The 57,671-nt window shown below is 27.7% G+C and carries 62 protein-coding genes (1 of these 62 running past the window's edge); 53 read left to right on the top strand and 9 right to left on the bottom strand.

All coding sequences use genetic code 11. From position 1 onward, the window contains the following. Positions 1 to 956 carry the 5' portion of a type I DNA topoisomerase gene (topA, locus tag AVBRAN12637_RS00310; protein WP_336608433.1) on the bottom strand. The gene continues 1,132 nt to the left of window position 1, outside the view, so only the first 956 of its 2,088 coding nucleotides appear in the window; the start codon lies at positions 954 to 956; its stop codon lies beyond the left edge, outside the window. After that, positions 953 to 2,695: an invasion protein CiaB gene (ciaB, locus tag AVBRAN12637_RS00305; RefSeq protein WP_239803475.1), complete on the bottom strand. Its 1,743-nt coding sequence runs from the start codon at positions 2,693 to 2,695 to the stop codon at positions 953 to 955. Before ciaB ends, topA begins: the two co-directional genes overlap by 4 nt. A gap of 93 nt (positions 2,696 to 2,788) precedes the next feature. Here ciaB and AVBRAN12637_RS00300 point away from each other — a divergent pair, with 93 nt between their 5' ends. From AVBRAN12637_RS00300 to AVBRAN12637_RS00275, 6 genes are all read left to right on the top strand, one after another. Then, complete coding sequence (locus tag AVBRAN12637_RS00300; protein ID WP_214149753.1) at positions 2,789 to 3,604, top strand: flagellar hook capping FlgD N-terminal domain-containing protein; 816 nt, start codon at positions 2,789 to 2,791, stop codon at positions 3,602 to 3,604. Beyond that, positions 3,601 to 5,148, top strand: coding sequence for a flagellar hook-basal body complex protein (locus tag AVBRAN12637_RS00295; RefSeq protein WP_336615142.1), 1,548 nt, complete (start codon positions 3,601 to 3,603; stop codon positions 5,146 to 5,148). Before AVBRAN12637_RS00300 ends, AVBRAN12637_RS00295 begins: the two co-directional genes overlap by 4 nt. A gap of 387 nt (positions 5,149 to 5,535) precedes the next feature. Beyond that, on the top strand, positions 5,536 to 7,248 hold the full coding sequence (locus AVBRAN12637_RS00290; RefSeq protein ID WP_336615141.1) for an autotransporter outer membrane beta-barrel domain-containing protein: 1,713 nt from the start codon (positions 5,536 to 5,538) through the stop codon (positions 7,246 to 7,248). A gap of 93 nt (positions 7,249 to 7,341) precedes the next feature. Next, entirely contained in the window at positions 7,342 to 7,680 is a 339-nt protein-coding gene (locus AVBRAN12637_RS00285) for a TfoX/Sxy family protein (RefSeq protein ID WP_336609582.1), read from the top strand. 156 nt (positions 7,681 to 7,836) lie between these two features. Further along, positions 7,837 to 8,712 (top strand): permease, encoded by an 876-nt coding sequence (locus tag AVBRAN12637_RS00280; protein WP_267524669.1) that lies wholly within the window; start codon positions 7,837 to 7,839, stop codon positions 8,710 to 8,712. Positions 8,713 to 8,720: 8 nt separating this feature from the next. Beyond that, positions 8,721 to 9,026, top strand: coding sequence for an ArsR/SmtB family transcription factor (locus AVBRAN12637_RS00275; RefSeq protein ID WP_336606786.1), 306 nt, complete (start codon positions 8,721 to 8,723; stop codon positions 9,024 to 9,026). A 12-nt stretch (positions 9,027 to 9,038) separates the two neighbouring features. Here AVBRAN12637_RS00275 and AVBRAN12637_RS00270 read toward each other — a convergent pair whose 3' ends face one another. The 5 genes from AVBRAN12637_RS00270 to nth all read right to left on the bottom strand — a co-directional run bounded on the left by AVBRAN12637_RS00270 (position 9,039) and on the right by nth (position 13,604). After that, entirely contained in the window at positions 9,039 to 10,379 is a 1,341-nt protein-coding gene (locus AVBRAN12637_RS00270; RefSeq protein WP_336609580.1) for a sodium/glutamate symporter, read from the bottom strand. A 178-nt stretch (positions 10,380 to 10,557) separates the two neighbouring features. Continuing rightward, on the bottom strand, positions 10,558 to 10,746 hold the full coding sequence (locus tag AVBRAN12637_RS00265) for a hypothetical protein (RefSeq protein WP_214115772.1): 189 nt from the start codon (positions 10,744 to 10,746) through the stop codon (positions 10,558 to 10,560). Between the two features lie 212 nt (positions 10,747 to 10,958). Further along, positions 10,959 to 11,759, bottom strand: a complete 801-nt coding sequence (locus tag AVBRAN12637_RS00260) for a YihY family inner membrane protein (RefSeq protein WP_214120121.1) — start codon at positions 11,757 to 11,759, stop codon at positions 10,959 to 10,961. After that, complete coding sequence (locus AVBRAN12637_RS00255) at positions 11,756 to 13,000, bottom strand: ComEC/Rec2 family competence protein (protein WP_336615140.1); 1,245 nt, start codon at positions 12,998 to 13,000, stop codon at positions 11,756 to 11,758. Before AVBRAN12637_RS00255 ends, AVBRAN12637_RS00260 begins: the two co-directional genes overlap by 4 nt. Next, positions 12,963 to 13,604 (bottom strand): endonuclease III, encoded by a 642-nt coding sequence (gene nth, locus AVBRAN12637_RS00250; protein WP_214115769.1) that lies wholly within the window; start codon positions 13,602 to 13,604, stop codon positions 12,963 to 12,965. Before nth ends, AVBRAN12637_RS00255 begins: the two co-directional genes overlap by 38 nt. Positions 13,605 to 13,678: 74 nt before the next feature. On the opposite strand from nth, the gene AVBRAN12637_RS00245 reads away from it, so the two are divergent. The 8 genes from AVBRAN12637_RS00245 to AVBRAN12637_RS00210 all read left to right on the top strand — a co-directional run bounded on the left by AVBRAN12637_RS00245 (position 13,679) and on the right by AVBRAN12637_RS00210 (position 20,698). Next, entirely contained in the window at positions 13,679 to 14,488 is an 810-nt protein-coding gene (locus AVBRAN12637_RS00245) for a peptidylprolyl isomerase (RefSeq protein ID WP_214120118.1), read from the top strand. A gap of 9 nt (positions 14,489 to 14,497) precedes the next feature. Beyond that, on the top strand, positions 14,498 to 15,547 hold the full coding sequence (fbaA, locus tag AVBRAN12637_RS00240; RefSeq protein WP_214115767.1) for a class II fructose-bisphosphate aldolase: 1,050 nt from the start codon (positions 14,498 to 14,500) through the stop codon (positions 15,545 to 15,547). Between the two features lie 2 nt (positions 15,548 to 15,549). After that, complete coding sequence (locus AVBRAN12637_RS00235; RefSeq protein WP_336615139.1) at positions 15,550 to 16,629, top strand: MotA/TolQ/ExbB proton channel family protein; 1,080 nt, start codon at positions 15,550 to 15,552, stop codon at positions 16,627 to 16,629. Next, positions 16,622 to 17,611: an OmpA family protein gene (locus AVBRAN12637_RS00230; protein WP_214115765.1), complete on the top strand. Its 990-nt coding sequence runs from the start codon at positions 16,622 to 16,624 to the stop codon at positions 17,609 to 17,611. The genes AVBRAN12637_RS00235 and AVBRAN12637_RS00230 overlap by 8 nt, the downstream gene beginning before the upstream one ends. After that, positions 17,592 to 18,539 (top strand): glycosyltransferase family 9 protein, encoded by a 948-nt coding sequence (locus AVBRAN12637_RS00225; protein WP_336615138.1) that lies wholly within the window; start codon positions 17,592 to 17,594, stop codon positions 18,537 to 18,539. The genes AVBRAN12637_RS00230 and AVBRAN12637_RS00225 overlap by 20 nt, the downstream gene beginning before the upstream one ends. Further along, a complete protein-coding gene (locus AVBRAN12637_RS00220) occupies positions 18,536 to 19,411 on the top strand; it encodes a lipid A biosynthesis lauroyl acyltransferase (RefSeq protein ID WP_336615137.1) in 876 nt (291 codons plus the stop codon). The genes AVBRAN12637_RS00225 and AVBRAN12637_RS00220 overlap by 4 nt, the downstream gene beginning before the upstream one ends. Further along, the gene (locus AVBRAN12637_RS00215) at positions 19,408 to 20,289 is read left to right on the top strand and encodes a glycosyltransferase family 9 protein (protein WP_214120112.1); all 882 of its coding nucleotides are present in this window, start codon (positions 19,408 to 19,410) and stop codon (positions 20,287 to 20,289) included. Before AVBRAN12637_RS00220 ends, AVBRAN12637_RS00215 begins: the two co-directional genes overlap by 4 nt. 61 nt (positions 20,290 to 20,350) lie before the next feature. Beyond that, positions 20,351 to 20,698 (top strand): cupin domain-containing protein, encoded by a 348-nt coding sequence (locus AVBRAN12637_RS00210; protein WP_214115761.1) that lies wholly within the window; start codon positions 20,351 to 20,353, stop codon positions 20,696 to 20,698. Positions 20,699 to 20,728: 30 nt separating this feature from the next. Here AVBRAN12637_RS00210 and glnA read toward each other — a convergent pair whose 3' ends face one another. Beyond that, positions 20,729 to 22,159, bottom strand: a complete 1,431-nt coding sequence (gene glnA / locus AVBRAN12637_RS00205; protein WP_214115760.1) for a type I glutamate--ammonia ligase — start codon at positions 22,157 to 22,159, stop codon at positions 20,729 to 20,731. 83 nt (positions 22,160 to 22,242) lie between these two features. Here glnA and AVBRAN12637_RS00200 point away from each other — a divergent pair, with 83 nt between their 5' ends. The 37 genes from AVBRAN12637_RS00200 (at position 22,243) to AVBRAN12637_RS00020 (ending at position 55,126) form a co-directional block, all read left to right on the top strand. Beyond that, positions 22,243 to 22,959 (top strand): chemotaxis protein, encoded by a 717-nt coding sequence (locus AVBRAN12637_RS00200; RefSeq protein ID WP_214115759.1) that lies wholly within the window; start codon positions 22,243 to 22,245, stop codon positions 22,957 to 22,959. Further along, the gene (locus tag AVBRAN12637_RS00195) at positions 22,959 to 24,206 is read left to right on the top strand and encodes a peptidase U32 family protein (protein ID WP_239803486.1); all 1,248 of its coding nucleotides are present in this window, start codon (positions 22,959 to 22,961) and stop codon (positions 24,204 to 24,206) included. The genes AVBRAN12637_RS00200 and AVBRAN12637_RS00195 overlap by 1 nt, the downstream gene beginning before the upstream one ends. Before the next feature lie 8 nt (positions 24,207 to 24,214). Continuing rightward, the gene (locus AVBRAN12637_RS00190; RefSeq protein ID WP_214115757.1) at positions 24,215 to 24,697 is read left to right on the top strand and encodes a DUF3972 domain-containing protein; all 483 of its coding nucleotides are present in this window, start codon (positions 24,215 to 24,217) and stop codon (positions 24,695 to 24,697) included. A 2-nt stretch (positions 24,698 to 24,699) separates the two neighbouring features. Further along, a complete protein-coding gene (locus AVBRAN12637_RS00185) occupies positions 24,700 to 25,416 on the top strand; it encodes a tetratricopeptide repeat protein (RefSeq protein WP_239803487.1) in 717 nt (238 codons plus the stop codon). Between the two features lie 99 nt (positions 25,417 to 25,515). Next, complete coding sequence (gene rplI, locus AVBRAN12637_RS00180; protein WP_239803488.1) at positions 25,516 to 25,959, top strand: 50S ribosomal protein L9; 444 nt, start codon at positions 25,516 to 25,518, stop codon at positions 25,957 to 25,959. After that, positions 25,959 to 26,495 (top strand): ATP-dependent protease subunit HslV, encoded by a 537-nt coding sequence (gene hslV / locus AVBRAN12637_RS00175; RefSeq protein WP_214115754.1) that lies wholly within the window; start codon positions 25,959 to 25,961, stop codon positions 26,493 to 26,495. Before rplI ends, hslV begins: the two co-directional genes overlap by 1 nt. A 2-nt stretch (positions 26,496 to 26,497) precedes the next feature. After that, positions 26,498 to 27,817 (top strand): HslU--HslV peptidase ATPase subunit, encoded by a 1,320-nt coding sequence (gene hslU, locus AVBRAN12637_RS00170; RefSeq protein ID WP_214150108.1) that lies wholly within the window; start codon positions 26,498 to 26,500, stop codon positions 27,815 to 27,817. Further along, positions 27,814 to 28,683, top strand: coding sequence for a GTPase Era (gene era / locus AVBRAN12637_RS00165; protein ID WP_336615136.1), 870 nt, complete (start codon positions 27,814 to 27,816; stop codon positions 28,681 to 28,683). The genes hslU and era overlap by 4 nt, the downstream gene beginning before the upstream one ends. A gap of 18 nt (positions 28,684 to 28,701) precedes the next feature. Next, a complete protein-coding gene (locus AVBRAN12637_RS00160) occupies positions 28,702 to 30,390 on the top strand; it encodes a hypothetical protein (protein WP_214150106.1) in 1,689 nt (562 codons plus the stop codon). Then, complete coding sequence (locus tag AVBRAN12637_RS00155; RefSeq protein ID WP_214120104.1) at positions 30,387 to 31,082, top strand: hypothetical protein; 696 nt, start codon at positions 30,387 to 30,389, stop codon at positions 31,080 to 31,082. The genes AVBRAN12637_RS00160 and AVBRAN12637_RS00155 overlap by 4 nt, the downstream gene beginning before the upstream one ends. After that, complete coding sequence (locus AVBRAN12637_RS00150) at positions 31,082 to 31,450, top strand: hypothetical protein (RefSeq protein ID WP_214115749.1); 369 nt, start codon at positions 31,082 to 31,084, stop codon at positions 31,448 to 31,450. Before AVBRAN12637_RS00155 ends, AVBRAN12637_RS00150 begins: the two co-directional genes overlap by 1 nt. After that, positions 31,428 to 33,050 (top strand): pilus (MSHA type) biogenesis protein MshL, encoded by a 1,623-nt coding sequence (gene mshL / locus AVBRAN12637_RS00145; RefSeq protein WP_214150105.1) that lies wholly within the window; start codon positions 31,428 to 31,430, stop codon positions 33,048 to 33,050. The genes AVBRAN12637_RS00150 and mshL overlap by 23 nt, the downstream gene beginning before the upstream one ends. Before the next feature lie 9 nt (positions 33,051 to 33,059). Further along, complete coding sequence (locus AVBRAN12637_RS00140; RefSeq protein ID WP_214115747.1) at positions 33,060 to 33,887, top strand: ATP-binding protein; 828 nt, start codon at positions 33,060 to 33,062, stop codon at positions 33,885 to 33,887. Next, positions 33,880 to 34,749, top strand: a complete 870-nt coding sequence (locus AVBRAN12637_RS00135) for a CDC27 family protein (RefSeq protein ID WP_336615135.1) — start codon at positions 33,880 to 33,882, stop codon at positions 34,747 to 34,749. Before AVBRAN12637_RS00140 ends, AVBRAN12637_RS00135 begins: the two co-directional genes overlap by 8 nt. Next, the gene (locus tag AVBRAN12637_RS00130; protein ID WP_214115745.1) at positions 34,746 to 35,282 is read left to right on the top strand and encodes a hypothetical protein; all 537 of its coding nucleotides are present in this window, start codon (positions 34,746 to 34,748) and stop codon (positions 35,280 to 35,282) included. Before AVBRAN12637_RS00135 ends, AVBRAN12637_RS00130 begins: the two co-directional genes overlap by 4 nt. 44 nt (positions 35,283 to 35,326) lie before the next feature. Continuing rightward, complete coding sequence (locus AVBRAN12637_RS00125) at positions 35,327 to 37,018, top strand: GspE/PulE family protein (protein ID WP_442862230.1); 1,692 nt, start codon at positions 35,327 to 35,329, stop codon at positions 37,016 to 37,018. A 3-nt stretch (positions 37,019 to 37,021) separates the two neighbouring features. Continuing rightward, positions 37,022 to 38,257, top strand: a complete 1,236-nt coding sequence (locus AVBRAN12637_RS00120; RefSeq protein ID WP_336615134.1) for a type II secretion system F family protein — start codon at positions 37,022 to 37,024, stop codon at positions 38,255 to 38,257. Between the two features lie 227 nt (positions 38,258 to 38,484). Then, a complete protein-coding gene (locus AVBRAN12637_RS00115; protein WP_214115742.1) occupies positions 38,485 to 39,162 on the top strand; it encodes a response regulator transcription factor in 678 nt (225 codons plus the stop codon). Continuing rightward, on the top strand, positions 39,159 to 40,412 hold the full coding sequence (locus tag AVBRAN12637_RS00110; protein WP_336615133.1) for an ArsS family sensor histidine kinase: 1,254 nt from the start codon (positions 39,159 to 39,161) through the stop codon (positions 40,410 to 40,412). Before AVBRAN12637_RS00115 ends, AVBRAN12637_RS00110 begins: the two co-directional genes overlap by 4 nt. 120 nt (positions 40,413 to 40,532) lie before the next feature. Continuing rightward, complete coding sequence (gene rpsB, locus AVBRAN12637_RS00105) at positions 40,533 to 41,303, top strand: 30S ribosomal protein S2 (RefSeq protein WP_214115740.1); 771 nt, start codon at positions 40,533 to 40,535, stop codon at positions 41,301 to 41,303. Continuing rightward, entirely contained in the window at positions 41,303 to 42,367 is a 1,065-nt protein-coding gene (gene tsf, locus AVBRAN12637_RS00100; protein ID WP_214120153.1) for a translation elongation factor Ts, read from the top strand. The genes rpsB and tsf overlap by 1 nt, the downstream gene beginning before the upstream one ends. After that, positions 42,367 to 42,987 carry an ABC transporter ATP-binding protein gene (locus AVBRAN12637_RS00095; protein ID WP_336609571.1) on the top strand — a complete coding sequence of 207 codons (621 nt, stop codon included), beginning with the start codon at positions 42,367 to 42,369 and terminating at the stop codon, positions 42,985 to 42,987. Before tsf ends, AVBRAN12637_RS00095 begins: the two co-directional genes overlap by 1 nt. Next, positions 42,980 to 43,687 carry an SIR2 family NAD-dependent protein deacylase gene (locus AVBRAN12637_RS00090; RefSeq protein WP_336612175.1) on the top strand — a complete coding sequence of 236 codons (708 nt, stop codon included), beginning with the start codon at positions 42,980 to 42,982 and terminating at the stop codon, positions 43,685 to 43,687. The genes AVBRAN12637_RS00095 and AVBRAN12637_RS00090 overlap by 8 nt, the downstream gene beginning before the upstream one ends. Then, complete coding sequence (fliR, locus tag AVBRAN12637_RS00085) at positions 43,675 to 44,433, top strand: flagellar biosynthetic protein FliR (RefSeq protein WP_214115736.1); 759 nt, start codon at positions 43,675 to 43,677, stop codon at positions 44,431 to 44,433. Before AVBRAN12637_RS00090 ends, fliR begins: the two co-directional genes overlap by 13 nt. Before the next feature lie 9 nt (positions 44,434 to 44,442). Further along, a complete protein-coding gene (locus AVBRAN12637_RS00080; protein ID WP_336615132.1) occupies positions 44,443 to 46,263 on the top strand; it encodes a hypothetical protein in 1,821 nt (606 codons plus the stop codon). A 2-nt stretch (positions 46,264 to 46,265) separates the two neighbouring features. Beyond that, entirely contained in the window at positions 46,266 to 46,877 is a 612-nt protein-coding gene (gene gmk, locus AVBRAN12637_RS00075; protein WP_214115734.1) for a guanylate kinase, read from the top strand. Between the two features lies 1 nt (position 46,878). Further along, positions 46,879 to 47,109, top strand: coding sequence for a twin-arginine translocase TatA/TatE family subunit (gene tatA / locus AVBRAN12637_RS00070; protein WP_214115733.1), 231 nt, complete (start codon positions 46,879 to 46,881; stop codon positions 47,107 to 47,109). After that, the gene (gene argS / locus AVBRAN12637_RS00065) at positions 47,109 to 48,701 is read left to right on the top strand and encodes an arginine--tRNA ligase (RefSeq protein ID WP_267524420.1); all 1,593 of its coding nucleotides are present in this window, start codon (positions 47,109 to 47,111) and stop codon (positions 48,699 to 48,701) included. The genes tatA and argS overlap by 1 nt, the downstream gene beginning before the upstream one ends. Continuing rightward, complete coding sequence (locus AVBRAN12637_RS00060) at positions 48,698 to 49,759, top strand: YeiH family protein (RefSeq protein WP_239803498.1); 1,062 nt, start codon at positions 48,698 to 48,700, stop codon at positions 49,757 to 49,759. Before argS ends, AVBRAN12637_RS00060 begins: the two co-directional genes overlap by 4 nt. Next, positions 49,759 to 50,694, top strand: a complete 936-nt coding sequence (locus AVBRAN12637_RS00055) for an agmatine deiminase family protein (RefSeq protein ID WP_214120147.1) — start codon at positions 49,759 to 49,761, stop codon at positions 50,692 to 50,694. The genes AVBRAN12637_RS00060 and AVBRAN12637_RS00055 overlap by 1 nt, the downstream gene beginning before the upstream one ends. A 78-nt stretch (positions 50,695 to 50,772) precedes the next feature. Further along, the gene (gene cysK, locus AVBRAN12637_RS00050) at positions 50,773 to 51,681 is read left to right on the top strand and encodes a cysteine synthase A (protein WP_336612172.1); all 909 of its coding nucleotides are present in this window, start codon (positions 50,773 to 50,775) and stop codon (positions 51,679 to 51,681) included. Further along, positions 51,674 to 52,195: a serine O-acetyltransferase EpsC gene (epsC, locus tag AVBRAN12637_RS00045; protein ID WP_214115729.1), complete on the top strand. Its 522-nt coding sequence runs from the start codon at positions 51,674 to 51,676 to the stop codon at positions 52,193 to 52,195. The genes cysK and epsC overlap by 8 nt, the downstream gene beginning before the upstream one ends. A 42-nt stretch (positions 52,196 to 52,237) precedes the next feature. Continuing rightward, on the top strand, positions 52,238 to 53,176 hold the full coding sequence (locus AVBRAN12637_RS00040) for a carbon-nitrogen hydrolase (protein ID WP_214115728.1): 939 nt from the start codon (positions 52,238 to 52,240) through the stop codon (positions 53,174 to 53,176). Between the two features lie 61 nt (positions 53,177 to 53,237). Further along, complete coding sequence (locus AVBRAN12637_RS00035; RefSeq protein ID WP_336615131.1) at positions 53,238 to 53,708, top strand: hypothetical protein; 471 nt, start codon at positions 53,238 to 53,240, stop codon at positions 53,706 to 53,708. A gap of 36 nt (positions 53,709 to 53,744) precedes the next feature. Further along, entirely contained in the window at positions 53,745 to 54,176 is a 432-nt protein-coding gene (locus tag AVBRAN12637_RS00030; protein ID WP_214120144.1) for a hypothetical protein, read from the top strand. Between the two features lie 2 nt (positions 54,177 to 54,178). Next, the gene (locus AVBRAN12637_RS00025) at positions 54,179 to 54,586 is read left to right on the top strand and encodes a hypothetical protein (protein WP_239803502.1); all 408 of its coding nucleotides are present in this window, start codon (positions 54,179 to 54,181) and stop codon (positions 54,584 to 54,586) included. A gap of 237 nt (positions 54,587 to 54,823) precedes the next feature. Then, on the top strand, positions 54,824 to 55,126 hold the full coding sequence (locus AVBRAN12637_RS00020) for a hypothetical protein (RefSeq protein ID WP_336615130.1): 303 nt from the start codon (positions 54,824 to 54,826) through the stop codon (positions 55,124 to 55,126). 97 nt (positions 55,127 to 55,223) lie between these two features. Here the strand turns inward: AVBRAN12637_RS00020 and AVBRAN12637_RS00015 are convergent, their stop codons facing one another. After that, on the bottom strand, positions 55,224 to 55,625 hold the full coding sequence (locus AVBRAN12637_RS00015) for a hypothetical protein (protein ID WP_214150614.1): 402 nt from the start codon (positions 55,623 to 55,625) through the stop codon (positions 55,224 to 55,226). Positions 55,626 to 55,850: 225 nt separating this feature from the next. Between AVBRAN12637_RS00015 and AVBRAN12637_RS00010 the strand changes: the two genes are divergently transcribed. Both AVBRAN12637_RS00010 and AVBRAN12637_RS00005 read left to right on the top strand, forming a co-directional pair. Beyond that, on the top strand, positions 55,851 to 56,849 hold the full coding sequence (locus AVBRAN12637_RS00010) for a c-type cytochrome (protein WP_336615129.1): 999 nt from the start codon (positions 55,851 to 55,853) through the stop codon (positions 56,847 to 56,849). Positions 56,850 to 56,962: 113 nt separating this feature from the next. Next, positions 56,963 to 57,671: cache domain-containing protein (locus tag AVBRAN12637_RS00005; protein ID WP_336608413.1), on the top strand; the 709-nt coding region annotated here is incomplete at its 3' end.

The following is a 57,671-nucleotide window of genomic DNA, read 5'->3' as shown; positions in this document are numbered from 1 at the left end:
TTTGCGATTTGCTCTCTTGCTGATTTTATTGCTTCTTCGCTTAAGTTTAAGCTATCAGTTCTCATATAAGTAATTGCACCCATAAATCCTGTGTGAGTTTGAACGCCTTCATATAAAGTCTGTGCTAACATCATAGTTTTTTTAGGAGAAAAACCTAATTTAGAACTAGCAGCTTGTTGTAAAGTAGAAGTCATAAAAGGTGGCTTTGGACTATCTTTACGCTCTTTTATACTGATTTCATCTACTATAAAATCCGAGCTTTTAATGTGTTTTAGGATTTCTTCGGCTAAGGCTTTTTCAGTAATGCTTGTTTTTGATAATTTCTTGTTATCAAATTCTATTAATTCTACTTCTAAATCTGTTTTAAACTTAGTATCAAGTTCATAATACTCAATGCTTACGAAATTTCTTATTTCTCGCTCTTTTAAGATAATTAATCTTAAAGCCGCACTTTGAACCCTACCAGCACTAAGCTTGCTTGCTACCTTGCTTGATAATAAGCCACTTAATTTAAAACCCACAATTCTATCTAGCATACGCCTAGCTTGTTGAGCATTTACGCTATTTAAATCTATTTTTCTTGGGTGTTTAATAGCGTTTAAAATAGCGTCTTTTGTAATTTCGTGAAAAACTATTCTATCATAGCCTAAAATATCTCCGCCTAAGATATTTGCTAGATGATATGCAATTGCTTCTCCTTCTCTATCTTCATCGGTTGCTAGTAAGACTTTAGCACCTTTGCTAAGGCTTTTTAATTCTTTTACTATGCTTGAGTGAGTTTTACTGATTTCATAATTAGGTTTAAAATGTCCATCTTCTATATCAATTCCTAATTTATTTTTAGGCAAATCCCTAATATGACCTTTAGACGCAATTACGCTATATTCACTACCTACAAATCTTGAAATTGTTTTAGCTTTGCTTGGTGATTCTACTATTATTAGGGTATTACTCATTCGTTCTCCTTGATTAAAACATTGGCAAATTCATCATATAATTTTCTATATTCATCGCCAAGTTTTACTAAATCTTTATTTGTGCTAATGTATTCTAAATCCTTTAACACTGCATAATCTTTTAAAAAATTATTTGCATTTTCTTTTTTAAGATAAGTTTTTGCAAGTTCGTTATATACATTTAAAAATTCCTTTTGAAAATCTTCAAATTTTTCTAAATCAACACTTAATAAAGTATCATTTGAAAAGCTTAAAACCTTGCTTTTAAATAATATTGCTAAAAATATCAAACCTTCACAATAATAAGGCTCTATTTCTTTAGTGCTTTTATAAGCCATTAAAGATACTGCTCTACTTGTTATATTTGCTAATAAGGCCTTTTTGTATTTTTCATCAAAATGATTGCAAAAATCATATATCCCACCAGCACTTGCTTTAAATTCTTCAATATTTTTAAATACTCCATTAGTATTCATTAAGCTTTCTGTATCGCTACCTATAAAGAAAATATGTCCTGCTTCGTGTCCAATGGTGCTAATCTCATAAATCTTTTTCCATAAAAACTCATCATTTAATACGCTTTTATTGTAGTCGTTAAAGGCTTTATCAAATACTTTTTGATTTAGCATTGTTCTTGGTTTTGATTTTGTTTTTTTATAGACAAAATCTAAAAATGCAAATATTTTTTTGCCATAATTTGCTGATACAAATTCATCATTTGGCACAACTTGAGCTGAAAATAAGCCATTTAATTCTGCTCCATAATAAAGTATAGGTTTGCTAATATGAAGCTCAATTTTGTCTAAATTAGCTAGGCTTAGATTTAATGCGTTTTGATTAGTTATATTAGCGTTTTTATAAGCTTTATTTAAGCTATTTTTCATCTTATTAACAAAACTTTCACTATTAAAATCATAATTATCATCAATTCTAATATCCCACTCAAGTGCTACTGAATGAGTAAATGCGTCTTCGTAATATTCTAAAAAATGCCCAACTTGAATGAAGTCTTTTGCCCCCATCCAAGCTATTTCAGCATTTTGCCAAGGCTTTAGGCTAAGCTCTTTACTCATTAAAGCATTTTGCAAGGCTTTAAGATATTTTATATATGCTTCATTTTTATGATTTAATTTAAAAAACTCATTAAAGTATTCATCAATCTTTTTAAATTCTTCTTCAAAATATAAAGAATATGGTAAAAGCTCTGGTTTAGTATCCAAATTAATTGCTATTGCATAAATCCTAGTAGCTATTTCATCATTTTCATCAAGATAATAAAGCTTATTATTTTTTATAAACTCATAAGGATTTTCTAAACTTTTAAAAAATTCATTATTTTTTTCAATTGCCTTATCCCATTTAGGCTGAATACTATTAAAAACAAGACCGATTTTATGCACTAGTTTTAATAAATCTACATAAAATTTATCTAAACAAGGGCTTAATTTTTCAATGATTTTTATATGTCTTTGCTCGTAAAATTCTTTTACTCTTTTATATGCTAAATCCTTTGCTTTTGCTAAGTTTATATTATTTTTTTTGCAAGTATTTTCATAATTTGTAGTATTTAGCTCAATAATTCTTAATAAATATGAATTGAAATTCATATCATTTATCTCTAAGCCAAGTTCTTTTAAATCATTATTGATAAGTCTTGCTAAATCGTGATTGCTTGATGAGTTTAATTTGTATAATGAGAATAATTCTTCTTCGTGCTCTTTTATGATTTTTCCTAACATTTTTGCTCCTTTTTTCGCATTTTGCCAAAAAATATTTAAATATGGAACACACTTTGCTATATAAGTAAAAATATTTTTAAACAAGGATAGAAAATGGCAATTTCACCTATGAATAATACTGCTATGAGTGTTAATACAAGTATCGCTGCACAAAATGCTAATACGCTTTCTGATAAGCAAAAATCAGAGGGCTTTAGTCTTGATAATACCATTCATACAAGTGATGTAAAAAAGCAAGAAGCAGATGCAAAAGCCTTAAAAGAAGCCGATGGGACTAATCCAAATTCTAAGATTTCTCAAGAAGCTTTTATGAGATTATTGCTTGAAGAATTAAAGCATCAAGACCCAACAAGTCCAATGGATAGTGATAAAATGCTAACTCAAACAAGCCAACTAGCAGCTCTTGAAACTCAAGAAAAAACTAATAAAACTATGGATGAATTAGCTAAGAGAATGGAATTACTTAGCAATAGTGTAGGAATTGGTATGATTAATGCGGTTGGTAAAATGGCTGTGCTTAAAAAAGATACCTTTACTCACGATGGTAAGGCTGTTGATTTGCCGTTTAACTTATACTTTCCAAATGGTGCTCCAAATGATGTAGTAATAGGTGTATTTAACTCAAATAAAGAGCAAATTGACGCAATTAAAGTTGATAAAGACATTATTCAAAAAGGTAATAATAATTTTATTTGGGATACTAGATATGAAGATGGAACTATTAGAGAGAAGGGTGATTTTAAATTCGTAGCTCAATATGAAGATGAACACGGAAATATAGTTCAAATTCCTAGTGGTTATTTTAAGGTTGATGGGGTTACTTTTGAAGATGGTAAGGCTTATTTAAACGCTTCTGGTATTAAAATCAGCTTTGATGATATAGCACAATTTCAGGATGAAAAACTATGATGCGTTCATTTTATAACGGGGTTAGTGGAGTAAAAACTCATAGTTTTGGAATGGATTTATTAGCTAATAACATTTCAAACATAAACACCGTTGGCTACAAGGCTGCTATGCCTGAATTTAAAGACATATTTTATCAAACAGGCAATGATGTTGGTGGCTTAAATAATTTTGGGGCAAATCAAGTCGGACTTGCTGCAAGTGGTTTAAGCTCAACTTTTTCTCAAAAACAAGGAGCATTAGTTTCTAGTCAAAATACCTTTGATGTAGCACTTGAAGGCAAGGGATTTTATGGCATAAAAGATTACGATGGTAATACTTATTATACTAGAAATGGGGCTTTTAATATTGATAGCGATTTTAATTTGGTTGATAGTTTTGGAAGATTTGTGCTAGGGACTATGAATGCTGGATTTAATGCGAGTGCTATGAGTGAAAATATTAAAGAAATGTTTGGAAAAGTTAGTTCAAATGCTGGTTTTACAATATCTAATAATGATTTAGATATTAAACTAAACGCACCAAACGCACAAACTCCTATAACATTGCCAAGAACACTTTTTATGAATGCAGTAGCAACTACAAATGTAAATATTAAAGCAAATCTTAGCAATGCTTTTCACGAAGAAGATAAGTATATAAATCTTGATAATATTGAATTAGAAATTGATAATAATAAAAGCACTTTTAAAGCAAGTAATCTTGAGCCTAATGCTAGAATTTTATTAGAAGTTGATAGGGGAGATGGAAGCGATACTATAGAAGCATTTGCTGATGAGTTTGGGAATTTAGAAAAGACAATTAGCGGGAATGTAAATAGCTTTAGTGCAAGGCAAGTAAAGACTATTAATGTAGGTGCTAATAATAAATTTGATATAGCAACTTATGATGCGAATGGAAATATTAGAAAAATTGATTTGCAAATACAAGCTATTGATAAGCTTAATTTTAAAGCTACTGCTATTTTAAAAGATACTCAAGGAAATACTATTAGTGAAGCTAGTGGGAATATTATTTTTAATACCGATGGTTCATTAAATACAAATGAATTAGATCAAATAGATGGAATAAATCTAAATCTAGGAAGCCCAAGAGTTGATGGCAAGGGTGGATATGATGGATTAACTTGTATTGATAATGCAAAAATAGAGCGTTATGTAGAAGCAAACGGCTATCCAGCAGGAGTTTTAAAAGATTACGCTATTGATGAAAGGGGCAATATATTAGCTAATTTTACCAATGGTAAATCTCAAGCTGTAGCTAAGTTTGCAGTGTTTAATTTCGTAAATGAGCAAGGCTTACATAAAAATGGAGAAAATGAGTTCAGCACTACTCCTGATAGTGGAAATCCTATATTTTTTACCGATGCAAATGGTAATGTAATAAACTCATATAAAATCAAATCAAATTATTTAGAGCAAAGCAATGTGGATTTAGGCACGGAGCTTACTCAAGTGATTATTTTTCAAAAGGCTTATGAAGCAAACGCTAAGAGTATCACAACAGCCGATCAAATGCTAAAACGCGCAATAGAGATGAAAAAATAATACAAAATAAATTATATTTAGCACAATTTTTCGTGTTAAATATAATTAAAAATATATTTTAAATAAATTATTTAGTATAAAAATATTTAAAAATTGTGTGTTTTATAATTAATTTAGAATTTAAAATATGTATTTTTGTGTTATTTTCTTTTTAAATAAAGTTAATTTTTATTTTCTTTAGCTTTTAATATATAAATTAATTTTTATTAATATTTTGAAATATTAAGAAAGTATTGTAACTAGGGATTTTAAGAAAAATTTTATGAATAAAATATAATTTAAAAAATCATAATTTTTATATGTTTAAGTTTTATTTAATAAATTAAATATATAGTTCTCGTGCAAATTTATTCAAAGGAGACACAATGAAAAAACGTAACAAACCTGTTGCTGGGGGGGGGTATTTTAAAGTTATCTCTTGCAGCTAGTGCATTAATTTTCTCTCAAGGCTTAATTGCTGATGAGCCACAACCTACAAATGAAAATACACAATTAGTAACTTCAAAGGAAACAACAAACCCAATCGGAACTCCAACTGCTGAAAATGATCAAGATGGTGAAGTAACCACTCCTGAAAATGATCAAGATGGTGAAGTAACTACTCCTGAAAGTGATCAAAATGGTGAAGTAACTACTCCTGAAAGTGGTCAAATCGGAACTCCAACTGCTGAAAATGATCAAGATGGTGAAGTAACTATTCCTGAAAAAGTTGAAACTCCTGAAAAAGGTGAAAAACAAGACTCATCAGTTGATACAAAAGACCCTGATGAGCCGAAGAAAGAAGGTCAAGTAGATGAAAATCAAAAAGATGAAGCAAGTAAAGAAGATGGTTTAAAAGCTGAAGATACTCCAAAAGTAGATGAAGCTCCAAAAGCTGAAGATAAAAAAGAAGAAGTTAAAGAGCCAGAAGCAAGCAAAGAAGATACAAATAAAGAAGATGCAAATAAAGGTGAAGAAGATAGCAAAAAAGATGAAGCTACTAAACCAACCAAACCTGATGTAAGCACACCAGCTGTCCCAGAGAAATCTCCTGAAGAAGTTAAAAAAGAGCAACTAATCAAACAAACAGAAGAAATAGTAAAAAATCTAGGTAATCTAGGAAATATGGCAAAAGATAAAGTAAATGAACTTGTAACTATCCTAGTAGATAGCGGAGTTAGTGATTTAGCTACATTTAATGCAAATAAATTAGACGCTACTACAAAAGCAAAAGTTCAAACAGCAGCAAATGCAATAGCAACAAAAGTAATTGATAATGAAAAATCAAATATCACAAGCAATGCTCTAGGTGCGTTTAATGTGCAAATTAATAATATGAATAAGCGTTTAGGTGAGATTAGGGGATTAAATTCTGATATTGGAACTTGGTTTAGAGCTTATGGCGGAAGATTTAGCGATAGTAGCAATCATATTAATTTCTACTCAACTCAATTTGGTGCTGATAAGATGAGTAATTTAAGCGATGCTGATGTGATAACTGGTGCGATGATAGGATTTGATAAAGTTAATGCTGATACTAAGGCAAATGGCTTTAATATTGGTGTATATGGAAGTTATATCCATAATAATGGTTTATTTGTTGATAGCGTTTTAAAATATGCAAATACAAGCTTTAAAAAGACTGGCGTAGAGTTTAAAAAACAAAACTCTGTATTATTAAGCGTTGAAGGTGGATATAGAGCTAAGATTAATGAAAAAGCTTATGTAGAGCCAAGTTTAGAAATAATCACTGGTCGTGTAGGTAAATATGAAGCTAAGAGCAAGGCTAATACAATAAGTGTTAAATCATTTACACCAATTATGATTAAGCCACAAGTTTATACAGGTATAGAGCATAAAGACTTTGTATTTAGAGCTGGAGTTGGTGCTGTAGTTAATGCGAAAAAACAAGAAGCTGATATAGTAATCAATAATATCGTAAATGGAATTGATGCTAAAGCTAAAACTAAGTTAAATAGCAATAATCACGGATTTGCAAGTGTAGGTGGTAGCTATAAAGTAAATGATAATCTAAGAATTAATTTAGGCGTAGAAAAGAGCTTCGGAAGTAAGTTCAAAAAAGACTATGAAGTAAATGCAGTTATTAGATATACATTCTAATTTGTTTAAAGCTTAAGGTATTTAAACCTTAGGCTTTAAAATAAAAATAATTTAGTATGATATTTTTATATTTAAATTATTAAAGGAGTTTTGATGGCTACAAGTAAGGATTATTTGGAGTATGTTTTAGACTTGTTTGATGGATTGAATATAAGATATAAATATATGTTTAGTGAATATATGCTGTATTATAAAGATAAGGTTATAGGTGGTATTTTTGATAATCAATTACTATTAAAACCTACAAAATCAGTGTTGAAATACTTAAATGAACCTACTTTTTTATTGCCTTTTAAGGGTGCAAAAAATGAGATGGTTTTGTTTGATAAAGAAGATAAAGAGCTTTTGAGTATGATTGTAATAGCAATGGTTGATGAATTGCCAAATCCTAAAAAGAAGCTTAAAAATAGTATAAATTGTATTAGTAATTAAAATATTTATAAAAATTCTTAATTTTAAATTCTCATAGCTATTTTGATTGAAATCTTGTGAAAAGTATTTAATATATTTATAATATATCAAGATAACTTGATATTTAGAATACTATAATAAATTTTCAAAATTATTTTATTTTGAAAAAGGATTTTTATGGAATTTACAAGTGAGAAATTATTAGAAACTTTTTATGAGTTTTTGTTTTTAACTGCTGAAATAAGCTTTTTATTTATTTTTATCAATATGATTATGTTTTATATTAATTCAAGATATAGCTTTAATAAATATTTAAAAAATAATGTTTTTTCATATTTTATAGCAATATTTTTAGGCTCAATTACTACTTTTTGTTCTTGTTCAACTATACCTGTTTTTAATTCTTTAATTAAAAACAATATTAATCACGGAGTAGCTAGTGCTTTTTTACTAACTTCGCCATTAATTAATCCTATGCTAATTACTATGCTACTTAGTGCATTTGGTTTTAGCATAACTTTTTATTACATTATTTATATAGTTATATTTGTATTTATTATAAGCTATTTAATAGGTTTAATACCTGCAAGATTGCTATTAAAAGATATTGTAACTAAAGAATTTCAATTTAATCAAAATACCAAGCTTAATTTGTATGAATGTTTATACAAGTCTTTAAAATCATATAAGGATATTTTTTATTATGTATTATTTGGTATGTTAATAGGTGCTTTTTTGCATAATTTTATGCCTGTTGAATTTATTAAAGATTATTTATCTAGTTTTGGAATTTATGGTATATTTTTGGCTAGTTTTGTTGGTTTGTTGCTTTATATACAAACTTGCTTGATTATTCCATTGGGAGTAACTTTAATAAATGTTGGGTTTCCTATCGGTATATTTTTTAGTTTTTTAATAGCTGGTGGGGGTTGTTCTTTGCCTGAATTAATTTTACTTAAGTCAATGTTTAAAATTCGTATGATGATAATATTTATACTTAGTATTTTATCAATGGCAAATATTTTTGGAATTTTACTTTATTTATTTTACTAAGGATTAAAATGAAGAATTTATTAAATTATACAGCAGCTATAAATGATGAAACTAGGCTTAAAATTTTAGCTTTTTTAGATATTCATAAAAAATGTTGCGTATGTGAGATATGTGAGAGTTTTATGATGCTTCAGTCTAGGATTTCAAGGCATTTAAAGATATTAAAAGATGCTGATTTATTAATAGCTAGTAGAGATGGGGCGTTTATTTATTATGAGATAAATTATGAAAATACTAAAGAGATTTTAGAGCTTTTAAAAAAGGCCAATTTTACTTTACCTGATTTAAAAACCCCAAAAGAATGTAATTCCTAGAAAATCTAGGAATTAAAATAAAAATCCAACAAAGCCATTAACAATAAGAGCATTTACAATATCTACTAAAAATCCACCCATAATAGGAACGATAATAAATGCTATTTTGCAAGGTCCGAAGTGATTTGTTACTGTTTGAAGATTTGCAATCGCAGTTGGAGTTGCACCCATACCAAAGCCACAATGTCCTGCTACAAGGCAAGCTGCTGCGTAGTTTTTGCCACAAATAACAAAGGTTACATATCTTACATAAATAATAATCGCTATTGTTTGAATTATTAATAAAACGCTGATTGGAACAGCTAATTTTATAAGTTCAACGATATTTAAAGTCATAATTGACATAGCAAGGAATAATGATAAAGCCACATTTCCTATCACACCTACTTCTCTATCAAATACTTTATGAATATTTAGTGAGCTAAAGCCATTTCTAATAATAATACCTGAAAACAAACACCAAACGAAAGTAGGTATGCTATCAAAGAAGCTTAATATTCTATTTGATTCCTTGGTTACTACACCAGTTACTGGATCGGTTACTTCATGTATAGTGATTATATTTAAAAAATTACATAAATAATCAATAACGTTTCCTGCTACCAAAGCAAGTGCAATTAAACTTAAGCTTGTAATAAAACTATCACTTGTAATTAATCTTACTTTTTGCGGACTTGTAAATGCTTCATCGCTTGATTGTTCACTACTTTCTACTTCATCGCTTTTTAGATTAAATTTCTTTACTAAGTAATTAGCCATAGGACCACCAATTAAACCACCTGCAATAAGTCCATAAGTAGCACACGCCATTGCTATATCAGTTGCTTGTGCGAAATTATAAGGTGCTTCTTGAAATGTAGCTCCCCAAGCAGCCCCAGTTCCGTGTCCACCACTAAGTGTAATTGAGCCACCAAGTAAGCCTATTAATGGATTTTCACCCATAGCACTCATTACTCCAACACCAATTGCGTTTTGAACTACTAATAGAGCAAAAACAGCAATTGAAAAAGTAATTAGTAATTTCCCGCCCTTTTTGATACTATCAAAATCAGCACTAAGCCCAACCGTTGCATAAAATGCTAACAAAAGTGGGGTTTTTATATCTTCTGCGAATTTGATTGTAAAATTTGCATAATAACTAGATAAGAATAAAATAAATGCTACTATGATACCACCAGTTACAGGCTCTGGAATATCGTAATTTCTTAAAAAGCTAGAATATTTAGTAATTATTCTACCCAAAATTAAGACAAGCATAATACAAATAAATGTGCTATAAAAATTAAGTTCAAGCACACTAGTGCCATTATCATTGCTAAGCAAAGTTGCAATACCGAGATTGATTTTTTCCATTAAAACTCCTTTTATTAAATCGTTTTATTTTGTCTTAAAATATTTAATTTGTTACAAATATAAGCAATTAATTTTATTTTTTTAAAAAAGTGAGTAATTTTGTAATAATTTTGAGATTTTATTTAATAAAGTTTTGATTGATATATAAAGAAGAGCTACCTAAAAGGTAGCTTAGAAATTATTTGCTTTCAGCGTCTTTTTTTTCTGCTTCTGGCTCAACAGCAACTGCTTGTGCGTTTGCATCAGCATTTTCTACTGATTGAGTTTGTTCTACTGGTTGAACTTTTGTAGCGTCTGTATTTTCTTCTGCGAATAAACCTGCACTAAATGCACCTAAGATAGCTGTTAAAACTAATAACTTTTTCATTTTTTCTTCCTTTTTAATTAAAATGCGCCGGCATTCTACTCCTACAATCTTAAACTTTACTTAAAAAAAATAAATTTTGAAAAAATATTCTGAAATTCCTAATATATAGTCAAATTAGCGATTTTAAATTAGCAAAATATTTATAAAATTATTAAATATATTTATATAATTTAAATTAAATAATTATGGATTTTAAAATAGGAATTTAGTTCCTATTTTATTGATTTTGTTTTTGCATTATCTGTGTTTAGTAAAGAACTAATTCTTACTCCATTAAGATAAATTATCCAAGAAAAATAAAGCCATATAAAGAAAAATAAAACAGCAGAAAAACTACCATAAATGCTAGCATACACTTTATTTAATGATATATAAAATACAAAAAGACTTTTAAAAATGCTCCAAACTAAAGCTACTAAAAAGCTTACTAGAGCTATGATTTTAGGATTTAAATGTTTATTAATTGATATATGAAAACATACAAAAAATAAAGCCCAAATGATTAAAAAAGGTAAAATCCCTAAGAAATTAAACTTAAGTCCTATTGCATCTATATATTTTTGAATTTTGTAACTTAAATAAAAGCTAGTTAATAATCCTAAAGGCGCTAGAGTGATTAGTGACCAATATGTGCTAAGTGATGAAAAAAAGCCCTTTTTAGGAGTATTGCTAATATGAGAGATGGTATTTTCATAAGCATTAAAAAACATAAATAAAGCAAAAACCATAGCGATAATTCCCGCTACATCAAGTTTTGTGCTATTTTGTAAAAATTGCTCTATGTAATTTACAGAATTTGCTTCTTGGTTTGGCAAAATTAAGCTAAATATAAAATTATTTAATTGGCTGCTTTGTTCTTTAAAACTTGGCATATGAGCGAATACAAAAAAACTTAAAGATAAAATCGGAATAATATTTAAAACACTATAAAAAGAAAGCGAGCTAGCGTGTTGTAAAATACCTTTATCACTTACATTAATGATTGTTTTTAAAATGTGTAAAATCTTTTTCATAAAAATCCTAGATAAATAAAAAATATTAAGTTCAAACTTATAACAAAAATTGCTAAATACCTATGAAAAATTGATAAAAAACTAAGTATTAAATAAATGAAAAAATATTTAAATTCCAATTTAAAATTAATTGCAAACATTTTAAAATCTAAAAATATTAATAAGTATTTATCCAATAAATCTCCTAAATTAATAATATGTAAAAACAAAACTAAAGGATAAAAAATCACAAAAATAGGAGTTAAAATAATCCCTAATAATTGTTGAAAACTAAGCAATGGAAAAAAGTATAAAACAGGTGCAACCATTGCAAAAAAGGTGCTAAGTTCAAGGCAGATTAGTTTTGTAAGTGAATTAGCATTAAAATGATAAATAAATAAAAATATATAAAAGACCCCAAGACAAGAGAAGAAAAACCCTACATTAAATAAAAAACTAGGATTAATAGCAATGCAAATAAAAAATGCTAAAAATAAATGCGAAAAACTAAGAATTTTAATTGCTCTAATTATAAAATAAAATCCCAAAATAGCCATTATAAATGAGCGAAAATAACTTGCAACTAGACCAATTTCATAAAAATATAAGGCTAAGATTATGAAAATAATTATTCCTAAATCAAAATGAATTGACCTATATGGGAAAAATCTTTTTTGAAAATACTTATAAATAATTGAAAATATAAAGAAAAATATGGAATAAATAAGCCCTAAATGATAGCCTGATATTGCTAGTAAATGTGCAATTCCATAGTAATTTACGCTATCTCTTAAATCCTTGCTAATGCTTTTTGCAAAAAATAAAGCTCCAAAAAATTGCTTCATAGTTAAATTCTCGTGCTGATTTATAAAATAACTTACAAAAGCGTTTTCTTTAATCTCATCTAATTCTTCTAAAGCATAGCTTGGCAAATAAAATCTAGCTTGTAAATATTCATAAAAATTAAGCTTATTTTTAGCTGCGAATTTTAAGCTGATTTGATTGGATTTAATTTCTTTTTTAGTAGTTGTGTATATTAAAACATCTTTATATGCAAGTGCTAGAACATAATAACTTTTATTATTTTTAGTTTTTAAATAATTATTGCTTATTTTTAACTCATAACTATCTTGTTCTAAAAACTCGCAAAAATCTAAGAATTTCAAATGCACTTGCAAACAAAATACAGCAATTAAAACAATAAATATTATAAAATAATGTTTTTTATTGATTATTAGAGTTCTTTTGCTCTTTATATTCATCACATAAATCGTTTAAAAAACAATTATTACAATCAGGTTTTTTAGCCTTGCAAATATATCTTCCAAACAAAACCATTCCTTTATGCAATTTATCAAGGTCGGTTTTAAATAGTTTTGTAAGCTCTTTAGCACAATCATTGGGAGTTTTTGCATTTGATATTTTTAACCTTTTGCTAACTCTAAAAATATGAGTATCTACAGCCATTACATTTGCACCCAAACTCTCACATAAAACCACATTAGCAGTCTTTTCTCCAACCCCTGCAAGATTTATTAAATCATCAAATCTCATAGGTATAATTCCTGAATGAAATTCCACAACACTTTTTGCCATTTTGATAAGATTAATTGCTTTATTTTGATAAAAATTACAACTTTTAATTAATTCTTTTATATTCATTAAATTTGCATTTGCTAAAGAATTTATATCAGGATAGTTTGCAAATAAACTTGGTGTTATTAGATTAACCCTACTATCAAGGCATTGAGCTGATAGCATAACACAAACTAAAAGTTCATAATCATTATTAAAAATTAATTCACTTTTTGCGTTTTTATAATTATTTAAAAATCTATTTTTAATTTCTTTTTCTCTTCTTCTCATAATTACTATCTTACTATTTTTTTACACAATATTTGTAAAATGATATATCAAATCAATTGAAAAAGGAAGATATTATGAAAAAAATTTCATTAGTTCTAGCAGGACTTTTATGTGGTGTAAGCTTAAATGCAGCTGTGGTTGCAACTTATAAAGGTGGAGAAATTACAAGCGATGATTTAGCACCTTATTTAGCTCAATTTCAAATAAGCGATGTAAGTGCGCTTCCAAAAGAAGTTAAAGATGGTTTAATAAGAGATGTATTATCAAAAAGACTTTTTGCTAAAGAAGCTGAAAAGATGAAATTAGATAAAGATGCGAAATTTCAATCAGCTTTAAATAGTGCAAAAGAATTATTACTTGCTCAACAATATTTATTGAAAAAATTTGAAGGTATCAAGGTAAGTGATGCTGAAATTAAAAAATATTATGATGAACATTTAAATGATTTTAAAGTTCCTGAAGCTGTAAAAACTAAACATATTTTAGTTGCTAGTGAAGCTGATGCTAAAGAAATATTAAAACAATTAAAAGGTCTTAAAGGAGATAAATTAGTAGCTAAATTTAGCGAACTTGCTAAATCAAAATCACTTGATAAAGGTTCAGGAGCAATGGGTGGCGATTTACCTTATATGAGTGCAAATGAATTAGTTCCTGAGTTTTTCAATGCAGCTAAAAAACTTAAAAAAGATGAAGTTTCAGAACCTGTAAAATCTCAATTTGGTTTTCATGTAATCTTAGGAGAAGATTTTAGAGCTAGCAGACAAGGAAGCTTACAAGAAGCAACTCCATTTATTGAAAATGGTTTAAAAAATGAAAAACATAAAGAATTAATTAAAAACGAAGTTGAGAATTTGATTAAAAATTCAGGCTTACAAGTTAAATAAGGATTTATAATGGGTGTTTTAGAATTGGTAAAACCAGGTGTTATTTATGGTAAAGATTTAGAGCGCGTTTATGCTTACGCAAAAGAAAATAAATTTGCAATTCCAGCAGTAAATGTTGTAGGAACAAATTCTATAAACGCCGCATTAAAAGCTGCTCGTGAAGCAAATTCGCCTATTATTATTCAATTTAGTAATGGCGGAGCAAGTTTTTTTGCAGGAAAAGATTGTCCTAATTCAGCAGTAATTGGGGCAATTGCAGGTGCAAAGTATGTGCATGAAGTAGCAGCTGCTTATGGAGTAGTTGCTATTTTACATACCGATCACGCAGCAAAAAAACTTTTACCTTGGATAGATGATTTAATTAAGGCAAATGAAGAATTTTATGCAATTCATAAAAAACCTTTATTTAGTTCTCATATGCTTGATTTAAGCGAAGAAAGTTTAAACGAAAATATTGAAATTTCTTGCGAATATTTTAAGAAATTTAACGCATTAGAAATCGGTATAGAAATTGAATTAGGTTGCACTGGTGGAGAAGAAGATGGGGTTGATAATACAAATATTGACAATGCTAAATTATACACTCAACCAAGCGATGTAGCACTAGCTCATAAAGAATTAAGCAAAATTGGGACAAATTATACAATCGCAGCAAGTTTTGGTAATGTTCATGGGGTTTATAAACCAGGAAATGTAAGACTTGAGCCAGTAATTTTGCATAATTGTCAAGAATATTTACAAAAGGGTGCAAAACCACTTAATTTTGTATTCCACGGCGGAAGTGGTAGTGAAGCAGAAAAAATCACTGAAGCAATCAATTACGGCGTAATTAAAATGAATATAGATACTGATACTCAATGGGCATTTTGGGATGGTGTTCGTGAATATGAAGTAAAAAATCACGGATATTTACAAGGACAAATCGGAAATCCTGAAGGCGATGATAAGCCTAATAAGAAATATTATGACCCAAGAATGTGGTTAGTTGCTGGAGAAAAATCTATGCAAAAACGCCTTTTACAAGCGTTTAGCGAGTTAAATTGTATGAATAGGAATTAATCTTGCAAACAATAATTGTTAAAAAGAAGAAAAGTGTATTTTCTTCTTTTTTATTTTTAATCTTTTTACCTTTATTAGTCTTCGTGTTAGCGATTTTAGCTTATTTAAATATTATAAAACTTATTATGCCATTACATACTATTATAATGTGTGCTGTGCTCTTAGTATTTGCTATGTTTTTTGCACCGCAAAATGAATATTGTGTATATGCAAAAATTAAAAAGAATTCGTCAATTTTTGAAAATGATTTAAAAGATTTTATTAAAGATAATTCTTTAAGAATTGATGAAATTAGTAAGGCTAATGTGAGTTTTGATGAATTTTTTGATAATTATTTACATAAGCTAAAGCCACTTTCATTTGGATATATTGCTAGTGCTGTTTTTCCAATGATTGGAATTTTAGGAACTTTTATAAGTATTGCAATATCTATGCCTGATTTTAAAGTAGGTAGTTCAGCTGCGCTTGAAGGAGAAATTAGCTTATTGCTTAGCGGAATTTCAACTGCTTTTTATGTTTCAATTTATGGGATTTTTCTTACTATTTGGTGGATGTTTTATTCAAGACTTGGTATTGCTAAAATTAATAATTTTAAAGAAAATTATAGAATTAATAGTAAAAAATATTTTTGGAGTAAAGAAGAATTAGAAAGAATTTCTCTTAGAAAAAATAGTGAGTTATTTTCTAATACAAATTTATTATTATCAAAGCTTTATGATAATGAGTTTTTTAATGAAATATCAAAACTTCATCAAGATAAATTTACAGGTTTTAAAGAATTATTTAAATCTTATGAAAAAATTGCGATAGTTCATACAAATTTGGCTCAAAAATCTTTAGAATTAAGCAATAAAAATACTAAGCAAATGCAAGAAAAGATAGATGAATTTTCATTAAGAATTGAAAATAGCTTGAAAGAATTTGCTAAATTAAAAGAAGATTTAGAAGCTAAATTATTAGATTTTAAAAATATTTATGAAGATGAAAAACACGAATTTAGAATAGTTGATGAATTAAAAGCTGATATTGAAAACCTTAGTAAAGAAGCAAATCAGGTATTAAATAAAATAAATAATGCGTAATAAAGATAATAATAATTTTTGGATAGTTTATGCTGATTTGATGGCTGGATTGTTGTTTGTATTTATTTTAGTTCTTAGTGCTATTGTTTTAAAATATATTTTTACACAAAATGAGCTAAAAAATGAACAAAAACATTTAGATGAATCAAAAGCTTTAATAATTAGCAAAGATGAGCTTTTGAGCTCGTTAAATGAAGAGCTTGAAAAACTCAATATTTCATTAAACGATGAGTTAAATAAAAATAAAGATGCAAATGATTATATTAAAAAATTGCTTCTTAATTTAGATGAAAATGCAAAAAATAAGGAAGAATTATTAAGTAATATTGACAAAAAAGACGCACAGATTTTAATGCTACTTAAAAATCTTGAAGATACTGAAATAAAAATAAAAAATAAAGATGATAAAATAGACGAATTAGCAAAGCAATTGAGTGGGTTTAAGGTTGAATACGAAAAGCTTAAAAATAATAAAACAAAATTAATTCAAGCTTTACAAAATAAATTATCAAATGATATTTTAATCAATCTTAATTCAGGCAGTATTAGCTTAAATGCTAGTATTTTGTTTGATAGTGCGGAGTATTTGATTAAAGATAGTGCAAAAGAAGAGCTTAAAAAAACTTTAATTAAGTATTTTGATGCCTTGCTTAGCTCACCTGAAATTCTAGCTAATATTGATAGTATAGTGATTGAAGGACATACTGATAGTGTTGGTGGATTTACTTATAATCTTGAGTTATCTCAAAAAAGAGCTTTGGAGATTATGAAATTTATTAATTCGTTTTATAATGATAAAAGATTAGAAAAACTACTTGTAGCAGTTGGCAAAAGCTATAATGATTTAAAATTTAAAGATGGCGTTGAAGATAAACAAGCAAGCAGAAGAATAGAAATAAAATTACAATTTTCAAATGAACAAGCAATCAAGGAATTTGAAAGCGTAATTTCAAAGGATTTAAGTGAAAATAGCAATAATTAGACTTAGTGCAATGGGCGATATTTTTCATATGCTATGGCATATTAATTATATAAGAGCTGCATATCCTAAAGCTAGGATTGATTTTTTTGTAGATTCTAGGTTTTATTTTTTACTTGATGGACTTATTTGGTTTGATAATATTTATTCATTACCACTCAAAAAACACCCAATAAAAGCATTAAAAGAGATAAAACATTTAAAAAAATCATATGATATTAGTATTGATTATCAAGGAAGAATAAAATCAGGTTTTTTAGCAAATTATTTGAGCGCAAATTCTTATGGATATTCTAAAAATGGTTTAAGAGAAAAGTTAGCTTATTATTTTTATAAAAACCATTGCAATTGTGATTATTTAGAAAATGTGTATAAAAGAAGCCTTGAATTAACTCGCTTTGCTTTAAAAGAATTTAAAAATGATGATTTAGTAACTAGCGATGTATTAATTTATGATGAGATAAAAACTCAAAATATTATGAATAAAATAAAGCCTTTAGTAGAAGACGAATTTATATTATTACATAATGGCTCAAGCAAGATAAATAAAATGCTTCCTTTAGAAAAATTGATTGATATTTGTAAAAATTGTGATTATAAAATATTGCTTAGTTGGGGTTCTCAAATAGAACTTGATAGAGCAAATGAGATTGCAAAAGAATGTAAAAATGCTAAAGTCTTGCCTAAAATTTCATTAAATGAATTAGTGTTTTTAAGCAAATTAGCAAAATTAATCATAGGAAATGATAGCGGGACTACTCATATTGCTGTGGTTTTAAATCGTCCTAATATAACTTTTTTAAACGAATGTGATAAAAAACCTGCAAAAAGATTAATAAGTCCATCTAATTTACAACATTATTTTTATAAATTTAGCGATGTAAATAAAGAAAAAGTTTTAGATATTATTAATAAGGTTTTTAGCAAATGAGAGATTATTTATATATTTTTATTTTTTATTTTTTTAATTTTTTACTAAAATTAATTCCCAATAAGATTTTAAAATTCTTTGCTAATTTAATCGGTAGCCTAGCATTTAGAATTAATAAAAAACATAAAAATATAATCTTAAAAAACTTAGAGCATTTTTGCAAACTCACACAAGCTCCAAAAAGTATAGAAATTACGAAACAAGTTTATAAAAAATTTGCCTTTTATATATTATCAATGGTAAAAAATCAAAATATAAGCCAAGAAAAATTATTAAAACAAATTAAATTATTTAAAAACGAAGAATATTTACAAGATTTATTAAATTCTAATGCAAAAATAGTTTTTACAACAGCACATTATGGATATTGGGAGATTTTGCCATCTGCTGTTGCAATTAAGTTTAATTGTAAAATAAATGTAATAGGAAGAGCTTTAGAGAGTGCAAAAATTAATGCCATACTCACTAAATATAGAGAAAATTTCGGAGTAAAGCTAATAGAAAAAACAAATGCTTTAAGACCTATGATTAAGGCTTTAAATAATAATGAATTAGTAGGAATTGTAAGCGATCAAGACGCACATATTAAAGAAAGTAGTGAGTTTATTTTATATGGTAGAAAAGTTACTCAAAGCAATGCAGCAAGTCTTATAGCTAAAAGGTGTGATGCTTATTTATTGCCTGTTTATATTTATGAAATTAGCGATGGTTATTGTATAGAGTTTTTTAAGCCATTAAAGGCTAGTGAAAAAACAATAGAAGAACTTAGCTTTTATCAATTAGAATGTACGAAAAAAATGTGGGAAAAAAATCCTAGCGAGTATTTTTGGTTTCACAAAAGATTTAAGACATTTTATGGGGATGAGTATTGAAAATTTTTATATATTTACCTAATTGGCTAGGCGATGCTATTATGGCTGCTGGTGCTATTAATGCTTTAATTAAAAAATATCCTAATGCAAAAATTACTTTTTATGGAAGTTTTGTAGCTTGTGAGCTTTATAAGGATTTAGGTGAAATTGTAGTAGAGATAAAAAAACAAAGATTAAAGCAAATTAAGGCTTTAAAAGAAGAATTTGATTTAGGAATTTCATTTAAAGCAAGTTTGTCATCTAAGTTTTTGTTATTTATATTAAATGCTAAGAAAAAATTTTATTTTAAAGCAAACAAAAGTGATAATACTCATCAAGTTTTAAAATATTTTAATCTAATAAAGCCACTTGGATTAGACGAGCAATTAAACACAGCTTTACCTTTTAAAAAGCTTAAAACAAGAAAACTAATAGGAATAGCAGCTGGTGCTAATTATGGTGCAGCTAAATGCTATGAGCCTAGTTATTTTGCAAAAATTGCTAGCACTTTTAAAGAGCATAAAATAATACTTTTTGGGACTAAGAATGAAGCTGGAATTTGTAATTTTATTGAAGATGAACTTAAAAAATACGATATAAAAGCCATTAATTTGTGCGGTAGAACTAATATTAAAAGATTGGCTTTAGCAGTTTCTAGCCTTGATTATTTATTGGCAAATGATAGTGGAATTATGCATTTAGGTGCTAGTTTTAATATAAAAGTTCTAGCATTTTTCGGAGCTACAAATATTAAACAAACTTCACCATTTTGCAAAAATGCAAAAGTTTTTAGTATCAATTTAGCCTGTTCGCCTTGTATGAAAAGAGTATGTCCTTTAAAGCACCACAATTGTATGAAACAAATGACACCTGAATTTGTATTAGAACAAATGAGATAAATCAAGTCTTTTTATTTCTTTAAAGAGTAAAATACTCCTAAAATTATTCAAAGGAGATTTTATGAAATTTAATGTAATTTATGAAGTAAAAGATTGGCAAGGCAATTCAAGTGAGTTAAAAATAACTCCAATTTATGATGATGAAGCAAACAAAGAAATCCAAATTATTTTACCAAAAGGTAAAATTATGCAAGAGCATAAAGCTCCAGGAGTGATTGTGGTTCAGGTTTTAAAAGGGGATATTGAGTTTATAATTGATAATAAAAGTATAAATTTAAAAGATTTGATGAGTATAAAAGTAGCTGCTAATATTAATCATAGTTTAATTGCTAATGAAGATAGTATAATTAGACTAAGTCTTGCAAAAAATGATAATTTTAGTAGAGTAAAAAGCGTTCAAATTGATTAATACTTTAGAGGTTTTTCAACCTCTAAATAATTAGCAAGAATACGTAGTTTTAAATTCGTATGCAGTTGGGCGTTGTTCTACTGGCCAAACTTGATTTTTAAACTTCATATGTTGATAATCTTGTATGCAAACATCAGTAAATGCAGGTTTTAAATAAGCATTATCACGGATTAAGCTCTCTAAAGCACCCCTTAGAGTATGTGGTAATTGTTCTATTCCTTTTTCTCTAATTTCATCAAGACTTAATTTAAATAAATTCTCATCCATAGGTCCAGCTGCAGTAAGCTCATTTTTAATTCCATCAAGACCTGCTAAAAGCATTGATGAAAATGCCAAATACACATTGCTAGAACTATCAGGAAAACGCATTTCAACTCTAGCACTTTTTTCGTTAATTCCATAAGGCACTCTACAACTAGCTGAACGATTTTGACAAGAGTAAGTTAGAATTGATGGAGCTTCAAACCCTGGGATTAATCTTTTATAAGAATTAGTAGTTGGATTTGTAAATGCTGTTACACTTCTTGCGTGTCTTAAAACCCCACCTATATAATGAATTGCAGTCTTGCTAAGTCCTGCATAGCCACTTTTATCATAGAATAGGTTTTTGCCATTTTTAAATAAGCTCATATGAACATGCATTCCGCTACCATTATCAAGATGAAGTGGTTTTGGCATAAATGTAGCAGTTTTGCCATTTAGATGAGCTACCATTTTTACTACATATTTATATATTTGAACATTATCAGCAGCTTCTACTAAAGTATTAAACTTAACCCCGATTTCTCCTTGACCTTGTGCGTTTTCGTGGTGATGAACAAAGCATTCAATACCAACACGCTCTAAAACTTGAACCATTTCAGCTCTTAAATCTTGCATACTATCAACAGGAGGAACTGGAGTATAACCACCTTTTCTTCTTGGGCGATGACCGGTGTTATAAGCGTCTTCATAATGCTTACCATCATTCCATTCACCTTCTTCTGTGTCTATTTGATACATAGCATAATTCATTGTATCTACGATTTTAATATCATCAAAGATGAAAAATTCATTTTCAGCACCAAAATACGCAGTATCAGCAATATCACTACTTTCTAGCATTTTAAGAGTTCTTTTTGCTATTGTTCTTGGGCATTTTTCATAAAAATCATTTTTATAAACATCAAAAATATCACAGATTACAATAACGGTATTGTCGCTTGTAAATGGGTCAATAAAAGTTGTTGTAACATCAGGGATTAATATCATATCACTTTTTTCAATTGGTTGCCAGCCTTTATATGAGCTTGCATCAAAAGGAATTCCATTAGTAAGTGTATCTTTTGTTACACTTTTCATAGTGTATGTATGATGATTCCAAGTGCCATCAAGAGAAGTAAATCTAAAATCTACAAACTTTATTTCATTGCTTATGCAAAAATCAAAGAATTCGGTAACATTATTTACAAATTTAGCCATTTTTTTAACCTTAAGTTAGATTTGATTAGCTATGATTTTAGCTAATATTTTTTAATTAAGTATTATTTTAAGGAAGAAAAATAATGACGCAAGAAGAATTAGATGCTTTAATGGCTGGTGGGCTTGATGATTTTGAAGATGAAATTGTTAATGATATAAAAGAAGAAGTTGTAGAGCCTAGTGAAGCAATTGAAGATTTAGAAGATGAAGAATTGAGTTTAGAAGAAGAATATAAATCATATAGACCAGATTCAAGGAAATCTTGGCCACCACCACCACCAACAGAAGATCATAAAGTTGTAAATCAATTAGATGATGTAACTCGTGATAGTGAAGTTAAAGCTACTGAATTACTTGAAAAAATTGAAACAATGATGGATTATTTTGCAACTGCTGAAAAGATTATAAAAACCTTTAAAAAATCAGTTCAAAATCAAGTTGAGTTATTTACAACTTTAAATGAGAAATTTCCTAATGTTAATAAATTTAGTGAATGTTTAGCTGAATGCAAAGAACAATTAGCAAAAATTGATGAAGCATTAGATAATCTAGCTATGGGACAAGATGAAGCTATGATGGCAATGGACGCTATGCAATATCAAGATATTCATAGACAAAAAATTGAGCGTGTAATTAATGTAATGAGAGCATTATCTAAGTATATGAATAGCTTGTTTGAAGGCAGAATTGATGATGAAAAAAGAGTTAGTAGTGCTGTTCATATTGAAGGAGATAGCACAGCTGATTTGGTTACAAATGATGATATTGAAGCATTAATTGCGTCATTAGGTAAAAAATAATGCTAACTCCACAAATAATTGCTCCAGCAGGTAATTTAAAAAAATTAAAAATTGCTGTAAATTATGGTGCTGATGCTGTTTATGCAGGACTTTCATCGTTTTCTTTACGCTCTCGTGCTGCTAAAGAATTTGATGAAACTAGCTTTGCAGAAGGTATAAAATATGCTCATAGCAAAGGTGTGCAAGTTTATGCAACGGTTAATGGTTTTCATGTGAGTGCTCAATTAGAAGGTCTTAAAAGACATTTAGCCTTACTTGCTGAGTTAAAACCTGATGCGTTAATAATCGCTAGTATAGGTGCTATGAGATTAGCAAAAGAAATAGCTCCTAATATTCCTATCCATGTTAGCACTCAAGCAAATATTTTAAATTATGAAGATGCTTTAGTTTATAAGGATTTAGGTGCAAAAAGAGTTGTAATTGCTAGAGAATTAGGCTTAAAAGATGCTTGTGATATAGCAAAAAATGCAGATATTGAAATAGAAGCATTTGTGCATGGCTCAATGTGTTTTGCTTATAGTGGAAGGTGTTTAATATCAGCAGTTCAGAGTGGAAGACGCTCAAATCTTGGTGCATGTGCTAATGATTGTAGATTTCCTTATGAATTATATGCGAAAAATCCAGAAAATAATGCTTTATTTAGAATAGTAGAAGATGATTTAGGAACACATATTTTTAATTCTAAAGATTTAAAACTTGCTAATTATATAGACAAAATTATGGAAAAAAATGCCATAAATGCCTTTAAAATAGAAGGAAGAACTAAGAGTGAATATTATGTAGCTTGTGCAACTAGAACTTACAAACAAGCTGTAATTGATACTTTAAATAATCAATTTGATGCGAAAAAATATGATGATGAGTTAAATACTTTAAAATCTCGTGGATTTACTGATGGGTATTTAATGGCTAGACCTTATGAAAAAGATGATACTCAAAATCACGAAACTTCAATAATGCAAGGCACAATGCAAGTGCATGGGTTTAGCGAAAATGGTAAAAGCATAGCTAGTAAGGGAATTATTAAAAAAGATTATGAATACGAAATATTTGCTCCATTAAATGCAAGTATTGAATTAGTAAATAATGAAATAGGCGAAATTTATAAGCGTGATGATAAATATTTTTGCAAATTTAAAAAGCTTATAAATGAGAACAATAAAGAATTTAGCGAATTACATAGTGGTAATATAAATGAGATTTTAAGCCCATCTTTATTGCCAGAATTTAGCTTTTTAAGAGCATAGGAGTTTTTATGCAAACATATCTTGAACTTAGTGAATTTTGCAAATTAGTTCATTTGAATGAAGAAGTTGTAATGGCTATGATTAAAAGTGGTTCATTAAAACACAAATATGAAAATGAAAAGCTTTTAATAGAAGCAAATGCAGGGACTTTTGCAATCGTTCCTGTAAAAGATAAAAACATAGAAGTTCAAGATATTGCAAATACCCCTGCAGGTAATTTTATAGAAAAGACAATAGGAACTATTCTTAATCTTCACGAGAAAGTCTTAGATGCAAAAGATGAAACTTTAGAAGTTTTAAGGGGTGAAAATGCCTTTTTAAAAGAAGCACTTTATTCTATGCAAGAGCTTTATGATGAAGATAGAAAAGTAATAGATACTCTAAATAAAGAATTAGAATTAGCTAGAGAAGAAATTGAATATCTTAAACGCAAATATAAACTAATGTGGAATAAAGCTGTAGAAAATTATCAAAAAGATATTAAAGAATAAAAATGAGAAAAATCTTATTATTTGTATTTATTAGCGTGTTTTGTTTTGCTAATCAAGGTTTAGAGTATTATAAAAATAAAGAATACGAAAAAGCTGCTAAAATTTGGGAAAAAGAATGTGCTAAAGATAATTTTAAGTCTTGCAGTTTTTTAGGTTATATTTATAGTCAAGAAAAATATGTAAAGCAAGATTATTCAAAAGTAATTAAGCTATTTAAAAAAGCTTGTGATGCAAATGAGTTTGGTGCTTGTTTTGGTTTAGGTTGGATATATAAAAATGGAAAAAGTATAAAACAAGATGATAAAAAAGCAAATAACTTATATGAAAAAGCTTGTAATGCAGATATTTTTGAAGCGTGTTATAATTTAGGTAATTCTTATTATATTGGACAAGGTGTAAAGCAAGATTATAGTAAATCAATCAAGTTGTATGAAAAAGCTTGTGATGGAGAAGTTTTTAATGCTTGTTATAATGCTGGCGTCTCGTATAGCGAAGGAAAAGGCGTAGAACAAGATTACAATAAAGCAATTAAATTATATGAAAAAGCTTGTGATGGAGAATATCCTATGGCTTGCAATAATTTAGCTCTTGCTTATTTTAATGGTGAAGGTGTAAAAGAAGACTATAATAAAGCGCTTAAATTAAGTAAAAAAGCTTGTGATTTAGGCGAGCAGATGGGTTGCTATAATTACGACATACTTAATCAAATAAAGTATTAGAATTTAAATCATTCATTATAGATTTAAATTCCACATAATAATTTGCGTAAAATATACTTTTTTTTATTACAATCAATAATATTACAAAAAGGAGAAATTATGAAAGTTTTATTAATTAAAGATGTAAAAGGCTTAGGTAAAGCCGGAGAAGTTAAGGAAGTAAAAGATGGTTATGGTCAAAATTTCTTAATCGGTAAAGGTTTTGCAAAAGTTGCTAGCACAGAAGTGCTTAGAAAACACGCAAGTGATTTAAAGAAAAAAGAAGAGCAAGACAGATACGAGCTTGAATTAATGAATAAATTAAAAGATAGTTTAGCTGATAAAAAAGTTATTATTAAAAAACAATTAGGTGCTAATGGAGCATTATTTGGTGGAGTTACAAAAGATGAAATTTCACACGCTATTAAAGAGCAATTCAACCTTGAACTTGATAAAAAAAGCATTCAAGATTATGCTATTAAAGCAGAAGGTGAGTATAAAGTGAGTGCAAAATTAGGTCATGGCATTGTTGCTGAATTTATAGTAGTGGTAAAAGGTGCTTAATGTTTCACGCTACTACGATTTTAGCTTATAAAGGAAAAGATGCTTCAGTAATTGGTGGTGACGGACAAGTTACTTTTGGAAATACGGTTTTAAAGGGTAATGCAGTAAAACTTAGAAAACTTTATGAAGGAAAAGTATTAGCAGGTTTTGCAGGAAGCACTGCTGATGCTTTTACTTTATTTGATATGTTTGAAAAAATGCTTGAGAGTAAAAAAGGAGATTTAGAAAGAGCTGTTATTGAGTTTTCAAAAGAGTGGAGAAAAGATAAATACTTAAGAAAACTTGAAGCTATGATGATAGTTTTAAACAGAAAACAAATCTTTTTATTAAGCGGGACAGGCGATGTAGTTGTGCCACAAGATGAGTGCATTTGTGCTATTGGAAGTGGTGGAGCATACGCACTTAGTGCTGCAAGAGCATTGCATAATCATGCGAATTTAGATGAATTAACTTTAGTTAAAGAAAGTCTTAAAATTGCAGGAGAGATTTGTATTTATACAAACACAAATATAACTACTTATGAATTAAGGGATTAAGAATGCAGATGTTACCTAAAGAAATTGTTGAATTTTTAGATGAATATGTAATAGGTCAAGAAAAAGCTAAAAAGGTAATTGCTATTGCTTTAAGAAATAGATATAGAAGATTAAAGCTTGAAGAAAGTATGCAAGATGATGTTGTTCCTAAAAATATTTTAATGATAGGAAGCACAGGTGTGGGTAAAACAGAAATTGCAAGAAGAATTGCTAAATTAATGGGCTTACCTTTTATTAAAGTGGAAGCTAGTAAATATACTGAAGTTGGTTTTGTTGGTCGTGATGTAGAAAGTATGGTAAGAGATTTAGCTAATGCGGCTTTAACTTTAGTAAAAAATGAACATTTAGAAAAAAACAAATCAAGATTAGCCGAACTAATAGAAAATAAAATTTTAGAAAAATTATTACCGCCATTACCAAAAGGTGTTAGTGAAGAAAAACAAGCAGAGTATGAAACTAGCTTAGAAAAGATGAAAGAGCGTCTAAGAAATAAAGAATTTGAAGATAAGGTTATAGAAATTTATGTAACCCAACGCTCACTTGAGACAAATCCAAATCTACCACCAGAACTTGCAAGTATGCAAGAGATGGTAAAAGTAATTGGTATTGCTGATAAAAAAGTGAAAAAAGAGTTAAAAATTAAAGACGCTAGAAAAGTTTTAGAAACTGAATTAACAGATAGTGTTTTAGATAATGAAAGCATTAAAGATGAAGCCTTAAAAAGAGTTCAAAATGAAGGAATAATCTTTATTGACGAGATAGATAAAGTTGCGGTAAGCTCGGGTAATTCAAGCAGACAAGACCCTAGCAAAGAAGGTGTTCAAAGAGATTTATTACCTATCGTAGAAGGTAGTGTAGTAAATACTAAATTAGGTAATGTAAAAACTGATCATATATTATTTATTGCAGCAGGTGCATTTCATTTAAGTAAGCCAAGTGATTTAATCCCTGAATTACAAGGTAGATTTCCATTAAGAGTTGAGCTTGATAGCTTGGGTGCTGATGAATTGTATGAAATTTTAACAAGACCTAAAAACTCACTTTTAAAACAATATAAAGCACTTTTAGAAACTGAAGGAGTTAATTTAGTGTTTGAAGATGATGCTATTAAAAAAATTGCAAAAATAGCAGCACAAGCAAATGAAAGTATGGAAGATATAGGTGCTAGACGCTTACATACTGTTATTGAAAAATTAGTAGAAGATATTTCTTATGAGTGTGATAAATACAAAGATAAAGATTGTGTAATAGATACAAAATTAGTTGATGATAAATTAGGCTCTATTATAGAAAATCAAGATATAGCAAGATATATTTTATGAAAAGCGGTTTTGTAAGTGTAATCGGCAGAACAAATGCCGGTAAAAGCACAATGATTAATTCTTTACTAGGCGAAAATATTTGCCTAGTATCACATAAAGAAAATGCCACAAGAAGAAAAATGAATGTGGTAATAATGCACGATGAAAATCAAATAATATTAATAGATACTCCAGGCCTACACGAAAGCAATAAGAATTTCAATCAACTATTAATAGAAGCTGCTAAAAAGAGCTTAGATGATTGTGATTTGATTGTATTCGTTATGAGTATTTTTGATAGTTTAGATGAATATAAAAAATTTTTAGATTTAAAGCCAAAGGTTGAGCATATTGTAGTTATAAACAAAGTTGATTTGGTTGAACCTAAAAAATTATTGGATAAATTAGAAGAATTTAATAAATTAGATATTGTTCCTAATATCATTCCTTATTCATCAAAAAATAAATTCTATAAAAATAAATTATTAGATGAGATGGTAAAGTATTTACCAGAACACCCATATTTTTTTGACCCAGAATTTAGCACTGATAAAACAACTAAAGATGTTATTAAAGAATTAATAATAGAAAGCATTTATCAAAATCTTAGTGATGAATTGCCATATTGTTGTGAAGTGTTAATTAATAAAATTATAGAAAAAGATAATTTTTTAACTATTTATGCCGATATTATTACAGATTCAGAAAATCATAAAGCAATGCTAATCGGTCGAAATGCTAATACAATTAAGCGTATTGGAATAGTTGCTAGGAAAAGAATTGCTGAAGTTTTTTTATTAAAAATTAACTTAAAGTTGGTTGCAAAAGTTCAAAAAAAATGGTACGATAATGAGAACTTTTTAAAAAAAGTAGGCTTAAAACAATAAAAAATAAAAGGTATTTAAATGGCGAAAACAGCGAAAAAAAGAGAATTGGTCGCTTTTGATTCAAGTACAAAAAAACTCTATAAACTTGCTGATAATGTCCTTAGTGAAATTACCGTTAAGGAAAAAAGCAATTCTGCTTACAATATTACCTATATGCCAGGTGAAAATGTAAAGTATGCTTCTGTTGAGGTTCCAAACGATACAGATGAGGATGAAATCAGTATAATTACAAACAAAACTTATGAAGTGTTAGAATTAGATATAGACAAGGATTATAAGATATCTTATAGTATTTCTAATGCTAGTATGGGAATTAATACAGTATATAATGTATTTGTAGTAGAAAATGAAAAAATTGAAACAGAATTTAAAGATGTAGCTAATAAGCTTCAGTATATTGATTATATAGATATTGAACCATTGATGTATCAAAATTATTATACAAGCAAACTTATAGAAAGTGATGGAGTTCAAGTATTTATATATTTTCATAAAACATATACAACACTTACTGTGTATAAAGATGGAGAATTAATAAACTATAAGATTATTAATAAACTTAGCATAGATATGTTGCATGGTAGTTTTTCTCATGATTTAGGAGAGAGAATTCCTGAACATATGTTTTTAAATGAATTATCAAAATATGGTTTTGACCATGTAGATGATGCAAAAAGAGTTTCACTTAATAAGGTTTTAAGCGAGTCTTTTAAATTCTTAATTAACAATTTATCTTTAATATTAAGAGGTGCTCAATTAGATAATGTTACTATTACAAAAGTATTTGTAGGAACTGATATTGGGTTAAGTCAAAATTTCTTAAAAAAAGTTGAAGTATTGTTTTCTTGCTTTAGGTGTCTTGATGATGATATTATACTTGAAACTATGCTTAATAATAAAGTTGAAATTGGAATTAATAGTCTTGAAGTAGCAGAATTTGTTAATATCCATAAAATTAAATATGATTTATTTAAAAATATTAGAAATTTTACCGTTGAGGTTAATACACCTTCTGAATTTACAACTACTCCTGAAAAAGAAGGCGGAGAATTAAGGATTAATCCATTTGTTTTATTAAGCTTGTTAAGAGCTAATGAACAATTAAAAATGCCAAATGATGTATTTAACATATCTACATTTTTAAGACCACCACCTTTTGCGAAGAGATATTCTGGGAAGTTAATTTTATCAATTTTGGCTGTTATTGTATTGGCTAGTATTTATCCTATATATAATTACATAAATGGTAAATTTATTGAAGTAGAAGAAAGAGATACTAGTGAAAAAATTCCTGCTAAACAAACAGAATATACAAGAATTGATAATGAAATTAAAAACCTTGAAAGTAGATTATCTAGTTTATCAGCTGAAGTAAATGAAGCTAGAAGAACTTTAGAATTTAGATATACACTTTTAGATAATATTTATGATAAAAAAGTTAATTATCTATCAAAAGCTAGTGCAGCTACAAAAATGGCTAGTATCTTAAATCAAAGCAATATTAAAGTAACAAGTATGTCTTTTGATAATGATATTATAAATGTTAATTTAAAAGGAACTTCAACAGGTATAACTTCATTCTTAAAAGAAATAGGTGCTGATGATACTTATAGTATTGAATCAAGAGATGTATTGATTAAGATATTAAATCTTGATGATAAAGATAAAGAGCATGAAAGTAATATTGTAATAAAGGTTTTAAGATGAAACAAGGTAGTATTTTTGATAAAATAGATAATTATTACGAAAAGCAGCCTAATACTAATATATTCTATATGAGTATATTTATGTGTGTATTTTTATTTGGTTATTTAATCTATGATTATACATATGAGAGTTCAGAGCAGTATGTGGCAGAACAAACAGAATTATTAAATAAAGCTAAAGAAGAGTTAAGAAGACTTGATGATTTTATTGAAAGAGAAAAGCAAAACTCAAGAATACAAAAATTAACACAAGATATCATTAGCGAAGAAAAAGCAAGAAAAGAAATCAGTGATGAGAATATGTATTTTGATGATAAATTAAAAGAAGCGTCAAAATTATTATATAATCAAAAAAATTGGTCTGAGTTTATGGCTAAAATTAATGAATTATCTAAAAAATATCAAGTAGTTTTAGGTGATGTAAGAAGTAGTGTAAATGATTTGGTAAGTCAAAAAGTAGAAGAAGTTTTTAATGTTCAATTTTCTTTAACTGGTAAATTCCAAAATATTTTACATTTTGTAAATAGCTTAGAAAAATCAATTGATGTTGTAGATGTAAATATGCTTAAACTATACAAAATTGAGCCTACAGATAATCCTAATAAGGATAATAATGGTGGCGAAAATAACAAAGTTTATACAAATGACATTCAAGCTGATGTTAAAATCTCAATATGGGGGATTAAATATTAATGAAAAAAGTATTATGTATATTAGTTTGTATTCAAGCAATTTTTGCTATGACAAGAACAGAACTTGACAATAAATTTAATGAATTAGTCCAAGTTAGAAATACAATAGACTATCTTGAAATTACAAAAACAAATGATCCTTTTTATAAGGACAAAATCAAATCAGACGAGGTTATAACTTTTACTTTATATGCTATTGTAGATAAAAGAGTGAAAATCAATCAAAAATGGTATGGTTTAAACGAAATAATTACTGCAGGTTATAGGGTAGTTAGTATTAATAATGAAAGAGTTGGTCTTTCAAATTCAATTAATTATGTAGAACTTAATTTAAAGGATAATCAGAATGTTCAAATCAGTGTTAAATAAAACTATTATATCTTTAAGTGCAGCGCTAATGCTATCTAGCTCATTAAGTGCAGCAGATTGCTCAAAAAGAGCTTTTGATATTAAAGTAAATAAAGAAGATACTTCAGCTTACGAAATAATTAATCAATTATCAAAAGTATGTGATTTTAGTGTAGTTTATAAAGATTCATATTCAAAAGGAATATTGAGTACTAGACAAGATGGAATAAGTATTAAAAATATGCATATTAATGGCATTTTTGATTTGCTTATTGCTGAACAAGGTTTAGATTATGATTTTTCAAATAATATCTTAAAAATTCAAGGTTTAAATACTAAAACATTTAAATTAGATTATATTACTTCAGTTCGTAAGGGTAGTGCTATTACTAAGGCAAATGTTGAATCTCAAGCAAGCAGTAGCGATAGCAGTAGCTCAAGTTCAAGTTCAGGTTCAAGTTCAGATAGTGATAATATGATTGAAACTAAAGAAGAATTTGATTTTTGGAAAAACATAGGCAAAGAGATTTCAGAAATAGTTCAAAATTCAGGTCAAAATATTCCTATTACACCTCCTACAATCAATGCTAATGCAGGTTTAATCACAGTTACTTCAAGTAATGAAATTTTAGATAGGATTGAAACTTATTTAAATCAAGTTCAAGAATCACTTAAAAAACAAGTAGTAATTGATGTTTCAATTATTGAAGTAAGCCTTAATAAATCTCATAAAACAGGTATAGATTGGACACAATTTAATTTAGGATTTGATACTACTGGAGCATCTCTTACAAATCTTATTGGAAACACTGCTAATGGCACTATTATTTTAACTGATAAAAAAAATACTTCTAATGTATTTTGGGGTAAAACCGATAAAGGTAGATGGCACGGAGATGAAAATATAGCTATTAATATGGGTATTAACCTAACAGGTATGATAAATTTTCTTAAAGAAAGTGGAGATGTTAAAGTTGTTTCAAGTCCTAAAATCGCAACTTTAAATAACCAACAAGCATTAATCACGGTTGGTGATACATATAATTATAAATTAAAAGGAAGTAGCACAACTACAGATAGTGGTAGCACGGGTGATGCTGATGAAGAAAAATCAATTTTCGTAGGTATTTTATTAAATATCTTACCTGAAATATCAGATGATAATAAAATTATGCTAAGAATTAATCCAAGCATTAGTGAGCTAATAAATATTGAAGATAAAAAAGTTAAAGATGGCTATAGGGTTGTTGCTCCAGATACAAAACAAAAGAAATTATCAACAGTTGTTCAAGTAAGAGATGGAGAGACTATTGTTTTAGGTGGTCTTATTACTGATTCTGAATTATTTAGTAAAAATGGAATTCCGGTATTACAAGATATTCCTTTATTAGGAAAATTATTTGGCTCTAAACAAAAATCAAAAGAAAAAACAGAATTAGTGTTTGTTATCACTCCGCATGTTGTTGATTTTACTAAAGATAAAGAAGAAGTAAGAAAATCTTTAGAAGATTTAGGATACTCTTTAGCACTAGATTATAAAGAAGATTTAAAACCTACTGCTACTAAAAACTTATTTAAAGAAAAAGCAGAAGAATTTGATTCAATAAATAATGTTGAATAAGGGTTGCTATTGAATAAATATACATTAGCTAAAGAATTATTTATAGACAATTTAGAAAGCCTTAGATTTATCAATCTTGATAAATCTAAGATTGCTTATCATAAGATTATAACTTCATTAGAAAAGCCTTTAAAATTAGTATTGTTTTATGGTAAGCCAGGTTGTGGTAAGACTTTTTTATTAAATAAAATAGAAAAAGATTTAAAAGAAAAAAATAAAAAGATTATATTATTAGAACAGCCATTTTATTCAGAATCAGGATTTTATACTGAATTGCACAGAAAAATTTTTAATGAATATGTAGAGATTGAAAAATACGAAGATTTTTTAAGAATTTTTAAAGATAAAGTTACTCAAACTCCCGAAGAATTAAAATACGATGGGTATATGGTAATGCTTGATGAAGCTCAAATGTATCCTAATATATTAATAGAAAAAATTAGACTATTATCAGATACTAGAATGTTTAAATTCTTATTTACAGTTCATAAGACAATTGCTGATGAGGATATTTTAGCTCAAGAGCATTTTACTACTAGAATTTGGGAAAGTATTGAACTTAGTGAATCTAGTGAAGATGAAATTAAAACTTATATTAATAAGAAATTAGAAACTTTAAAGAATGGTTTGGATAAAGGATTTTTTAGTAATAAAAATTATAAGTTTATATATAGCGTTACTAAAGGAAACTTAAGAACTGTTAATATGTTATTGTATAAAGCATTTGAAATATATGAATTTTATGAGCAAGAAAGATTTAGTGAGTTTAGTAATCCAAAAATCAATGAAAAAGTATTAGAAATGGCTGCTCTTGATAAAGGTTTATTAAATGCTTAATTTACATGAAGTTATAGAATTAGAAAATAAATGGAAAATTTATTCAAGTAAGAAAAAAAAGAAAAAGTATATCTTTTTATACATATTAGCTTTTATTATATTTGTTATTTTTATATCTGCTTTAATATATTTTGCATACTCAAAAGGTGCTAGCGAATTAGAAACTAATGTAAAAAAAAGTAATAATGAAGTTAAAAAGATTATAAATGATACTAAGGTTAAATTAGAAAAAGAAAAAATATTAGATAATAAAAATATTATCAATAAACCAGTAGAAGTAATTAGTAATAAGCCAAATAATGATAAAAAATTAGTAGATATGCCTAAAGAAGAAGTTAATACTACTACTTTAGCAGATACTACAAATAATGAAACTATATCATTAAGCATTATGAATATAGATGTTAAAAACTCATCTTTTAAATCAAATACAAGTGAAACAAAATCAAGTAATATTAAAAATAATAACATTATTAAAAATATACCTAAAAATATAGAAACTAACACAATAGTTATTACTGATTTAAATTCTAAGGCTACACCTAAGGTAGAAAGCAAAAAAGAATTAGATGATTTAGAATATTTGAAATTAAAATTTTCTGAAACTAATAGTATATATTTTGCTTTAGATATAGCTGATGTGTATTATTCTAAAGGCGATTTTAAAAACGCTAGAGAATGGGCATTGACTGCAAATAAATTAGATGTTAAAAACGATAAATCTTGGGTTATGTTTGCAAAAGCAAGTTATAAATTAGGTTTAAAAGAGCAAGCTATTAATTCTTTAACTAATTATTTAAATTCTAATAGCTCAACTCGTGTTAAACAAACTTTAGACTTAATTAAAGAAGGTAAATTATGAGAAAAATTATTTTTTTATTAATAGCTTTAAATTGTTTTGCTATTAGTTTAGCAGACATTAATAAAGCTATTGAAAATCAAGAATATTCAAAAGTATGCAATAATTTAGTATATGATTTAGCTGTAAAAAATCAAGATGATGGATTGATGAATTTGTATGGTATTGCATGTTTAAGAACAGATTATATAAACAAACTATCAGCTGTTATTATTGCACTTAGAAATTCAAAAGAAGCAAGAGCTAATGCTGTTTACTATTCAACTATTTTATATAAGAAAAAATTATTACATTCAGCACTAGTTGATAACCTTAATATAAGCTCTATTAAGCTACCTAAGTGTGATTATATTTTATCTGATATTTACGATGATTATATATCAGGTAATTATATAAAGGAAAATGATAAATATATTTTTAGATATAATGATAAAATCTATGAAATGAGTTTGAGATTTGATAAACCATTTACTAAGATGGTTTTAACTATTTTAAATTCAAACAATCAAATATTAGAAGTGAAAGAGTACTGGTAATGGAATTTGTAGATCGTTTAGGAGTTTTAGTATATAGAAGAAAAATGGAATTAAAAGACACTATTATGTCTTTTGAAAATCCACAAGATAAGTTAAATTATTTAAAAAGCGTTTTAGATGAAAGCACATTAGAATCTTTATTGATTGACCTTTATAAGACTAATGGTATTACTTTAGATGATATTGCATTACATTTTGAAATAGGTAATAAAGAATTTTTAGAAAAAATTGCACAAAAATTAAGATTTGAATATATAGATTTAGATTCGGTTGATATTAATTATAAGATTTCTGAAAAAATTCAGTATTCAGTTTTATCAAACTATGGATTTTTACCTTTTAAAGAAGATGAAATTAATTTATATGTAGCATATAAAGAACCATTTAATTTAGAAACTCAAGATAAAGTTCAACATTTATTTAGTAGAAAACTTGTTAAAAACTATGTCGCACATCCATCTCAAATTGATAGATATTTAAGTAAAATTCAATTAAATGAAAGTATAAAAGATATTATCAATGATATTAGAAAAGAGTTAAGCTCTGATCCTACAATGACTGGTGGAGAGCAAGATAGCTCTGGAATTTTAAAATTAATTGAAGTTATCCTTAGAACTTGTATTGTAAATCGCTCAAGCGATATTCACATTGAACCAACCGAGACAAACTGCATTGTTCGTGGTAGGATTGATGGTATGCTAACTGAAATATTTATTTTTGATAAAGATATATATCCACCAATGGTTTCTAGAATGAAACTTTTATCAAATATGGATATTGCAGAAAAAAGAAAACCACAAGATGGTAGATTTTCTGCTAGGGTTTTAGATAAAGAATATGATTTTCGTATTTCAACATTACCTATTATAAATGGCGAAAGTATAGTTTTAAGGATACTTGATAAATCAAAGATTTTAATTAGTCTAGGCAATCTTGGAATGCACCCTACAAATCTTGAAAGATTTCAAGCAGCAATGCATGCACCTTATGGGATTATTCTTGTAACTGGTCCAACAGGAAGTGGTAAAACAACTACTCTTTATGCTGCGCTTAATGATATGAAAAGCGTTGAGACTAAAATTATCACGGTTGAAGACCCTGTAGAGTATCAGTTGAATTTGATTCAGCAAGTACATGTTAATGAAAAAGCAGGACTAACATTTGCAGCTGCTCTTAGGTCTATTCTAAGACAAGACCCTGATATTATAATGATAGGTGAGATTAGGGATGCTGAAACATTAACAATTGCTATTCAAGCAGCACTTACGGGACACTTAGTATTTTCAACTCTTCACACGAATGACGCAGTTTCAGCCGTTACTAGGATAGTTGATATGGGGGTTGAGCCTTATATGGTTAGTGGTGCATTAACAGCAATTGAAGCACAAAGACTTGTAAGAAAGCTTTGCCCTAATTGTAAGCAAGTTACAAAAATACCTGATAATTTTTATTCAAGAATTGAAAAGTATGTAAAAGAAGTAGAAAATCCACAATTTTATAAGCCTGTAGGTTGCCCTAAATGTTCTCAAACAGGCTATACTGGTCGTGAAATGATAAGTGAAATTCTACCAATCAGCGATAGAATTTCTTCTATGGTTGCAGCGGGTGCATCTAAAGAAGAGATTAGAAAAGTAGCTTACGAAGAAGGTTTTGTTGATATGTTTCATGATGGTATAGTAAGAGCTGCTAAGGGTGTTACTAGTGTTGATGAAGTATTAAGAGTTGCGAAAGAGTAATAAATGAAGAAATTTCAAGTTGAGTATATTAGTAAAGGACAAAAAAAGGTCTTAACTCTAACAGCACAAAGCAAGGCAAGTGCTGTTGAACAAGCTAAAAATAAAAATTTAGGTCGTATAGTAAAGGCTGGCGAAGTTCAAACCGTTTCGCTAGGAAGTGCTGTTGATAAATTAAAAAATTTATCTTTTTTTAAACCTACTATAAAATTACCTGATTTGATTGCTTCAATTAACCAATTAGGTGTTATGGCTGGTGCTGGTATTTCTATCCATGATAGTGTGAGAGAAGTTGCAAATTCAAGTGCAAACAAAAGAGTAAAAGAAATATTTATGAAAGTTTATGAAGACTTAAATGCTGGTCTTAGTATAAGCTTATCACTTGAACCATTTCAAGCAGAATTAGGCGATATTACTTTAGCTATGATAAAACTAGGTGAGAGCACTGGTAAATTAGGTGAGAGTTTAAAAAAACTTGCAGAAATTTTACAAGAACTATACGATAATCAACAAAAATTTAAAAAGGCATTGAGATATCCTATTATTGTTGTTACAGCAATTGCAATAGCATTTACTATATTAATGCTTGTTGTTGTACCGCAATTTAAAGAAATATTTGAACAATTAGGAGCTAATTTACCACCAGCTACCAAAGCCTTATTATTTATTGAGCATACTTTAAGAAATTATGGAATATATGTTTTAATTGTGCTTATTGGTGGCATATTTGCTAGTAAGAGATTTTATGGAATTAATGATAATTATAAAGCTTTAGTTGATAGATATGCATTAAAGACTTATCTAATAGGAAAGATTATTTTATTTGCTACTATGAGTAGATTTAATCTTATTTTTACAGAGTTAGTAAGAGCAGGTATTCCTATTGCAGATGCGCTTGATACTTCACTTAGAACAATATCAAATACTACTATGAAAAATAAACTCAATGCAACTAAAGTTTCAATTTCAAGAGGGCTTAGCTTAACTGAATCTTTTAAAGAAACTGAGCTTTATGAAAATATGCTTATTCAAATGATTAAAGCAGGTGAGGCCAGTGGTCAATTAGATGCAATGCTTGAAAAAGTTACTGGATATTACAAAGAAAGATTTAATAGCATTATAGATAACTTATCAAGTTATATTGAGCCAATTCTTATGCTATTTATTGCAGGTATGGTTCTTTTCTTAGCACTTGGTATTTTTATGCCTATGTGGGATTTAGGAAGTGCAGTTAAGAGCTAAAATCTTTAGCCTTTTTTGGCTAAAGATTAATTCTTTATATTTTGAATTTACAATAATTTAACTAAGTTTTATACAATCTAATTTATTAGGATTTATTTTAATAATAATTTTTATAAAAGATTTTATTTAGTTTTAATAAATTAAAATTTTATAGTAAAATCATTTGGTTTTTTAATTATAAATTTTAATAAATTTTATTCATATACAAAATTATTAAAGGAGTTAAGATGACTAGAATATTAATGATTGAAGATGATTTGGAATTAGCAGAAATTTTAAAAGAATATTTAGAACAATATGATATGAAAGTTGATATTGCTGATGAGCCATACATTGGATTATCAAAATTAAACCTTACTACATATGATTTAATTATTTTAGATTTGACATTACCTGGTATGGACGGACTTGAAGTTTGTAAAGAGATTAGAAAAAAATATACAAGTCCAATCATAGTATCATCTGCAAGACATGATATTAATGATAAGGTAGAAGCTTTAGAATTAGGTGCTGATGATTATCTACCAAAACCGTATGATCCAAAAGAATTAAAAGCTAGGATTACATCTCACTTAAGAAGATTTGAGCAAATTCAAATAAGTGCAAACGAGCATAGCAACAAAACTTTAGAATATGATGAATTTAAACATGCAATATATTTTAGGGGTAAAGAATTAGTTTTAACAAATGCAGAATTTGATATTCTAAGCTATTTAATTAAAAAAGAAGGTGGGGTAGTTAGTCGTGAAGAATTAATTTATAATTGTTCTTCAATTAACGAAGAAAGTTCAAATAAAAGTATAGATGTAATCATATCTAGAATTCGTCAAAAAATTAGTGATGATAGTAAAACTCCAACTCATATTCATGCAATTAGAGGGATTGGTTATAAACTTACGCAATGAAATCTAGTATTTTTTATGTAATTACATTTATTTTTATACTAGCTACATCAACTATAGGAATTGCATTTATTTGGTTGATAAATTATGATAAGGATAATTATTCAAACGAACTAAACGCTAGATATTCTTACTTAGCGAATTTAAAACTCCAAGAATTAAATAATGCAATTACTGAAGATGAATTTAATTACAAACAAAATCAATTTAAACTTAAATTAATAGACCAAGATAGTAAAAAATTAATTTTATTTGATGCTATAACATTGGCTGAAGATAGTAATAACTTAGGAGCAAGTAAAATTCTTACAAGTAATGGTAAGAATTATTTATATATAATAGCAAATGATAAAGATTTCTTATATGAAGATACGAATTTTAATTCTTATAGATATATGAGTATTCAAATAATATTATGTATAGTTATTTTGGTTTTATTAATTAGTTATATATTTGTTATAGGTAAATTAAGACCTATTAGAAGACTTAAAAGACAAATTACAAAATTTGCTAGCAATGATTTAGATAATATAGAAAATATAAGCAAGGGTAATGATGAGATTTCTCAAGTTTCAGATGCTTTTTATCAAGCTATTAAAAAAATTAAAGATTTAAATACTTCAAGACAATTTTTTTTAAGAAATATAATGCACGAGCTTAAAACTCCAATTACAAAAGGTAGGATTACAGCTGAAATGCTAGAAGATACGAAATTTAAGCAAAGACTTATAAATGTATTTGATAGAATGGTTATTTTAATAGATGAATTAGCCGCAGTAGAGCAAATCACAAGTGGAGTTGCAAAAAATCCAAAGAAAATTTCAATTAATCACATTTTTAATGAAGCAAAAGAAATGTTGCTTTTAGAAAATGAAAAAATTAATATTATAAGTGATAATACTTTTGTAGTTTATGTTGATTTTAAACTATTTACAACTGCAATTAAAAATTTATTAGATAACGCTATTAAATATTCAGATGATAATGCTGTAAGAGTTATAATTTGCCATGAAAGTATAAAGTTTTATAACAAAGGTAAAAAATTAGATAAAAATATTGAGTATTATTTAGAGCCTTTTACTCAAGGTGGTAATAAGAGTTCAAATTCTTTTGGCTTGGGGCTTTATGTTGTAAATACGATTTTAGAAGCTCATAAATTGAAATTAAATTATAACTATGATAATGGTTATAATATTTTTGCCATTACTAATCTTGATAATATAATCAAAGAAGAAAAAACTCAAGAAAAATAACCTTTATTAACTTTAAAAAAGCTAAAATACTCGCTTATTTCACACACACCAATCCTTATTTGTTGCAACGCTAGTTGTATTTGGGTGTGGAGGTAAAAACAATTTTTTAAGGAGAAACCTATGGTTACAATGAGAGATTTATTAGAATGTGGTGTGCATTTTGGGCATCAAACAAGACGCTGGAATCCTAAAATGAAAAAGTTCATTTTTGGTGAGAGAAAAGGTATTTATGTAATTGATTTACAAAAAACAATTAGATATTTTAGATATACATACAATATCGTTCGTGATGCAGCAGCAGAAGGTAAAACAATTTTATTTGTTGGAACTAAAAAGCAAGCAACAGATGCTATTAAAGAATACGCAATTAAATGTGGAATGCCATATGTAAATCACAGATGGTTAGGTGGTATGATGACAAACTTTGAAACTATTCGCCAATCAATTAGAAAACTTGAAGTTATTGAAAGTATGCAAGAAGATGGAAGCATTAATTTATTAACTAAAAAAGAAGCATTAATGCTAAATCGTAAAAAAGAAAAATTATTAGATTATTTAGGCGGTATTAGAGACCTTAAAACTCGCCCTGATATGATTTTTGTAATTGATACAGTAAAAGAAAAAATTGCAGTTGCAGAAGCAAATAGATTAAAAATCCCAGTAGTAGCTCCAATTGATACAAACTGCGATCCTGATGTTGTAGATTTTCCTATCCCAGGTAATGATGATGCTATTCGTTCAGTTCAATTATTCTGCCAAGAAATGTGCGAAGCTATATTAGAAGGTAAAGCTTTAAGAGAACAAGATGGTGAAGTAGTTGAAAGAGCAGAAGTTAGCGAAGATGAAAAACAAGAAGTATTAGAAGAAGCTATGATGGAAGGGGAAATGTAATGGCAGAAATTACAGCAGCAATGGTAAAAGACCTGCGCGAAAGCACAGGTGCTGGAATGATGGATTGTAAAAACGCACTTAAAGAGTGTGATGGAGATATGCAAAAAGCGGTTGAATACTTAAGAGAAAAAGGCTTAAGTAAAGCTGCTAAAAAAGCTGATAGATTAGCAGCTGAAGGTTTAATTGGTGTTAAACTTTCAAATAATTTAGCAAGTTTAGTAGAAATCAATTCAGAAACTGACTTCGTTGCTAAAAATGATAAATTTATAGATTTAGTAAATAAAACAGTTGAGCAAGTTCAAGTTAGTGGAGTTTGCGATGTTGAGAGTTTATTAAATAGCAATATTGATGGGGCTAAATTTGAAGATTATCTAAAAAATCAAATCGCAACTATTGGAGAAAATTTAGTTGTAAGAAGATTTGCTACTTTAAAAGCAAATGATAATGAAGCTTTAAGTGGTTATTTACACACAAATGGTCGTGTGGGTGTTATTGTTAAGGCTAAATTTAATAATGCTGCTAATAAAGCAAAAGTTGAAGAATTTTTAAAACAACTTTGTATGCATATTGCAGCTATGAAACCAAGTGTTTTAAGCTATAAAGATTTAGATAAGGAATTTGTAGAAGCTGAATATAGAGCTTTATGTGCTGAACTTGAAAAAGAAAATGAAGAATTAGTTCGCCTTAAAAAGCCACTTCATAAAATTCCACAATTTGCAAGTAGATTACAAATTACTGATGCAGTTTTAAAGAAAGCTGAAGAAGATATAAAAGCTGAATTAAAAGCTCAAAATAAACCGGAGCAAATTTGGGATAAAATTGTTCCTGGTCAAATGGCAAGATTTATAGCTGATAACTCAATTTTAGATTCTCGCCTTACATTAATGGGACAATTTTATGTAATGGATGATAAGAAAACTATAGAGCAAGTTATTGCTGATAAATCAGCTGAATTAAAAGATGAATTAGTAATTGAAAGCTTCGTAAAATATGAAGTTGGCGAAGGCTTAGAAAAGAAAAACGAAGATTTCGCAGCAGAAGTTGCAGCTCAAATGGGTAATTAATGTTAAAAGCAAGCGGTATTGGTAAAAAATACGATGCCGTTTTATTTAACAATTTAAATTTAACTTTAAATCCGCAACAAACTTTAGCCGTCTTAGGCAAAAGTGGTTGCGGAAAATCTACATTATTGCATATTTTATCAACACTTTTAGCACCTGATAGCGGGGAAGTCTTTTATAAAGATAAGAATATTTATAAACTTAGCGAAGATGAAAGATTATTAATAAGAAGAAATGATTTTGGAATTATTTTTCAGCAGCATTATCTTTTTAAAGGATTTTCAGCTTATGAAAATATTGAATTAGCAAGTGTTTTATCAAATAATAAAATAGATGATGAGATAATTAATTTTTTAGGTATTAAAGAAATTCTAAATAAAAAAGCAAATGAATTAAGTGGCGGAGAGCAACAAAGAGTAAGTATTGCTAGAGTTCTTTGCAAAAAACCTAAAATTATTTTTGCTGATGAGCCAACTGGAAATCTTGACCCAACAAATGCAAAAATAGCTATGAAATTATTGATTGATTATGTTAAATTAAACAATTCAGCCTTATTTTTAATTACTCACGATGAAAATTTAGCTTTAATGTGTGATGATATTTTAAGGATAAATAATGGGTAAGTTAGTTTTTTTAAGTGGAGCTGGTCTTAGTGCCCCATCTGGCTTAAGCACTTTTAGAGATAATGATGGTTTGTGGGAACAATATGATTTAGATATAGTTTGTAATTATCAAACTTGGATTAAAAATTTTAATTTAGTTCATGAATTTTATAATAAAAGAAGACTTGAATTAAGAAAAGTTAAACCTAATAAAATGCACGAAAAAATTGCTGAAATATCAAAGCGTTTTGAAGTTATTAATTTTACTCAAAATGTTGATGATTTATTAGAGCGTGCAGGGTGTGAAAATGTAATTCACTTGCACGGAAAATTATTAGAATTACACTGCACTAATTGTAATGATATTACTAAGCTTAATTTAAATGATGATTTGGAATTTAAATTTGAAAATTGTAAAAAATGCCAAAGTAAATTAATTAAACCTAGTGTGGTATTTTTTGGAGAACAAGCGCCATTTTATACTGATTTATATTCAACATTTTATAATCTTAATGAAGATGATTTGGTGGTTATTATAGGAACAAGTGGTGCAGTTATTAATATAAATTATTTATTAAGGTTTGCAAAATCTAAAAACATACTAATTAATTTAGAAAAAAATAAATATATAAATGAAGCTTTATTTTCTCATATTATTTATAAATCTTGTGATGAATGTATAGATGAATTAGAGCAAATTATTCAAGAATGGAACTCGTAAGATTATTTAGTGAGCAAAACATAGTTTTGTTTATGCTATTACTTGCTAGAATGAGTGGACTTTGCTTGTTTTTTCCATTTTATTCGCATTTACAAATTCCTGTGGTTATTAAGTCTAGTTTTGTTATTATTATGACTTTTTTTTTCTATCCATTAGCTCATACTAATATAACGCCAAATTATTTAGTTATTGCTCTTATAACTGAGCTTTTGTTAGGACTTGTTGCAGGTCTTTGTTTGCAGCTTACTTTTACGATTTTACAAATGAGTGGAGAACATATTAGTTTTATTATGGGTTTTTCTATGGCTAGCGTGCTTGATCCAAATACTGGTGCAAATACTCCTATCATTGGTCACTTTATTTCTCTTATTGCATTACTTTTGTTTTTAGCTTATGATGGACATCATTTGGTCTTGTTATTTTGGGCAAAGAGTTTAAATGGTATTGCTTTAGGTGATTTTGCTTTGCATGATGGTTGGTTTAGACAGATAATGAATGAGACTAAAGACATATATTTAATTGGTCTTAGCCTTGCGTTTCCAATAATTGCTATATCAATGCTTAGTGATTTTGTATTTGGTTTGCTTATGAAAACAATGCCACAATTTAACCTTTTAGTGGTAGGCTATCCTATAAAAATAACGATAGCATTTATTGTTTTGATGACAATTTTAGCTACAATCTTGTTTTATTTTAAAGAATTGGTTTTAAAAGTGTTTTTACAACTTGAACTATTTGTAAGTTAGGAAGGTATAATGAATGCAATATTAATTAATAAAAATCCAGCAATTTCAAGATTAATAAGCCTTAGTTTGCAAAAATTAAATATTACTTATAAAGAAATAAATAATTTAGAAGAGCTTGAACCTTGTGATATTATTATAGCTGATAATGAGTGTGAAGTTGATATTAAATTATGTCAACAAATGTCTAAAAAACTAATTCTTATATTAGCAAAAAATGAAACAAGTAATGATGCAATAGTTATTCATAAACCATTTTTACCTACTGATTTTATAGATTTGATAAATAGTTTTAAAGACGAATTAAAAGAAGATTTTAATACTAGTGATTTAGATAATATTGATTTATTAAGTGATGATATTGATTTGGAAGAATTTAAAATAGATAATATCACTGATTTAGATAGTTTAGACTTGAATGATTTTGGTAATAGTTTAGGTTTAGAAACTAAGCTTGATTTAGATAATACTGATGAATTAAATTCTATAGATGATTTTAACATAGATAGTATTGAAGAACTTGATAATTTAAATAATGATGAATTATTGCAAGATTTAGATAGTTCTAATGATTTAACTTCTTTAGATGATGAATTACTGCAAGATTTAGAGAATTTAGATGATGTTGATAATAAATTTAGTGAAGAATTGGATAATATTGAAGAACTTGATAATTTAAATAATGATGAAGCATCTCAAGGTTTAGATGATATTAATAATGAATTAGATGAGAATTTAAGCGCTCTTGATGATTTAAATTCTTTAGATGATGAATTAGATACGAAATTATCTGATTTTAATGAAGATGAGAATTTAAACAATGATGAACTATCACAAGATTTGGATAGTTCTAATGATTTAACTTCTTTAGATGATGAGTTACCACAAGATTTAGATGATACTAATGATGAATTAGATGAGAATTTAAGCACTCTTGATGATTTAAATTCTTTAGATAATGAATTAGATACGAAATTATCTGATTTTAACGAAGATGAGAATTTAAATAATGATGAATTATCGCAAGATTTGGATACTTTAAGTGATATTGAGAATTTAGATGAATTAAGTAATGCTATTGTTTTAGAAGAAGATTTAAAAACTACGAAAGACATAGATGATTTAGAAGAGAATTTAAATAATGATTTAAATTTAGATGATTTGAATAATATTGATGAATTTTCATTACCTGAAAGTTTTGAAGAATTAAGTAGAGATTATCAAGATTTATTGCAAGATGATATTGATTTTACAAGTTCAAATGATTTAGAAGAAGATATAAACAATAGTTATGAAGATGATAATTTTAAAGATTTAGAAGATGATTTAAATCCAGAAATAACAAATGATTTTGATGTTGTTACGGGTGATTTAGATGTAGCTGAAGATATGAAAGATGATTTTAATGATAGTGGTTTAGAAGAAGAATTTGAAGATGTGAAAGAAGATTTGAATGTTAATAATCATTTAGAAGATGTTCAAGATAATGAATTAGGTTCTTTAGCTGCTTTTGATGATATTAAAGATGATATTGAAGATATTCAAGAAATTGTAGGAGATGAAAAAGTGAGTGATTTTGATGATTTAAATGAAATTGAAATTAAAAAAGCGTTAGGGGAGGAAGTTGTAGAATTATTAGACAATAATGAAGATATAAAAGAAAAAAATAATGATTTTACTAATAGCATAGAAGCAAATGTTGATGATGACATTAGTGAAGTTAGCGAAAATGTTACAAAAGCAGTAAATCAAGCTATTATCAATAGCACAAAAGGCACGAAAAATCGTATAAAAGATATAAATATATCAATTAATATAAGTTTTAAAGATTAATTATGGCAGGAATTTTATTAATATCAGGCCCAAGTGGTGCGGGCAAAAGCACACTATTAGAGCGTTTAGCACAAGATTATAATGATTTTTATTTTTCAATATCAGCAACCACTAGAGCTCCTAGAGCAGGAGAAAAAGAGGGTGTAAATTATTATTATTTGACCCACGAAGAATTTGAATTAGGAATTAAAAATGATGAATTTTTAGAGTATGCTAATGTTCATGGGAATTATTATGGAACGCCATTAAAACCAATTTATGACGCTTTAGAAAATGGTAAAAATGTTATTTTAGATATAGATGTTCAAGGCTTTAGAATAGTAAAAGATAAATTAGGTAAAGATTTTTTATCAGTTTTTATAAGTCCTGAGAATGAAAAAGTATTAAAAGAACGCCTTGTTTCTCGTGGCACAGAAAATCCTGATGTAATTGCTAAAAGACTTCATAATGCAACTGCTGAAGTTCAAGCTATTGGAAGATATGATTTTTTTATTATAAATGATGATTTGGAAAAAGCTTATAAAGAGCTTAAATTACTTTACCAAGCAGCAAACTTAAAAGTGTTAAATAAAGACATTAAAAAATTTATTTCAGAATGGAAAAAAGGAGAATAATATGGGAATAGGTAGTGGATGGCACTGGATTATTGTTTTATTAGTAATCATTTTATTATTTGGTGGTAAAAAATTACCAGAACTTGCAAAAGGCTTAGGAAAAGGTATTAAAACATTTAAAAAAGAAATGGCAGATGATACTACTGCAAAGCCTGTGAATGAAATTGATGAATTAGCTGATAATACTAAAAAAACTGAAGCTAATGAAGTAAAAAGCGAGCAAAAAGCCTAATGCTAAAGGAAAGTATTAAAGAGTATTTATCAAAAGTATTAGAATGCGAATTTAGTTTAGAAAGTCCAAAAGATAGAAATTTAGCTCATTTTGCAATGCCTTGCTTTAGCTTTGCAAAAGAGCTTAAATTAGCCCCAAATAAAATTGCAGCAGATTTTGCAGAAAAATTGAAAAATTGTGAGATTTTTAGCAGTGTTGAAGCAGTGAATGCTTATGTCAATTTCAAATTATCAAATGATTTTTTAGATAAATTATGTAAAAATGCTTTAAATAACCCAGAAGATTTTGCAAAAAGTCCTAAAAAAAATTATAAAATCTTGCTTGAATATGTAAGTGCAAATCCTACAGGACCACTTCACATAGGGCACGCAAGGGGTGCTATTTATGGAGATAGTTTAAATAAAATTGCAAAACATTTAGGCTATACATTTGATACAGAATATTATGTAAATGATGCAGGTAATCAAATAGATTTATTAGGCGAAAGCGTTATTTTAGCTATAAGAGATTTTGTTTTAAAAGAAAATGTTGAATATCCTGAAAGTTTTTATGGTGGCGAGTATATGCAAGAACTTGCTAGGATTTTTTATGATAAATTCAAAGATGATTTTATAAATAACAAAACCAAAATAGCAAGTTTAGCTAAAGATGAAGTCTTAAAAGAAATCAAGCAAACTTTAGCAAATGCTAGAATTAAGATTGATAATTATGTAAGCGAAACTGCTTATTATCCAAAGCTTGAAGAAACTTTAGAAAAATTAAAAAAAGCCGAAGCAACATATTTAAAAGATGATAAATTATATTTAGCATCTACAAAATATGGAGATGACTTAGATAGAGTTATCGTGCGTGAAGATGGTAGGGGGACTTACTTAGCAGCTGATATTGTTTATCACGATGATAAATTAAGTAGGGGATATGATAAAGTTATTAATATATGGGGAGCTGATCATCACGGCTACATTGCTCGTGTAAAAGCTGCTATGAGTGCTTTAGGGCATGATGCTAATAATCTTGAAGTAATCCTAGCTCAAATGGTTAATTTGCTAAAAAACGGACAGCCTTATAAAATGAGTAAAAGAAAAGGTAATGTCATTTTATTTAGCGATGTTTTAGATGATATTGGAGTAGATGCTTTAAGATATATTTTTATAAGCAAGCGTTGTGATAGCCCGCTTGAGTTTGATGTAGATGAGTTTAAAAAGCAAGATAATTCAAATCCTATTTTTTATATAAACTACGCACATGCAAGAATTCATCAAATATTTGCAAAAGCTAATAAAAACTTTAATGATGTAATTAATGTTAGTTTGAGTAATTTTAAGGATGAAAATGCACTTAATTTATTATTTGACGCCTTAGCTTTAAATGATGTTTTAGAAGACGCTTTTAATAGCAGAACTCTTTCTAAATTATGCGATTATTTAAAACAAATCGCAAGTTCATTTCATAAAATTTATAATGAAACTAGAGTTATTGGACATGAAAATGAAGAGCAATATTTAAAAATATTTGCTCAAGTTGCTTTATGTATAAAAACAGGTTTTAGCTTAATTGGTATAAATGCAGTAAGTAGAATGGAAAAAGAGTGAGTAAAAAACACAACAAATCCCCAGAGCAAGTAGCTTTGGGGGTAAATAAAATTTATAAAAGTAAAAAAATAGAAAGTTATGTAGTATTAGTAGTTTTAGCATTTTGTTCTTATGCTATTGGTGAATTAAGCTTTTTTAAGAACTTTGGAATATCAGCTTTAATAATTGCCGTAATTTTGGGAGCTGTTATTGGAAATTTCGCACATCATAATGTAAGCTTATTAAAAAAAACAGGTGCTTTAGGAGTATGCACTAAGCAGATTTTAAGACTAGGGATTATTCTTTATGGTTTTAGAATTTCTTTAAGTGATATTGAAAGCATTGGTTTAAGTGGAGTTGGACTTGCTTTTTTTATAGTTTTTTCTACATTTTTTATTGGCTTATTAATAGGAAAATTATTAAAAATAGACTTTTTACAATCAGCATTAATTGCTAGTGGTTCTAGTATTTGTGGAGCTGCTGCTGTTTTAGCTAGTGAGAGTGTGCTAAAAGGTGGTTCGGCAAGAGTTGGTATAGCAGTTTGCACCGTAGTTGTGTATGGTTGTATTGGAATGTTTGTTTATCCATTGGTTCAAAATCTATTTGATTTAGATGGTAGATTATTTGGCTTTTTAGTAGGCGGGACTTTACACGAAGTTGCACATGTTGTAGGAGCGGGTTCTAGTATAGGAGTTGATGGGGCAAATTCAAGTATAGTTATAAAAATGGTAAGAGTTTTAATGCTTGTTCCGTTTTTATTAATGCTTAGTTTTGGATTTAAAAAAGAAGAAAAAAAAGGCAATTTCTTAAATCAAATTCCTTGGTTTGCTTTAGGATTTTTACTAGCTTGTGGCATATCAAGTTTGCCTATTTTAAATACAGAATATGCTTTAAATGTTATAAAGCCTAATATTGCTATTTTTGATACATTTTTATTAAGTTTAGCAATGGTGGCACTTGGAGTAAATATTAGAAAGGATATGTTAAGCAAAGCTGGTCTTAAGCCATTTATTATGGCAGCAATTTTATGCGTATGGTTAGTGGTTGCAGCTTATGCTTATATAAAGGTGTTTTGTTAATGAGAGCAGAATGGCAAAAATGTGAATATATATTATTAGCATTACCTCATAAAGATAGTGATTGGTCGCCTTATTTAAATGAGATTTTAAATTCTTATTTAGAATTTGCAAAAGCTATTACAAATCATTGTAAGGTGCTTTTAGTTCATCACGAAAGTGCAAATCTTGATGAGTTTAAAAAGTTAAATAATATAGAGTTTTATTGTTTTAATACTAATGATACTTGGATTAGAGATTTTGGTCCAATTGATAATAATTTGGATTTTGTTTTTAATGCTTGGGGGAATAAATTTAGTTCTAATTTAGACAATGCTTTTAATGAAAATTTGTTTAAAAATTATCTTAAAAAAGACCTAAATAAAATTGATTTTATTTTAGAAGGTGGTAGCATTGATACTAATGGCAAGGTATTATTGACAACTACTGAATGTTTATTAAACGATAATAGAAATCAACAAAGCAAAGAAGAAATAGAAAATACACTTAAAAAATATTTAAAAGTTCAAGAAGTTTTATGGCTTGAAAATGGTGTCATTATAGGTGATGATACGGATTCTCATGTGGATACTTTAGCTAGATTTATTGATGAAAATACTATCGCTTATAGTTCTTGCGAAGATGAAAATGATGAAAATTACGCTAGTTTAAAAGCCTTAGAAGATGAGCTTAAAAAAACTAAATATAATCTAATCTCACTACCAATTCCTAGCCCAAAACATTATAATGGCAAAAGATTAGGCTGCACTTATGCTAATTTTGTGTTTGTAAATGACGCTTTAATAGTGCCTTGTTATGATGATAAAAACGATGAATTAGTAAGACAAAAATTACAAAAAGCTTTACCTAATCATAAAATTATTTTAGTAAATGCCTTAGTCTTCGTAAGGCAAAATGGTTCATTACATTGTTCTTGTATGAATATATTTGAAGAATAATTTTATTTTCATAATTACTCTTTTTAATTAATTTTTTAATTTATAATAAAATTTTTATTTTAAAAACAAGGGGTAATTATGAAAAATATTTTAGATTTAGTAGGCAATACACCAGTAGTTAAACTCAATGCTTTAACAAATGATAAGATGGCTCAAGTTTATGTAAAACTTGAGAAATTTAATTTAAGCGGTAGTGTAAAAGATAGAGCTGCTTTAGCTATGATAGAAGAAGCTAAATTACAAGGAAAATTAAATTCTAATTCAATCATTTTAGAGCCAACTAGTGGAAATACAGGTATTTCTTTAGCGTTGATTGCTAGATTAATGGGCTATAAAGCTTGCATAGTAATGCCTGATACTATGAGTAAAGAAAGGCGAGATTTAATAAAAACTTTCGGAGCTGATTTAATTCTTACGAGTGGAAAAGATGGTATGAAAGGTGCTATTAATAAAGCTTTAGAATTAGCAAAGAGTGATAATAGATATATAATCTTACAACAATTTGAAAATCCAGCAAATACAAAAGCGCATTATACGAAAACAGCAGAAGAAATCATAAAAGAATTTAAAACTCTTGATTATTTTGTAGCAGGAGTAGGCACAGGCGGGACTATTAGTGGTGCTGGTAAGAGATTAAAAGAGCATTTTAAAGATATTAAAGTAATAGCAATAGAGCCAGAGCAATCTCCAATGCTTAGTAAAAATACAGCAGGAGCGCATAAAATTCAAGGCATAGGGGCTGGATTTGTTCCTGCTATTTATGATGCTAGTGTGGTTGATGATATTGTTTGTGTAGATGAAGCTGATGCAATTAATATGGTAAGATTATTAGCTAGTAAAGAAGGATTATTATTAGGAATTTCATCTGGTGCTAGTATATTTGCAGCTTTAGAATTGGCAAAAACTTTACCAAATGATAAAAAGATTTTAGCAATAGCTCCTGATGGCGGAGAAAAATATATTTCTATGGGGATTTTTGATGTTTGATAATTTAAAATATGATTTAGAAAATATTTTAAAAAACGACCCAGCAGCAAGGAATAAATTAGAAGTTTTTTTATTATATCCTGGTGTACATTCTGTGTTGTTTCATCGTTTAGCGCATTTTATGTATAAGAAAAAATTATTTTTTATAGCTAGATTTATATCTCAATTTTCAAGATTTTTAACAGGTATAGAAATACATCCAGGAGCAATAATTGGCAAAGGTTTATTTATTGACCACGGAATGGGAGTTGTGATTGGAGAAACGACTATTATAGGAGATAATGTTACTATTTATCACGGGGTTACTTTAGGTGGCACAGGTAAAGTTAGTGGTAAAAGACATCCTACCATTGAAGATGGAGTAATAATTGGAGCAGGTGCTACTATCTTAGGCAATATCACAATTGGTAAAAATGCAAAAATCGGTGCGAATGCTACTATTTTAAAAAATGTATCGCCAAATACAACAATGGTAGGAACTATAGGAAAGGAAATAATCAAGAATATAAAATAACTAGAATTTGATAATATCTTGAAAACTTATAAGGATAAAAATATGTTAAAAATTGGTTTAGTATCACAAAAATATAGCGAAAATATGAGAGAAATCACAAAAGCAAAGATTAAAAATGTTGCTAAAAAAGGTGCAAAATTAGTAATTTTACAAGAATTACACCAAAGTGCTTATTTTTGCCAAGTGCAAAATACTAATAATTTTGACCTAGCTAGTGATTATGAAAATGATTTGATTTTTTGGAGCGAAGTAGCAAAAGATAATAATATCGTATTAGTTACATCTTTATATGAAAAACGCCTAGAAGGTTTATATCACAATACCGCTATAGTTTATGAGAGTGATGGAAGCATTGCAGGAAAATATCGTAAAATGCACATACCTGATGATCCGCATTTTTATGAGAAATTTTATTTTACTCCAGGTGATTTAGGTTTTCGTGCGATTGATACAAGTGTAGGAAAATTAGGAGTTTTAGTATGTTGGGATCAGTGGTATCCTGAAGCTGCTAGATTGATGGCTTTAGATGGAGCGCAGATTTTAATATATCCTACAGCTATTGGTTGGCTTTATGAAAACGGCGTTAGCGATGATAGTGAAACTATGCAAGACCAATTAAATGCGTGGCTAGGCGTTCAAAGAGGACATGCAATAGCTAATTGTTTGCCTGTTGTGGGGGTAAATCGTGTTGGTTTTGAAGATGTAAGTCTTAGTGGCGAAAGCAGCATTACTCAAAATGAGAAAAAACATTTTATAAATAACAATGAAACTACTAAAAATGGTATTGATTTTTGGGGTAATAGTTTTGTATATGATGCACAAGGTAAAGAGCTATTTAGAAGCAATGAAAGCGAAGAGCTTGAAGTAGTAGTTGCTATAGATATGAAAAAATGCGAACAAATAAGACGCTGGTGGCCGTTTTTAAGAGATAGAAGAATAGAACATTATTCTAATCTAACAAAAAGAGCTATAAAAGAATAAATTATTTTGGAATTTAATTAGGAATTAGCATCAAGCTAATTTCTAATTGCTAGGATATTTTATGGCTTTTAAAAATGCAATTATTGATGATAGATTAGATAAAAAATACTCACTTTCTTATATCTACGGAGAACATACTAATAGTTGGTATGGCAGACAATGTCATAAATTTCCTTATGATTGGTATATTGTAATAGATGAAGAATTAGACTGCTGGTTTATGAATTGTATGTATTTTGATGACCCAGAACTAGACCATGCAGAGCTTAATAAATCTTTGTGGATTTTATATTATAAAGGCGAACATATAAGGATAATTTTAGATTATGATATCAAACAAGAGATTGATAATGTAGTTTATAATAGAGTTTATAAAATCCTTTCTATAAGAGATAATAAAACATTAAGTGAAAAAGAAATAATAGCCTTATTAAGAGAAATATTAGCTGTTTATAAATGGAATGGAAGCTTAAATAATGATAAAGAATTTAAAGCATATATAATAGATGAAGTGTTTGAAGATATTTTGTAAAAAAATTAAATCATTTTAAAAATATAAAGGATGAAAATGTTTTATAAAGAATGTGAGCTTTGCTCTTGTAAGATTTCAAAATTAAAATTATATACCTATAAAAAGGATTTAGGAATTTATACTTTAAAATGTCCTAATTGCAATGCTTCTTATGGATTGAAACTTAAAGTATATTTTGTAATGATTTATGCTATTTTGAATGAGATTTTAGGATGGTCTGTGTTTTTGCTACCATTTTTTTGTGTGTTTTTATGCAGTGATTTTGTGAGTAAGAATGCTGTCTTTTTAATCTTTGTATGGCTTGTATCTTTTCTAGGTATTGGGCTTTTTGTGGTAATACTTGAGCATTATTTAAATTTATTTATATTTTCTAAATTTGTTTTAATTGATGATAATGAGAAGTTAGAAGTTAAAAAAACTAGATTAATTAAATTAAAAGATTTTTTCATAAAGCTTATAAAAAGATGAAAATGTTTTATAAAGAATGCGAGTTTTGCTCTTATAATATTTCAAAGCTAAAATCATTTTCTTATAAAAAAGACTTAGGTATTCATACCTTGCAATGTCCTAATTGTAAGGCTTCATATATTTTAAAAGGCAAAATATCAAGATTAAAAATTAGCGAAATGATAAATATTATTTTTGGTGTGTTAGATTTTAGTATTGCATTTTTTATAGCTAGGGCTTTTGTTTATGATAATATTTTAATTTTTATAATTTTGTTTTTCTTAGTTTTTGTGATTTTATCTTTTATATTCTCTATTATTCAGCGTTATTTGGATTTATTAGTATTTGCAAATTTAAGTTTAATTAAAGATATAAAAACTAAAGATAATTGGCTTAAAAAAATAAAATATTATATTTTTTATAAAAGCTAATTCTTATTTTAAATTCCATAAAATTTTAAAGAATTAAAATATGAATTTGATTTTCAAAAAAGGAGAAAGAATGGCTTTTAAAAACGCAATTATTGGCGATAATTAGAGAAGAAATATTCTTTTGTAGATATTTGTATTAAACATACTAATGATTGGTATCTCAAACAACATCATAAATTTCCTTTTGAAGAACGCATTGTAATAGATGAAGAATTAGACTGCTGGTTTATGAATTGTATGTATTTTGATGACCCTGAGCTGGGCCTTACAAAACTTAATAAATCTTTGTGGATTTTATATTATAAAGGCGAACATATAAGGATAATTTTAGATTATGATATCAAACAAGAGATTGATAATGTAGTTTATAATAGAGTTTATAAAATCCTTTCTATAAGAGATAATAAAACATTAAGTGAAAAAGAAATAATAGCCTTATTAAGAGAAATATTAGCTGTTTATAAATGGGACGGAAGCTTAGATGAAAAAGAAGAATGCACAATTTATGTAAGAGAAGAAGTATTGAAAGATGAAGTGTAAAAGAATTTGATTGTTGGTTTAAAGATTTTATTTTTTAGTTTTTTGATTAATAAATTATGCTTTAAAAAGTTAAAGGCATAATTTATTTAATCTTTTATTAATCTTCTATCAATTTATATCCTAATGACGCATTATATATTATAAAACTATGGCAAGTATCAACTTGAAATTTATCAGAATCAGATTTAGGTTCTAAATCTACATTGTCATACCATTTTTTACACCAATCAGGCAAGCAAGCATCTTGTATAACATAGCCTACTTCTACAACTTTATTATTTCTAGGGTCTGTTTTGAACGCACATTTTTTACCATAATTCATATTTCCTTGAGTTACTATGGTTTTATCAGGATATGTTCTTATGATTTTAGCTGTGTTAGTATTAGAATTGTTGTTATGGTTTATAACATTATTTACATTTAAAAGTTCTGGCATAACGCAACCTGTAGATATAAAACATAACGCACTAGCCATAATTATATTAATTTTTTTACTCATTTTCTCTCCTTTATATTAGTTTTTTATTTTAATAATATAATACTTATAATTGACTTAATACAGAATATCAAAATTAATACTTCATCTTTTTAAATTCTCTTAGTTTTATTTATTTTTTGTAAATTTGTAACAATTTTGTAATTTTTTACGATTTTTATGCTTATTTTTCACATTAAATTCACATAAAAATCCTAGCATTTTCTTAAATCAATTTAAGGAGAAGTTATGAAAACTAAAATTAGTATGATTTTATTATTATCATCTTTTGCATTTGCGATAGACCCAAGTGTGAATAAAACCAAATCAGAAACAGGCATTAAACAAGCTAAAATGAATTGGGTAGTGCCAAGTGCTATGAGTGATGATGGGTATTTAGATGAAGAAAAATTACCTAAAGGCTCAAAATATATTGAAGCAGTGATTTTGGGAAATAAAATCCTAAATGAAACCACATATTACATAGGTCCAAAGGCAAAAGATGAGAGTAAAAGATATGCAGGAAATAATTTATCTTGCAGTAGTTGTCACGCAAATGGCGGGACTATTCCTTATGAATCAGGTTTTGTAGGAATTTATGCTAGATTTCCACAATACTTAGCTAGAGGCGATGTAGTCGCTACTCTTGAAAATCGTATAAATGGCTGTATGGAACGCTCTATGAATGGTAAGCCATTGCCTATTAATTCAGTAGAGATGAAAGCAATTGTAACTTATATGCACTATTTAAGCCAAGGTGTGCCAGTAGGTGCTAATGTTGAAGGGCAAGGACTTACTCAAGTAAAATTATTAAATAGAGCAGCTGATCCTAAAAAAGGTAAAGTTATTTATGAAGAAAAATGCTCAGCTTGTCACGGCGAAGATGGAGCAGGAATGCTAAATGACGAGCAAAAAGGTGGATATTATGTATATCCTGCTTTATGGGGAGATGATAGCTATAACACAGGTGCTGGAATGTATAGACTAATAAAAGCAGCTTCGTATATTAAAGGCAATATGCCAAAAGGCGATGCTACTTTAAGTGATGAAGAAGCTTTTGATGTAGCAGCTTATATTAATTCAAAACCAAGACCAATTAAGGCTAATCGTGAAGCAGATTTTCCTGATAGAAGGACAAAACCACTTGATATGGATGTAGCTCCTTATGATGATGATTTTAGCATAGAGCAACATAGATTTGGACCTTATATAAAAATGCAAGAAGTTAGCAAATCTAAAGCAAAATAAGTAAAAAAGGAATTTCAATTTTGAAATTCCTAAAATCTTAATTAAATTTAACATTATTTATATTTTTAAATTTTAAAATTATGTTTTATTTAAAGTTTCAAAAGGAGTATGTAATGTTAAAAACTATAAAAGCAAAACTTGGTTTTGTTATTATTTTAGGATTGTTTGTTTTATTTTTGATGCTTTATTTATTTTACAATAATAATCAAAAGACAATTCAAGCTAATTCAAATGAGGTAGCAAGAATTATGCAAGTTGATATAGAAGAAAAATTAAAAATATCAACTGATGCAATGATTAATGCGCTTTCAATTCATTTAAAAGATTTACAGAGTGAAAAAGAGAAAATTGATTATATAGCACAAGCTATAGAAAATTTTAGATTTGACAATGGTAATGGGTATTTTTTCGTTTATAAAGATACCACAGCAGTAGCTCACCCAGTTAGCAAAAAGCTAATAGGACAAGATTTAAAGGGAATGCAAGCTCCTGATGGGACTTTTTTTATTCAAGAATTAAGCAAAAAGGCTAATTCTGGTGGTGGTTTTGTAACCTTTCCTTTCCCTAAACCAGGCACTGATATTACAGCACCAAAATTATCTTATGTAGCATTAATACCTAATACAAATTCTTTATGGATTGGAACAGGTGTTTATTTAGATGAGATTGATAAGAATACTCACGAGTTAGAAAATTTAATCAATAGTAGTTTTGTTACGACATCTATTATTGCTTTATTTGTATTTATAGTGGTTTTTATCCCTTATATTGTATATGTGATGATGCTAATAGTAAAATCTTTAAGCAAATTAAATAATGGTA

The organism is Campylobacter sp. RM12637, assembly GCF_020137645.1.
GTDB lineage: Bacteria > Campylobacterota > Campylobacteria > Campylobacterales > Campylobacteraceae > Campylobacter_E.
This window is presented reverse-complemented; position numbering and strand designations above follow the sequence as displayed.

Excerpts from the sequence above, each read along its gene's own strand:
- ciaB (WP_239803475.1), bottom strand. The coding sequence starts at position 2,695 with ATGTTAGGAAAAATCATAAAAGAGCACGAAGAAGAATTATTCTCATTA.
- AVBRAN12637_RS00300 (WP_214149753.1), top strand. The coding sequence starts at position 2,789 with ATGGCAATTTCACCTATGAATAATACTGCTATGAGTGTTAATACAAGT.
- AVBRAN12637_RS00295 (WP_336615142.1), top strand. The coding sequence starts at position 3,601 with ATGATGCGTTCATTTTATAACGGGGTTAGTGGAGTAAAAACTCATAGT.
- AVBRAN12637_RS00285 (WP_336609582.1), top strand. The coding sequence starts at position 7,342 with ATGGCTACAAGTAAGGATTATTTGGAGTATGTTTTAGACTTGTTTGAT.
- AVBRAN12637_RS00280 (WP_267524669.1), top strand. The coding sequence starts at position 7,837 with ATGGAATTTACAAGTGAGAAATTATTAGAAACTTTTTATGAGTTTTTG.
- AVBRAN12637_RS00275 (WP_336606786.1), top strand. The coding sequence starts at position 8,721 with ATGAAGAATTTATTAAATTATACAGCAGCTATAAATGATGAAACTAGG.
- AVBRAN12637_RS00270 (WP_336609580.1), bottom strand. The coding sequence starts at position 10,379 with ATGGAAAAAATCAATCTCGGTATTGCAACTTTGCTTAGCAATGATAAT.
- AVBRAN12637_RS00265 (WP_214115772.1), bottom strand. The coding sequence starts at position 10,746 with ATGAAAAAGTTATTAGTTTTAACAGCTATCTTAGGTGCATTTAGTGCA.
- AVBRAN12637_RS00260 (WP_214120121.1), bottom strand. The coding sequence starts at position 11,759 with ATGAAAAAGATTTTACACATTTTAAAAACAATCATTAATGTAAGTGAT.
- AVBRAN12637_RS00255 (WP_336615140.1), bottom strand. The coding sequence starts at position 13,000 with ATGAATATAAAGAGCAAAAGAACTCTAATAATCAATAAAAAACATTAT.
- nth (WP_214115769.1), bottom strand. The coding sequence starts at position 13,604 with ATGAGAAGAAGAGAAAAAGAAATTAAAAATAGATTTTTAAATAATTAT.
- AVBRAN12637_RS00245 (WP_214120118.1), top strand. The coding sequence starts at position 13,679 with ATGAAAAAAATTTCATTAGTTCTAGCAGGACTTTTATGTGGTGTAAGC.
- fbaA (WP_214115767.1), top strand. The coding sequence starts at position 14,498 with ATGGGTGTTTTAGAATTGGTAAAACCAGGTGTTATTTATGGTAAAGAT.
- AVBRAN12637_RS00230 (WP_214115765.1), top strand. The coding sequence starts at position 16,622 with ATGCGTAATAAAGATAATAATAATTTTTGGATAGTTTATGCTGATTTG.
- AVBRAN12637_RS00220 (WP_336615137.1), top strand. The coding sequence starts at position 18,536 with ATGAGAGATTATTTATATATTTTTATTTTTTATTTTTTTAATTTTTTA.
- AVBRAN12637_RS00210 (WP_214115761.1), top strand. The coding sequence starts at position 20,351 with ATGAAATTTAATGTAATTTATGAAGTAAAAGATTGGCAAGGCAATTCA.
- glnA (WP_214115760.1), bottom strand. The coding sequence starts at position 22,159 with ATGGCTAAATTTGTAAATAATGTTACCGAATTCTTTGATTTTTGCATA.
- AVBRAN12637_RS00200 (WP_214115759.1), top strand. The coding sequence starts at position 22,243 with ATGACGCAAGAAGAATTAGATGCTTTAATGGCTGGTGGGCTTGATGAT.
- AVBRAN12637_RS00195 (WP_239803486.1), top strand. The coding sequence starts at position 22,959 with ATGCTAACTCCACAAATAATTGCTCCAGCAGGTAATTTAAAAAAATTA.
- AVBRAN12637_RS00190 (WP_214115757.1), top strand. The coding sequence starts at position 24,215 with ATGCAAACATATCTTGAACTTAGTGAATTTTGCAAATTAGTTCATTTG.
- AVBRAN12637_RS00185 (WP_239803487.1), top strand. The coding sequence starts at position 24,700 with ATGAGAAAAATCTTATTATTTGTATTTATTAGCGTGTTTTGTTTTGCT.
- rplI (WP_239803488.1), top strand. The coding sequence starts at position 25,516 with ATGAAAGTTTTATTAATTAAAGATGTAAAAGGCTTAGGTAAAGCCGGA.
- hslV (WP_214115754.1), top strand. The coding sequence starts at position 25,959 with ATGTTTCACGCTACTACGATTTTAGCTTATAAAGGAAAAGATGCTTCA.
- hslU (WP_214150108.1), top strand. The coding sequence starts at position 26,498 with ATGCAGATGTTACCTAAAGAAATTGTTGAATTTTTAGATGAATATGTA.
- era (WP_336615136.1), top strand. The coding sequence starts at position 27,814 with ATGAAAAGCGGTTTTGTAAGTGTAATCGGCAGAACAAATGCCGGTAAA.
- AVBRAN12637_RS00160 (WP_214150106.1), top strand. The coding sequence starts at position 28,702 with ATGGCGAAAACAGCGAAAAAAAGAGAATTGGTCGCTTTTGATTCAAGT.
- AVBRAN12637_RS00155 (WP_214120104.1), top strand. The coding sequence starts at position 30,387 with ATGAAACAAGGTAGTATTTTTGATAAAATAGATAATTATTACGAAAAG.
- AVBRAN12637_RS00150 (WP_214115749.1), top strand. The coding sequence starts at position 31,082 with ATGAAAAAAGTATTATGTATATTAGTTTGTATTCAAGCAATTTTTGCT.
- mshL (WP_214150105.1), top strand. The coding sequence starts at position 31,428 with ATGTTCAAATCAGTGTTAAATAAAACTATTATATCTTTAAGTGCAGCG.
- AVBRAN12637_RS00135 (WP_336615135.1), top strand. The coding sequence starts at position 33,880 with ATGCTTAATTTACATGAAGTTATAGAATTAGAAAATAAATGGAAAATT.
- AVBRAN12637_RS00130 (WP_214115745.1), top strand. The coding sequence starts at position 34,746 with ATGAGAAAAATTATTTTTTTATTAATAGCTTTAAATTGTTTTGCTATT.
- AVBRAN12637_RS00125 (WP_442862230.1), top strand. The coding sequence starts at position 35,327 with ATGGAATTAAAAGACACTATTATGTCTTTTGAAAATCCACAAGATAAG.
- AVBRAN12637_RS00120 (WP_336615134.1), top strand. The coding sequence starts at position 37,022 with ATGAAGAAATTTCAAGTTGAGTATATTAGTAAAGGACAAAAAAAGGTC.
- AVBRAN12637_RS00115 (WP_214115742.1), top strand. The coding sequence starts at position 38,485 with ATGACTAGAATATTAATGATTGAAGATGATTTGGAATTAGCAGAAATT.
- AVBRAN12637_RS00110 (WP_336615133.1), top strand. The coding sequence starts at position 39,159 with ATGAAATCTAGTATTTTTTATGTAATTACATTTATTTTTATACTAGCT.
- rpsB (WP_214115740.1), top strand. The coding sequence starts at position 40,533 with ATGGTTACAATGAGAGATTTATTAGAATGTGGTGTGCATTTTGGGCAT.
- tsf (WP_214120153.1), top strand. The coding sequence starts at position 41,303 with ATGGCAGAAATTACAGCAGCAATGGTAAAAGACCTGCGCGAAAGCACA.
- AVBRAN12637_RS00095 (WP_336609571.1), top strand. The coding sequence starts at position 42,367 with ATGTTAAAAGCAAGCGGTATTGGTAAAAAATACGATGCCGTTTTATTT.
- AVBRAN12637_RS00090 (WP_336612175.1), top strand. The coding sequence starts at position 42,980 with ATGGGTAAGTTAGTTTTTTTAAGTGGAGCTGGTCTTAGTGCCCCATCT.
- fliR (WP_214115736.1), top strand. The coding sequence starts at position 43,675 with ATGGAACTCGTAAGATTATTTAGTGAGCAAAACATAGTTTTGTTTATG.
- AVBRAN12637_RS00080 (WP_336615132.1), top strand. The coding sequence starts at position 44,443 with ATGAATGCAATATTAATTAATAAAAATCCAGCAATTTCAAGATTAATA.
- gmk (WP_214115734.1), top strand. The coding sequence starts at position 46,266 with ATGGCAGGAATTTTATTAATATCAGGCCCAAGTGGTGCGGGCAAAAGC.
- tatA (WP_214115733.1), top strand. The coding sequence starts at position 46,879 with ATGGGAATAGGTAGTGGATGGCACTGGATTATTGTTTTATTAGTAATC.
- argS (WP_267524420.1), top strand. The coding sequence starts at position 47,109 with ATGCTAAAGGAAAGTATTAAAGAGTATTTATCAAAAGTATTAGAATGC.
- AVBRAN12637_RS00055 (WP_214120147.1), top strand. The coding sequence starts at position 49,759 with ATGAGAGCAGAATGGCAAAAATGTGAATATATATTATTAGCATTACCT.
- cysK (WP_336612172.1), top strand. The coding sequence starts at position 50,773 with ATGAAAAATATTTTAGATTTAGTAGGCAATACACCAGTAGTTAAACTC.
- epsC (WP_214115729.1), top strand. The coding sequence starts at position 51,674 with ATGTTTGATAATTTAAAATATGATTTAGAAAATATTTTAAAAAACGAC.
- AVBRAN12637_RS00040 (WP_214115728.1), top strand. The coding sequence starts at position 52,238 with ATGTTAAAAATTGGTTTAGTATCACAAAAATATAGCGAAAATATGAGA.
- AVBRAN12637_RS00035 (WP_336615131.1), top strand. The coding sequence starts at position 53,238 with ATGGCTTTTAAAAATGCAATTATTGATGATAGATTAGATAAAAAATAC.
- AVBRAN12637_RS00030 (WP_214120144.1), top strand. The coding sequence starts at position 53,745 with ATGTTTTATAAAGAATGTGAGCTTTGCTCTTGTAAGATTTCAAAATTA.
- AVBRAN12637_RS00025 (WP_239803502.1), top strand. The coding sequence starts at position 54,179 with ATGTTTTATAAAGAATGCGAGTTTTGCTCTTATAATATTTCAAAGCTA.
- AVBRAN12637_RS00020 (WP_336615130.1), top strand. The coding sequence starts at position 54,824 with ATGTATTTTGATGACCCTGAGCTGGGCCTTACAAAACTTAATAAATCT.
- AVBRAN12637_RS00015 (WP_214150614.1), bottom strand. The coding sequence starts at position 55,625 with ATGAGTAAAAAAATTAATATAATTATGGCTAGTGCGTTATGTTTTATA.
- AVBRAN12637_RS00010 (WP_336615129.1), top strand. The coding sequence starts at position 55,851 with ATGAAAACTAAAATTAGTATGATTTTATTATTATCATCTTTTGCATTT.